63 protein-coding genes, 1 pseudogene and 1 riboswitch (1 of these 65 cut by a window edge) are annotated in these 57,337 nt (G+C 38.3%); of the genes and pseudogenes, 50 read left to right on the top strand and 14 right to left on the bottom strand.

The window, feature by feature from the left end; all coding sequences use genetic code 11:
• From dnaG to CWS20_RS11275, 6 genes are all read left to right on the top strand, one after another.
• Window positions 1–238, top strand: the 3' end of a protein-coding gene (dnaG, locus tag CWS20_RS11300; RefSeq protein ID WP_066201292.1) for a DNA primase. The gene continues 1,577 nt to the left of window position 1, outside the view; 238 of the gene's 1,815 nt are visible here — the last part of the coding sequence; its start codon lies off the left edge, out of view; its stop codon occupies window positions 236–238.
• A gap of 132 nt (window positions 239–370) precedes the next feature.
• Window positions 371–1,495: an RNA polymerase sigma factor RpoD gene (gene rpoD, locus CWS20_RS11295; protein WP_101226306.1), complete on the top strand. Its 1,125-nt coding sequence runs from the start codon at window positions 371–373 to the stop codon at window positions 1,493–1,495.
• Window positions 1,496–2,008: 513 nt separating this feature from the next.
• Window positions 2,009–3,148 carry an acyl-CoA dehydrogenase family protein gene (locus CWS20_RS11290; RefSeq protein ID WP_066201287.1) on the top strand — a complete coding sequence of 380 codons (1,140 nt, stop codon included), beginning with the start codon at window positions 2,009–2,011 and terminating at the stop codon, window positions 3,146–3,148.
• A 224-nt stretch (window positions 3,149–3,372) separates the two neighbouring features.
• Window positions 3,373–3,729 (top strand): cytochrome c550, encoded by a 357-nt coding sequence (gene cccA, locus CWS20_RS11285; RefSeq protein ID WP_066201285.1) that lies wholly within the window; start codon window positions 3,373–3,375, stop codon window positions 3,727–3,729.
• Between the two features lie 106 nt (window positions 3,730–3,835).
• Window positions 3,836–4,540, top strand: a complete 705-nt coding sequence (locus tag CWS20_RS11280) for a tRNA (adenine(22)-N(1))-methyltransferase (protein WP_066201283.1) — start codon at window positions 3,836–3,838, stop codon at window positions 4,538–4,540.
• Window positions 4,537–5,652 (top strand): Nif3-like dinuclear metal center hexameric protein, encoded by a 1,116-nt coding sequence (locus CWS20_RS11275; RefSeq protein ID WP_066201280.1) that lies wholly within the window; start codon window positions 4,537–4,539, stop codon window positions 5,650–5,652. The genes CWS20_RS11280 and CWS20_RS11275 overlap by 4 nt, the downstream gene beginning before the upstream one ends.
• Before the next feature lie 114 nt (window positions 5,653–5,766).
• Here CWS20_RS11275 and CWS20_RS11270 read toward each other — a convergent pair whose 3' ends face one another.
• On the bottom strand, window positions 5,767–6,717 hold the full coding sequence (locus tag CWS20_RS11270; RefSeq protein ID WP_066201279.1) for a 4-hydroxy-3-methylbut-2-enyl diphosphate reductase: 951 nt from the start codon (window positions 6,715–6,717) through the stop codon (window positions 5,767–5,769).
• 498 nt (window positions 6,718–7,215) lie between these two features.
• Window positions 7,216–7,860 (bottom strand): VrrA/YqfQ family protein, encoded by a 645-nt coding sequence (gene vrrA / locus CWS20_RS11265; protein ID WP_066201276.1) that lies wholly within the window; start codon window positions 7,858–7,860, stop codon window positions 7,216–7,218.
• Window positions 7,861–8,138: 278 nt separating this feature from the next.
• Here vrrA and CWS20_RS11260 point away from each other — a divergent pair, with 278 nt between their 5' ends.
• Window positions 8,139–9,449 (top strand): DEAD/DEAH box helicase, encoded by a 1,311-nt coding sequence (locus CWS20_RS11260; RefSeq protein WP_066201272.1) that lies wholly within the window; start codon window positions 8,139–8,141, stop codon window positions 9,447–9,449.
• A 22-nt stretch (window positions 9,450–9,471) separates the two neighbouring features.
• The gene (locus CWS20_RS11255; protein ID WP_066201269.1) at window positions 9,472–10,365 is read left to right on the top strand and encodes a deoxyribonuclease IV; all 894 of its coding nucleotides are present in this window, start codon (window positions 9,472–9,474) and stop codon (window positions 10,363–10,365) included.
• A gap of 69 nt (window positions 10,366–10,434) precedes the next feature.
• Here the strand turns inward: CWS20_RS11255 and CWS20_RS11250 are convergent, their stop codons facing one another.
• Window positions 10,435–10,689, bottom strand: a complete 255-nt coding sequence (locus tag CWS20_RS11250; protein WP_066201266.1) for a DUF2624 domain-containing protein — start codon at window positions 10,687–10,689, stop codon at window positions 10,435–10,437.
• A gap of 168 nt (window positions 10,690–10,857) precedes the next feature.
• Between CWS20_RS11250 and CWS20_RS11245 the strand changes: the two genes are divergently transcribed.
• Genes CWS20_RS11245 through zur form a run of 3 tightly spaced genes read left to right on the top strand, consistent with a single transcriptional unit; the run spans window position 10,858 to window position 12,926 of the window.
• The gene (locus CWS20_RS11245; protein ID WP_066201263.1) at window positions 10,858–11,649 is read left to right on the top strand and encodes a metal ABC transporter ATP-binding protein; all 792 of its coding nucleotides are present in this window, start codon (window positions 10,858–10,860) and stop codon (window positions 11,647–11,649) included.
• Complete coding sequence (locus tag CWS20_RS11240; RefSeq protein ID WP_066201259.1) at window positions 11,646–12,500, top strand: metal ABC transporter permease; 855 nt, start codon at window positions 11,646–11,648, stop codon at window positions 12,498–12,500. Before CWS20_RS11245 ends, CWS20_RS11240 begins: the two co-directional genes overlap by 4 nt.
• A 15-nt stretch (window positions 12,501–12,515) precedes the next feature.
• Complete coding sequence (zur, locus tag CWS20_RS11235; RefSeq protein ID WP_066201256.1) at window positions 12,516–12,926, top strand: zinc uptake transcriptional repressor Zur; 411 nt, start codon at window positions 12,516–12,518, stop codon at window positions 12,924–12,926.
• A 112-nt stretch (window positions 12,927–13,038) separates the two neighbouring features.
• Here the strand turns inward: zur and CWS20_RS11230 are convergent, their stop codons facing one another.
• A complete protein-coding gene (locus CWS20_RS11230; protein WP_066201254.1) occupies window positions 13,039–13,614 on the bottom strand; it encodes a 5' nucleotidase, NT5C type in 576 nt (191 codons plus the stop codon).
• A 289-nt stretch (window positions 13,615–13,903) separates the two neighbouring features.
• Between CWS20_RS11230 and CWS20_RS11225 the strand changes: the two genes are divergently transcribed.
• Window positions 13,904–14,281 (top strand): DUF308 domain-containing protein, encoded by a 378-nt coding sequence (locus tag CWS20_RS11225; RefSeq protein WP_241198864.1) that lies wholly within the window; start codon window positions 13,904–13,906, stop codon window positions 14,279–14,281.
• Between the two features lie 53 nt (window positions 14,282–14,334).
• On the opposite strand, the gene ispG is transcribed toward CWS20_RS11225, so the two are convergent.
• From ispG to CWS20_RS11210, 3 genes are all read right to left on the bottom strand, one after another.
• A complete protein-coding gene (ispG, locus tag CWS20_RS11220; protein ID WP_180321543.1) occupies window positions 14,335–15,444 on the bottom strand; it encodes a flavodoxin-dependent (E)-4-hydroxy-3-methylbut-2-enyl-diphosphate synthase in 1,110 nt (369 codons plus the stop codon).
• Window positions 15,445–15,568: 124 nt separating this feature from the next.
• Entirely contained in the window at window positions 15,569–15,910 is a 342-nt protein-coding gene (locus CWS20_RS11215) for a hypothetical protein (RefSeq protein ID WP_066201245.1), read from the bottom strand.
• Between the two features lie 235 nt (window positions 15,911–16,145).
• On the bottom strand, window positions 16,146–16,925 hold the full coding sequence (locus CWS20_RS11210; protein WP_066201240.1) for a DUF1189 domain-containing protein: 780 nt from the start codon (window positions 16,923–16,925) through the stop codon (window positions 16,146–16,148).
• Window positions 16,926–17,162: 237 nt separating this feature from the next.
• On the opposite strand from CWS20_RS11210, the gene CWS20_RS11205 reads away from it, so the two are divergent.
• From CWS20_RS11205 to phoU, 10 genes are all read left to right on the top strand, one after another.
• Window positions 17,163–18,791, top strand: a complete 1,629-nt coding sequence (locus CWS20_RS11205) for a Na/Pi cotransporter family protein (RefSeq protein ID WP_066201237.1) — start codon at window positions 17,163–17,165, stop codon at window positions 18,789–18,791.
• A 58-nt stretch (window positions 18,792–18,849) separates the two neighbouring features.
• Window positions 18,850–19,332: a DUF456 domain-containing protein gene (locus CWS20_RS11200; protein ID WP_066201234.1), complete on the top strand. Its 483-nt coding sequence runs from the start codon at window positions 18,850–18,852 to the stop codon at window positions 19,330–19,332.
• 188 nt (window positions 19,333–19,520) lie between these two features.
• A complete protein-coding gene (locus tag CWS20_RS11195) occupies window positions 19,521–20,129 on the top strand; it encodes a superoxide dismutase (RefSeq protein ID WP_066201231.1) in 609 nt (202 codons plus the stop codon).
• A gap of 133 nt (window positions 20,130–20,262) precedes the next feature.
• Entirely contained in the window at window positions 20,263–21,474 is a 1,212-nt protein-coding gene (locus CWS20_RS11190) for an MFS transporter (protein ID WP_066201229.1), read from the top strand.
• Between the two features lie 153 nt (window positions 21,475–21,627).
• Entirely contained in the window at window positions 21,628–23,742 is a 2,115-nt protein-coding gene (locus CWS20_RS11185) for a peptidoglycan D,D-transpeptidase FtsI family protein (RefSeq protein WP_066201904.1), read from the top strand.
• A gap of 372 nt (window positions 23,743–24,114) precedes the next feature.
• Entirely contained in the window at window positions 24,115–25,110 is a 996-nt protein-coding gene (locus CWS20_RS11180; RefSeq protein WP_066201226.1) for a PstS family phosphate ABC transporter substrate-binding protein, read from the top strand.
• An 82-nt stretch (window positions 25,111–25,192) separates the two neighbouring features.
• Window positions 25,193–26,143, top strand: coding sequence for a phosphate ABC transporter permease subunit PstC (pstC, locus tag CWS20_RS11175; RefSeq protein ID WP_066201223.1), 951 nt, complete (start codon window positions 25,193–25,195; stop codon window positions 26,141–26,143).
• A gap of 1 nt (window position 26,144) precedes the next feature.
• A complete protein-coding gene (pstA, locus tag CWS20_RS11170; protein ID WP_066201220.1) occupies window positions 26,145–27,023 on the top strand; it encodes a phosphate ABC transporter permease PstA in 879 nt (292 codons plus the stop codon).
• 21 nt (window positions 27,024–27,044) lie between these two features.
• The gene (pstB, locus tag CWS20_RS11165; RefSeq protein ID WP_083957481.1) at window positions 27,045–27,869 is read left to right on the top strand and encodes a phosphate ABC transporter ATP-binding protein PstB; all 825 of its coding nucleotides are present in this window, start codon (window positions 27,045–27,047) and stop codon (window positions 27,867–27,869) included.
• A 35-nt stretch (window positions 27,870–27,904) separates the two neighbouring features.
• Complete coding sequence (phoU, locus tag CWS20_RS11160; protein WP_066201217.1) at window positions 27,905–28,564, top strand: phosphate signaling complex protein PhoU; 660 nt, start codon at window positions 27,905–27,907, stop codon at window positions 28,562–28,564.
• Between the two features lie 147 nt (window positions 28,565–28,711).
• On the opposite strand, the gene CWS20_RS11155 is transcribed toward phoU, so the two are convergent.
• Window positions 28,712–29,176: an endolytic transglycosylase MltG gene (locus CWS20_RS11155; RefSeq protein ID WP_142385378.1), complete on the bottom strand. Its 465-nt coding sequence runs from the start codon at window positions 29,174–29,176 to the stop codon at window positions 28,712–28,714.
• Entirely contained in the window at window positions 29,173–29,559 is a 387-nt protein-coding gene (locus tag CWS20_RS11150; RefSeq protein WP_412729449.1) for a hypothetical protein, read from the bottom strand. Before CWS20_RS11150 ends, CWS20_RS11155 begins: the two co-directional genes overlap by 4 nt.
• Before the next feature lie 354 nt (window positions 29,560–29,913).
• Between CWS20_RS11150 and CWS20_RS11145 the strand changes: the two genes are divergently transcribed.
• The 14 genes from CWS20_RS11145 to CWS20_RS11085 all read left to right on the top strand — a co-directional run bounded on the left by CWS20_RS11145 (window position 29,914) and on the right by CWS20_RS11085 (window position 42,102).
• Window positions 29,914–30,375, top strand: a complete 462-nt coding sequence (locus CWS20_RS11145; protein WP_066201210.1) for a DUF4912 domain-containing protein — start codon at window positions 29,914–29,916, stop codon at window positions 30,373–30,375.
• Window positions 30,372–31,574, top strand: coding sequence for a glycosyltransferase family 4 protein (locus tag CWS20_RS11140; protein WP_066201207.1), 1,203 nt, complete (start codon window positions 30,372–30,374; stop codon window positions 31,572–31,574). Before CWS20_RS11145 ends, CWS20_RS11140 begins: the two co-directional genes overlap by 4 nt.
• Window positions 31,575–31,576: 2 nt before the next feature.
• The gene (locus CWS20_RS11135; RefSeq protein WP_066201204.1) at window positions 31,577–32,212 is read left to right on the top strand and encodes a hypothetical protein; all 636 of its coding nucleotides are present in this window, start codon (window positions 31,577–31,579) and stop codon (window positions 32,210–32,212) included.
• 60 nt (window positions 32,213–32,272) lie between these two features.
• The gene (rpmG, locus tag CWS20_RS11130) at window positions 32,273–32,422 is read left to right on the top strand and encodes a 50S ribosomal protein L33 (RefSeq protein ID WP_057771568.1); all 150 of its coding nucleotides are present in this window, start codon (window positions 32,273–32,275) and stop codon (window positions 32,420–32,422) included.
• Window positions 32,423–32,634: 212 nt separating this feature from the next.
• Complete coding sequence (locus tag CWS20_RS11125; RefSeq protein WP_066201201.1) at window positions 32,635–33,201, top strand: 5-formyltetrahydrofolate cyclo-ligase; 567 nt, start codon at window positions 32,635–32,637, stop codon at window positions 33,199–33,201.
• Window positions 33,198–33,986 carry a DUF92 domain-containing protein gene (locus tag CWS20_RS11120; protein WP_066201197.1) on the top strand — a complete coding sequence of 263 codons (789 nt, stop codon included), beginning with the start codon at window positions 33,198–33,200 and terminating at the stop codon, window positions 33,984–33,986. The genes CWS20_RS11125 and CWS20_RS11120 overlap by 4 nt, the downstream gene beginning before the upstream one ends.
• A 71-nt stretch (window positions 33,987–34,057) precedes the next feature.
• Window positions 34,058–34,234, top strand: coding sequence for a protein YqgO (gene yqgO, locus CWS20_RS27985; protein WP_157090559.1), 177 nt, complete (start codon window positions 34,058–34,060; stop codon window positions 34,232–34,234).
• 114 nt (window positions 34,235–34,348) lie between these two features.
• Window positions 34,349–35,884: a rhomboid family protein gene (locus tag CWS20_RS11115; protein ID WP_066201194.1), complete on the top strand. Its 1,536-nt coding sequence runs from the start codon at window positions 34,349–34,351 to the stop codon at window positions 35,882–35,884.
• 199 nt (window positions 35,885–36,083) lie between these two features.
• The gene (locus tag CWS20_RS11110; RefSeq protein WP_066201191.1) at window positions 36,084–37,544 is read left to right on the top strand and encodes a spore germination protein; all 1,461 of its coding nucleotides are present in this window, start codon (window positions 36,084–36,086) and stop codon (window positions 37,542–37,544) included.
• A gap of 164 nt (window positions 37,545–37,708) precedes the next feature.
• On the top strand, window positions 37,709–37,912 hold the full coding sequence (locus CWS20_RS11105; RefSeq protein WP_066201186.1) for a YqgQ family protein: 204 nt from the start codon (window positions 37,709–37,711) through the stop codon (window positions 37,910–37,912).
• Window positions 37,913–37,977: 65 nt separating this feature from the next.
• The gene (locus CWS20_RS11100; RefSeq protein ID WP_066201183.1) at window positions 37,978–38,943 is read left to right on the top strand and encodes an ROK family glucokinase; all 966 of its coding nucleotides are present in this window, start codon (window positions 37,978–37,980) and stop codon (window positions 38,941–38,943) included.
• Between the two features lie 139 nt (window positions 38,944–39,082).
• Window positions 39,083–40,267, top strand: coding sequence for a M14 family metallopeptidase (locus CWS20_RS11095; protein WP_066201180.1), 1,185 nt, complete (start codon window positions 39,083–39,085; stop codon window positions 40,265–40,267).
• A gap of 314 nt (window positions 40,268–40,581) precedes the next feature.
• Window positions 40,582–41,712: a YqgU-like beta propeller domain-containing protein gene (locus CWS20_RS11090; protein ID WP_066201177.1), complete on the top strand. Its 1,131-nt coding sequence runs from the start codon at window positions 40,582–40,584 to the stop codon at window positions 41,710–41,712.
• Between the two features lie 75 nt (window positions 41,713–41,787).
• Window positions 41,788–42,102: an MTH1187 family thiamine-binding protein gene (locus CWS20_RS11085; protein WP_066201174.1), complete on the top strand. Its 315-nt coding sequence runs from the start codon at window positions 41,788–41,790 to the stop codon at window positions 42,100–42,102.
• Window positions 42,103–42,329: 227 nt separating this feature from the next.
• Here CWS20_RS11085 and CWS20_RS11080 read toward each other — a convergent pair whose 3' ends face one another.
• Entirely contained in the window at window positions 42,330–42,503 is a 174-nt protein-coding gene (locus tag CWS20_RS11080; protein ID WP_066201169.1) for a DUF2759 domain-containing protein, read from the bottom strand.
• A gap of 277 nt (window positions 42,504–42,780) precedes the next feature.
• Here CWS20_RS11080 and CWS20_RS11075 point away from each other — a divergent pair, with 277 nt between their 5' ends.
• From CWS20_RS11075 to CWS20_RS29160, 3 genes are read left to right on the top strand one after another with little or no spacing between them, the layout of a single operon-like run.
• A complete protein-coding gene (locus tag CWS20_RS11075) occupies window positions 42,781–43,416 on the top strand; it encodes an MBL fold metallo-hydrolase (protein ID WP_101226305.1) in 636 nt (211 codons plus the stop codon).
• Between the two features lie 18 nt (window positions 43,417–43,434).
• On the top strand, window positions 43,435–44,301 hold the full coding sequence (locus CWS20_RS11070; RefSeq protein WP_338064074.1) for an SAM-dependent methyltransferase: 867 nt from the start codon (window positions 43,435–43,437) through the stop codon (window positions 44,299–44,301).
• A gap of 6 nt (window positions 44,302–44,307) precedes the next feature.
• Entirely contained in the window at window positions 44,308–44,493 is a 186-nt protein-coding gene (locus tag CWS20_RS29160; protein WP_338064073.1) for a hypothetical protein, read from the top strand.
• 83 nt (window positions 44,494–44,576) lie between these two features.
• Here the strand turns inward: CWS20_RS29160 and CWS20_RS11065 are convergent, their stop codons facing one another.
• Window positions 44,577–44,822, bottom strand: a complete 246-nt coding sequence (locus CWS20_RS11065; RefSeq protein WP_066201161.1) for a DUF2626 domain-containing protein — start codon at window positions 44,820–44,822, stop codon at window positions 44,577–44,579.
• An 82-nt stretch (window positions 44,823–44,904) separates the two neighbouring features.
• Window positions 44,905–45,596 (bottom strand): annotated as a pseudogene (locus CWS20_RS11060) (helix-turn-helix transcriptional regulator).
• Between the two features lie 188 nt (window positions 45,597–45,784).
• Between CWS20_RS11060 and comGA the strand changes: the two are divergent.
• The 8 genes from comGA (at window position 45,785) to CWS20_RS11020 (ending at window position 49,989) form a co-directional block, all read left to right on the top strand.
• Window positions 45,785–46,852 carry a competence type IV pilus ATPase ComGA gene (gene comGA / locus CWS20_RS11055; RefSeq protein ID WP_066201159.1) on the top strand — a complete coding sequence of 356 codons (1,068 nt, stop codon included), beginning with the start codon at window positions 45,785–45,787 and terminating at the stop codon, window positions 46,850–46,852.
• Window positions 46,797–47,870, top strand: a complete 1,074-nt coding sequence (gene comGB / locus CWS20_RS11050) for a competence type IV pilus assembly protein ComGB (RefSeq protein WP_326134822.1) — start codon at window positions 46,797–46,799, stop codon at window positions 47,868–47,870. The genes comGA and comGB overlap by 56 nt, the downstream gene beginning before the upstream one ends.
• 4 nt (window positions 47,871–47,874) lie before the next feature.
• Entirely contained in the window at window positions 47,875–48,186 is a 312-nt protein-coding gene (comGC, locus tag CWS20_RS11045) for a competence type IV pilus major pilin ComGC (protein WP_066201890.1), read from the top strand.
• Window positions 48,173–48,613: a competence type IV pilus minor pilin ComGD gene (gene comGD / locus CWS20_RS11040; RefSeq protein ID WP_066201154.1), complete on the top strand. Its 441-nt coding sequence runs from the start codon at window positions 48,173–48,175 to the stop codon at window positions 48,611–48,613. Before comGC ends, comGD begins: the two co-directional genes overlap by 14 nt.
• Complete coding sequence (locus tag CWS20_RS11035; protein WP_066201152.1) at window positions 48,597–48,929, top strand: hypothetical protein; 333 nt, start codon at window positions 48,597–48,599, stop codon at window positions 48,927–48,929. The genes comGD and CWS20_RS11035 overlap by 17 nt, the downstream gene beginning before the upstream one ends.
• A complete protein-coding gene (gene comGF / locus CWS20_RS11030; RefSeq protein WP_066201151.1) occupies window positions 48,922–49,356 on the top strand; it encodes a competence type IV pilus minor pilin ComGF in 435 nt (144 codons plus the stop codon). The genes CWS20_RS11035 and comGF overlap by 8 nt, the downstream gene beginning before the upstream one ends.
• Window positions 49,346–49,726: a competence type IV pilus minor pilin ComGG gene (gene comGG, locus CWS20_RS11025; RefSeq protein ID WP_066201148.1), complete on the top strand. Its 381-nt coding sequence runs from the start codon at window positions 49,346–49,348 to the stop codon at window positions 49,724–49,726. Before comGF ends, comGG begins: the two co-directional genes overlap by 11 nt.
• A gap of 77 nt (window positions 49,727–49,803) precedes the next feature.
• Complete coding sequence (locus CWS20_RS11020; RefSeq protein ID WP_066201145.1) at window positions 49,804–49,989, top strand: YqzE family protein; 186 nt, start codon at window positions 49,804–49,806, stop codon at window positions 49,987–49,989.
• 60 nt (window positions 49,990–50,049) lie between these two features.
• Here CWS20_RS11020 and CWS20_RS11015 read toward each other — a convergent pair whose 3' ends face one another.
• Both CWS20_RS11015 and CWS20_RS11010 read right to left on the bottom strand, forming a co-directional pair.
• Entirely contained in the window at window positions 50,050–50,847 is a 798-nt protein-coding gene (locus CWS20_RS11015) for a YqhG family protein (RefSeq protein WP_066201142.1), read from the bottom strand.
• The gene (locus tag CWS20_RS11010) at window positions 50,825–52,513 is read right to left on the bottom strand and encodes a DEAD/DEAH box helicase (RefSeq protein ID WP_066201139.1); all 1,689 of its coding nucleotides are present in this window, start codon (window positions 52,511–52,513) and stop codon (window positions 50,825–50,827) included. The genes CWS20_RS11015 and CWS20_RS11010 overlap by 23 nt, the downstream gene beginning before the upstream one ends.
• A gap of 309 nt (window positions 52,514–52,822) precedes the next feature.
• Window positions 52,823–52,916, top strand: a riboswitch (glycine riboswitch).
• Window positions 52,917–53,098: 182 nt separating this feature from the next.
• Between CWS20_RS11010 and gcvT the strand changes: the two genes are divergently transcribed.
• Genes gcvT through gcvPB form a run of 3 tightly spaced genes read left to right on the top strand, consistent with a single transcriptional unit; the run spans window position 53,099 to window position 57,019 of the window.
• On the top strand, window positions 53,099–54,202 hold the full coding sequence (gcvT, locus tag CWS20_RS11005; RefSeq protein ID WP_066201134.1) for a glycine cleavage system aminomethyltransferase GcvT: 1,104 nt from the start codon (window positions 53,099–53,101) through the stop codon (window positions 54,200–54,202).
• A 17-nt stretch (window positions 54,203–54,219) separates the two neighbouring features.
• A complete protein-coding gene (gene gcvPA, locus CWS20_RS11000) occupies window positions 54,220–55,566 on the top strand; it encodes an aminomethyl-transferring glycine dehydrogenase subunit GcvPA (RefSeq protein ID WP_066201131.1) in 1,347 nt (448 codons plus the stop codon).
• A complete protein-coding gene (gene gcvPB / locus CWS20_RS10995) occupies window positions 55,559–57,019 on the top strand; it encodes an aminomethyl-transferring glycine dehydrogenase subunit GcvPB (RefSeq protein ID WP_066201130.1) in 1,461 nt (486 codons plus the stop codon). The genes gcvPA and gcvPB overlap by 8 nt, the downstream gene beginning before the upstream one ends.
• Window positions 57,020–57,337: the final 318 nt, after the last annotated feature.

The raw sequence follows: 57,337 nt of genomic DNA, 5'->3' as shown, positions 1-57,337 counted from the left end.
TTTTCTAGGTGACGACCAGCTTCGCAAAGTAGTTGCACATATAGAAATGATGCCTGTAAATGAAGAGATTACCGAAAAGGAATTATCTGATTATATAAAACAGGTGTTGAATCATCAAAAGATGATAAAGATAAAAGAAAAAATACAAGATGAAAAAGAAGCAGAAAGACAGAAGGATTACGCTAAAGCGGCATTAATCGCGATGGAAATTATCCAATTAAGGAAATCGCTAAAGTGATTTATACTTTTAAAGCGACATCGCGTTAATTTTATATAGACTGCATGAACCATGTCTTTTTTATTTGAATGTAATATTTGACATATTATGCTGTCCCATGCGTTATGTGATTTTTTGGAAGGAGGGGGACAAATGGCTGAAAAATCGGCCCGTTCGAAAGAGGTTGATTCAGAATTGACCCCGGAACAAGTGAAAGAGCAGATTATCGAAACAGGAAAGAAAACAGGTGTTCTAGCCTATGATGATATAGCAGAGAGAATGTCCCATTTTGAATTGGATTCTCATCAAATGGATGAGTTTTATGAACTGCTTGGTGACCAAGGTGTAGAGCTTATTGGCGACAATGATGACAGCGATCCCAATGCTCAAGAGTTAGCTAAAAACGAAGAAGAGTTTGACCTTAACGATTTGAGTGTTCCACCTGGAGTGAAAATCAATGACCCGGTACGCATGTACCTGAAAGAAATCGGTCGTGTGGATTTGCTTACTGCTGAAGAAGAAATCTCGCTTGCCAACCGTATTGAGCAAGGAGATGAGGAAGCAAAGCGCCGTCTGGCTGAGGCGAACCTTCGCTTAGTTGTAAGTATTGCTAAAAGGTACGTAGGACGCGGAATGCTATTCTTGGATTTAATTCAAGAAGGAAACATGGGCTTGATAAAAGCGGTGGAAAAATTTGATTACCGCAAAGGGTTCAAATTCAGTACTTATGCAACTTGGTGGATTCGCCAGGCAATTACAAGAGCGATTGCTGACCAAGCAAGAACCATTCGTATCCCGGTTCATATGGTAGAGACAATCAACAAGTTAATTCGTGTTCAACGTCAGCTCCTTCAAGATTTAGGCCGCGAACCAACTCCTGAAGAAATTGCTGAGGATATGGATTTAACACCAGATAAAGTTCGTGAAATCCTAAAAATTGCTCAAGAGCCTGTTTCATTAGAAACACCAATTGGTGAGGAAGACGATTCCCATCTTGGAGATTTTATTGAAGATCAAGATGCTACTTCACCATCAGAGCATGCAGCTTACGAGCTTTTAAAAGAACAGCTTGAAGATGTATTAGATACGCTTACGGACAGAGAAGAAAATGTGCTTCGCCTACGTTTCGGTTTGGATGATGGAAGAACAAGAACTTTAGAAGAAGTAGGTAAAGTTTTTGGCGTTACTAGAGAACGTATCCGCCAAATTGAAGCAAAAGCGTTGCGCAAGCTTAGACATCCAAGCAGAAGCAAGCGATTAAAAGACTTTTTAGAATAGAATGATTCAGTTTAAAAATAGTTTACTCCTTGTGGAGTAAGCTATTTTTTTATAGCTGAAATGTTAAATCTGCCTATAAATTTATGCTAGAAAAGGGTTATTTTAGTAAGCGTTTGCACGTAAGATCAGCTAGAAAAATGAATTTTTAACGGCTTGATTAAATTGGTTATATTTGTAATCCTACCATAAAATTTCATTTTTTCAAACACGCATTAAGCCGTTATTTAAAACTTATTTTACTGAATTGTTAATTATATTGCAAACTCAACTTGATGGAAGATTAAAATCATTTTTATTTTTTTGATATTTTTAACTTTTTTACTAAAATAATTCTACTGATTTGAACATAGTTTATTCCTATCTATTCAAGGGGCAATTTAGTAACCTTACAAATTAAATTTATTTTCATATAATAAATCAACATTTAAAATTTTTTAAATGTTGAGAAAATTATTCCGTTAACTATATAATAATAATGTAAGCGTATACAATAATGTTTCTAGGGGGATGTTTATGAACTTCGATTTAACATCTGAGCAAAATATGATCTTAAAGACTATCCGAGAATTTGCGATAGAGGAAGTGGAACCAGGCGCATTAGAAAGGGATCGAACAAAACAATTTCCATTAGAAGTTTTTCGAAAAATGGCTGATTTAGGATTAATGGGGCTGCCTTTTCCTGAAGAGTATGGAGGAGCAGGTGCAGATACAATTAGCTTTGCGATTGTTACTGAAGAGCTGAGCAAGGCGTGTGCTTCTACAGGGATAACCTATTCAGCGCATATTTCATTAGGCGGCGCCCCCCTCTATTTATTTGGCTCTGAAGACCAGAAGCAAAAGTATTTAGTTCCTATTTGTACTGGTGAAAGCTTTGGGGCATTTGGTCTAACTGAGCCAAACGCTGGATCAGATGCCGGTGGAACGAGAACATCAGCCATTAAGAAAGACGGAGAATATATTATAAACGGTAATAAGTGCTATATAACCAACGCGAGTTATGCGAAGCATTTGGCTTTAACAGCAATTACAGGAGAAAAAGATGGAAAGAAAGAAATAAGTGCCATCATCGTTCCGACAGATGCAGAAGGTTTCAAGGTAATAGACAATTATGAAAAGATGGGGTTGCATGCATCCAACACAACGGAACTGGTTTTGGAAGATGTGCGCGTGCCTGCTGAGCATCTGCTCGGTAAAGAAGGAGAGGGATTTAAGCAATTTTTAATAACCCTTGATGGGGGCAGGATAGGCATCGGAGCAATGGCAGTGGGAATCGCGCAGGCTGCATATGAACGTGCGCTCAAGTATGCGCAGGAGCGCCAGCAGTTTGGCAGGGCATTATCACATTTCCAAGCTATCCAATTCAAGCTCGCAGACATGGCAATGAAAATTGAACTTGCACGGAATATGGTTTATAAAGCAGCTTGGCTGAAAGATCAAGGACGCCCGTTTTCAAAAGAAGCTTCAATGTGCAAATTGTATGCTTCAGAGATTTGTATGGAAATCACTGATCAGGCGGTACAAATACATGGCGGCTACGGCTATATGAAGGATTACCATGTTGAGAGATACATGAGAGATGGAAAGCTGACTGAAATTGGAGAAGGGACCTCTGAAATCCAACGAATGGTCATTGCTCGACAAATAGGCTGCTAAAATCAAATGTATAATTTTATGAAAAAAGAAAACTCTATCGTTAGGATAGGTTTTCTTTTTAGTTTTACCTGTGGGAAAATAGGCAGTCTATTAAAATTATTTTGAACAGGAAGCGACAAAGTTGCTTTTAGGGCTTTTCCAATATCGATTTTTAAAGTAAAATAGAGATTGTTTGTATATACTTACTTATATTGAGAAGTTCTTACATAAGGGAGGTTTAAACATTGAATCGAAATCCATTAATTCCGTTTGCTATTATTGCTATCCTAGGGATTGGCGCTATGTTCCTTGTGTCATTTAAAGGCCTTGGCGATATGAATGATCTGGCAAGCGAAGGTGAAGAAGCGCCAGTTGAAGAAACTGCATCAGCGGATCCTGAAGAATTATATCAACAAAACTGTATTGCCTGCCATGGAGATCAATACCAAGGTGGTATGGGACCGGCTTTATCAGGAGTTGGCGAAAGATTATCTGAAGATGAAATCATTGAAATTTTAACTAACGGTAAAGGTGCGATGCCTGGCGGTTTGGTTGCAGGCAAGGAAGCGGATATGGCTGCATGGTTAGCTGAAATTAAATAACAAGTAAAAAGAAAAGTCCTTTGCATATGTAAAGGACTTTTTTTATACTATACAAAAGGATGCCTATTGGCATTCGATAGTTTATACATAGTAAAGTGGTGACAAGATGAATACTGATCGATTATCGCAACGGCTAGAGGCCGTTGCCAATTATATCCCTAAAGGCTATCGCTTAGCCGATATAGGCTCAGACCATGCCTATTTGCCTTGCTATGCTGTGAAGAATGGGATGGTCCCTTCTGCAATAGCTGGAGAGGTAGTAGAAGGTCCGTATCAGTCCGCGAAGGGGCAAGTTGCGGAAGAGGGCCTAACAGACGTCATTGCCGTGCGTAAAGGAGATGGTCTGGAAGTACTCTCCGTGGGGGAAGTAGATGTCGTTACAATAGCAGGCATGGGCGGTGCGCTAATTGCTTCTATCCTTGAGAATGGAAAAACAAAGCTTGAAAAGGTGCAGAGATTAATACTGCAGCCGAATATAAGCGCCATTTCTATTCGGACCTGGCTGCGTAATAATGGTTGGGAGCTTATTGCGGAAAACATGGTAGAAGAAGACGAAAAAATTTATGAAATATTAGTAGCTGAAAGAGGAGAAGTGGATAAGCCATATGGAAATTTGCAAGAGGGTTTATTGCTCGGTCCTTTTTTAATGAAGGAACAGCCAGCACCATTTAAGAAAAAATGGCAAAGAGAAATGACGAACTGGAAAAGAATACTCACACAAATTGAAAAAGCGGAAAAAAATGCTGAGAATGTTAAAAAAATAGAAGAGCTTCAGCAGAAGATACGATTAGTGGAGGGAGTAGTGAAATGAAATCTGTGAACGGTCATGAGATTATTGAGTTATTTGAACAATTTTCTCCAAAGAGTTATGCAATGGAAGGTGACCCGATTGGATTACAGATTGGCAGTTTAAACCAAAGGGTAGAAAAAGTGATGGTCGTGCTAGATGTTTTAGAAGAGGTAGTGGACGAAGCGATTGAGCATGGGGTGCAGCTAATCATTGCACACCATCCGCCAATTTTCAGGCCATTAAAGAAAATTGATACAAGCTCTCCTGCAGGGAGAATGATTTCCAAGCTAATTAAGCATGATATTGCCGTCTATGCTGCTCATACAAATCTTGATGTGGCAAAAGGCGGAGTGAACGATCTATTGGCCGAAGCACTAGAGCTTACAAATACAGAAGTGCTCGTACCGACCTATGATGCAATTCTAAAAAAAGTTGCCGTATTTGTTCCTGAAGAGGATGCGGACCATTTAAAGAAAGTCATTGGTGATGCTGGTGCAGGGGCGCTGGGGAATTATAGCCATTGCACTTTTTCATCGAGTGGGTTAGGCGAATTTTTACCAAATGAAGAGGCAACCCCTCATATCGGAAAGCCTGGTAAAATAGAGTCTGTCAACGAAGTAAAGATTGAAGCCATCTTTCCCGCGCATCTTGAGAAAAAAATCATATCGGCAATGATTAAAGCGCATCCATATGAAGAGGTCGCATATGATGTTTACCAGCTAGATAATAAAGGTGAGACGCTTGGTTTAGGCAGAATTGGTGAAGTGAGAGAAATGACCTTGGGCGAGTTTGCTGAGCATGTTAAATATGCATTAGATGTATCAGCTGTACGAGTAGTCGGAGACTTGCAGTCGAAGGTGAAGAAGGTGGCCGTATTAGGCGGAGATGGCAATAAATATTTCACAGCCGCAAAAATGAAGGGCGCAGATGTGTATGTAACAGGTGATATGTATTATCATGTTGCTCATGACGCAATGATGATCGGCTTGAATATTATCGACCCCGGCCATAATGTCGAGAAGGTAATGAAGGATGGAGTAGCTAAGAAGATGAAGCAGCTTTGTGAGGAGAAAGGCTATGATGTTCAGTTCATCTCTTCCACCATTCATACAGATCCCTTTCAATTTATTTAAAAAATGTGTTCAAGGCAGTGTAAACGTTTATCAAAATGTATACACTGTCTTTTTTTGCTGCAAATGAAAAGGCATTTGTCAATCGCTGATTGACAAACGCCTTTAGATAAATTGTTATACGGTCTTTGGTTTTTTAATCTTAGGCAAAATTTTAGATAAAGGTACTTTCTTCTCCGCTGTCCATGTTGATGAATCTTCAGGATCAAATTGTTCAATGAATGTGATCACTTCTTTTGTAATCGGAGTCGGTGTTGAAGCACCTGAAGTGACACCGACAGTTTTAGCATCTTTAATCCATTCAATTTTTAACTCTGAAAGGTCGCCAATTCTGTATGCCTTCGTACCGGCAATTTCTTCAGAAACTTGGGCCAGCCTATTTGAGTTATTGCTTTTAGGATCGCCAACGACAATGAGAACATCTGTCTCTCCTGCTTGTTCGGCCACGGCTTCTTGTCTTACTTGGGTTGCAAGACAAATTTCTTTATGAAATTCGGCTTGCGGGTATTTTTCTTTAATTTGTTCCATTACATCACCGACATCCCACTGGCTCATTGTCGTCTGGTTAGTCACAAGAATTTTTTCGTCGGACAATTGAAGTTGATTCACATCCGCAATTGTTTCGACGAGGTGAACAACGTCAGGCGCAACGCCTACGGCACCTTCTGGTTCAGGATGCCCCTTTTTGCCGATATAAATAATTTGGAAGCCTTCATCTTTTTTCTTGCGAATTAAATCATGTGTACTGCTAACGTCCGGACAAGTTGCATCAAGCGTGACAAGTCCTTTTTCTTTTGCTCGTTCCCTCACTTGAGGTGACACACCATGAGCAGTAAAGATAACTGTTCCAGAATCCACCTGATCTAAAATATCATCGCGATTTTTCCCATCTAATGTAATGATTCCCTCTTCTTCAAACGCATCAGTTACATGTTTATTATGAACGATCATTCCCAAAATGTAGATCGGTCTGGGCAGTGTTTGATCGAGAGCTGCATTTCTAGCAATAACCATCGCGTCAACCACACCATAACAATAGCCACGCGGTGAAATTTTAATGACTTTCATCGAATATCCTCCCTAAATTCCAGCATTTATCTGTAAATTATTCATTTGTATTTTTAGGTTACAAGATGAACTTTCGCCATCTCTTCTAATCTATTATATAAGACATAACACAATAATACAAAAGGAGAGGGTTATAGGAAAAGCGGATTCGGTGACAAGGGGAGATTAAGCTTAAGGTGCCTGACTAAGACTTTGAGCTCCTAGCCGTCATAGCTGGACAAAAGCTAGGAGCCGGCGGCAAGGTTCAAAATTCACCGCACGCTATGGCCTACGTCTATAATGAATCAATTTTGTGTTTTTTACTTTTTTGTTTAGCTTGAGCGACGTTGAATTTTGGTCACAAATATTAATTTGAACTCACTTTTACGAGAGCCTCACTGAATTTTGACCACAATCCCTGTTTTACTTCCATTATTTCAGACTTTCGTGCTTTCCATTTCCATTTTTAATTTGTCCGCTTTTAGAAAAAATAAAAAGATGCAAAATTGCATCCAAAAATTAAATATAAAGCTTAGGCATAGATTGCCCTGACGTTTCTCTTTTTACTTCTTGAGGTGGTTCTGTAGTATTTTCATTTTTAATAGCAGTGGAAATTGATTCGGGTTTTCGTTTCGTTTTAGTGTTTTTCTTAGCTTTCGTTTCTGTTTCAACTGCTTTTTCTTCATTTGTATCTGCATCAGGTAAATTCTTTAACCCGCGATACAGCTTCCACATCGATGGAATATTTTTCACCATCGGACCATACTGCTGCACCATCGGTCCAATTTGTCCAGCTGTGTTTAAAAACTTCTGAGTATTAGAAAGGAATCCATTTATGGCTCCTGGGTTTGTTAACGTTTGCAGTATACCTGATCCACCGGCTCCGGTACTGCCCACGGCTCTGCTTCCTGCTGCGCTAGCCGCGCTGGCCGCACCTCTTGCTTGAGAACCACCGCCTAGTATACGTGAGAGCAATCCGCCGCCGCGTTCATTCCCGCCTCTGGCAGCTGCGCCTAATCCACCGCTCTGAGGGCCTCTCATTGGCTGACGCTGCATCATTCCCATTGGATTAGGCGACCGTCCTTGCATCGGATGCATCATCTGGTTCGGAGGCATTCCGCCTTGAAAAGGATTTCTAGGCCTTGGTCCTGGTCCTGGAAACATATAGCATTTCTCCTCCTTTCAATAATAGATAAAGACTTAGGTGAAATATCTATATGCTATAAAGTATGCAGCAATCTTAAATTGGTTTAGGTGTTGTGCTTATATAAAATGTGATTTCAGGGAATTTATGCATAATCGGCGGAGAAATGGAACTATAGCTGGTTATTTAAGCTAAACTTTATTATAATAATATGATGGATAAAAAAGCTGGATTCAAAACAAAACAGGATTCTATTTTCTATTCTTTCACATTCGAAGAAATGTAAGGAGTTAATCATATGAATGAAACTAAATTTGATAAGTTTAATTTTAAACCTTTTATTATAAATGCTGTAAAGCAGATGGGCTTTTATGAGCCTACAGAAATTCAGGAAAGATTAATGCCTGCTGTTTTAAAAGGCGAAAGTGCGATTGGACAATCACAAACGGGTACCGGGAAAACACATTCTTATGTTTTGCCAATGCTGCAGAAAGTGAATGTCAGTAAGCAGGAGGTTCAAGCGATTATTACTGCACCGACGCGTGAGCTCGCAACTCAAATTCACCAAGAAGTATTAAAGGTAACTGAGCATTGTGCCGAGGGTGAAGAAATTACTGCGCGTCTGTATATTGGCGGAACGGACAAGCAAAGAACAATTGAAAAGCTGAAAACCCAGCCTCAGATTGTTGTTGGTACACCAGGAAGAATTAATGATTTAATTAAGGAACAGGCATTATTTGTGCATACTGCGCCAATGCTGATTGTGGATGAAGCAGATTTAATGCTTGATATGGGCTTTTTAGAAGATGTCGATCAAATTGCTTCAAGGATGCCTGAGAAATTGCAAATGCTTGTATTCTCAGCAACTATTCCAGAAAAGCTAAAGCCGTTCTTGAAAAAATATATGGAAAACCCAAAATACATTCAAATCGAGCCAAAACAAGTGACTGCAGCAAAGATTGAACATCGCTTGCTTCCTTCAAGACATAGAAATAAAGTGAATCTCGTTCATGATGCATTGATTCAATTTAATCCGTATTTGGCGATTGTATTTACGAATACGAAGAAAAAAGCTGACGAAGTGGCTGATGGATTGATGAGTAAAGGGCTGAAAGTTGGCCGAATCCACGGTGACTTAAATCCGCGTGAACGTAAGAAAATGATGAAGCAAATAATGGATTTGGAATATCAATACATTATTGCAACAGATTTGGCAGCAAGAGGCATTGATATTCAAGGTATCAGTCATGTGATTAATTACGAGCTTCCAACAGACTTGGATTTCTATATTCACCGCGTGGGGAGAACGGCAAGAGCAGGACATTCTGGGATTGCTTTAACGATTTACACTCCGTCTGATGAGGATGCTTTAAATAGATTGGATAAAATGGGAGTGGAATTCTCTCATGTCGATCTCAATAAAGGCGAATGGGTCGAGCTAGATGATCGCAATAAACGAAAAAATAGACAAAGACAAACAGATGATACGGACAAAAAGGCGCAATCACTCGTAAAAAAACCTAAAAAAGTAAAGCCAGGCTATAAGAGAAAAATGAAATGGGAAATGGATAAAATTAAAAAGAGAGAGAGAAGAATTAAACGAAAATAATTAACGGGGAGAGTGGGGAATTATGCTTAAACTCGGTTCTCATGTGTCAATGAGCGGAAAAAAGATGCTTCTTGCTGCAAGTGAAGAGGCTGCATCATATGGTGCAAATACCTTTATGATTTATACTGGTGCGCCTCAAAATACGCGCAGGAAAAAAATCGAGGACTTGAATATTGAAGCCGGATTAAAACATATGCAGGAAAATGGTATGGCAGATATTGTAGTCCATGCACCTTATATTATTAATATTGGCAACACAACAAATCCTTCTACTTTTGAGCTTGGTGTCAACTTCCTGAGATCAGAAATAGACCGAACGGAAGCAATTGGTGCAAAGCAAATTGTGCTTCATCCAGGTGCACATGTAGGCGCAGGGACAGAAGCCGGCATTGCTAAGATCATTGAAGGCCTAAATGAAGTGTTGAACGGGGAAGAAAATGTTCAAATTGCTTTAGAAACCATGGCAGGCAAGGGGTCAGAGTGCGGCAGAACGTTTGAAGAGCTAGCGATGATTATTGATGGAGTCACACATAATGAGCATTTATCTATTTGCTTTGATACTTGCCATACTCATGACGCTGGCTATAATATTGTTGAAGACTTTGATGGCGTTTTAGATAGCTTTGATAAAATTATCGGTTTAGATCGTCTGAAAGTGCTTCATATTAACGACAGTAAAAATGAACGCGGGATGAAGAAGGACCGTCACGAAAATATAGGACATGGCCATATCGGCTTTAAAGCACTAAATTATATTGTTCACCATCCGCAGCTTCAGGACATTCCTAAGATCTTAGAAACACCTTATGTCGGAGAAGATAAGAAAAATAAAAAAGCGCCATATAAACATGAAATCGCGATGTTGAAATCTAAAGAGTTCAATGAAAATCTTTTGGAAGACATACAGGCAGATTAAAGTATAAAAGCGTAGAACAGTTGTATGGCTGTTTCTACGCTTTTTTTCCTCGATGACCAGTAAGTAAGGTTACTTCGTAAACATTAAGAAAAGCTTATTAACTGATTTAGCGGTATCGACGCCTGCTACTTTTGCAATTTCTTTAATTAATTTTGTTCGCTCAGTTTCATTAAAAATATTCACTTGTTTTCCGCGAAGATATTGGGCGATTTTTTCTGCGTCGGCTTTTTTTACTGAAATATTGAATTGCTTCCCATACTTTAATAATTCATCTGCAGTAATATTATTTACTTTATGATTAATGATGTTTTCAAAAATATTCATCTCATCACTCCTCCAACTTACTCTATGTAGCAAAAAGAAGAAATGTGCCTATTTTTCGAGAGGAATATTTAATACAAGCCGATATTCCTTACTTTACAATCATGAACAGTTGCTGTATACTACCTTTTGTGGTAAATCGTAATGATTCTTAATTTGAAGGTGAGCGTTATGAATGAAAAGGTCCATCCAATAATAGACATGCAGGATGTATCCTATAAATATGAAAAAGAAAATGTTTTAGAACGTATTAATATAACGATAAACGAAGGTGTATTTCTTGCAATCGTCGGTCCAAACGGCTCGGGAAAATCAACGATGCTGAAATTGATATTAGGATTGTTAAAGGCGCAATCTGGGAAAATCAAATTGTTTGGCAAAGATATTCACAAATTTAAGGAATGGCAAAGAATAGGCTTCGTCTCACAAAAGGCAAACTCTTTTAATACCGGTTTTCCTGCTACAGTATATGAAGTGGTGGCAAGCGGGTTAACAAAAAAGCTCGGGCTATTTAAATTTATGAATACCGAAGACAAACATAAGGTATTAGACGCAATTGACTCTGTTGGATTGATACAATTTAAAAATAGAAATATTGGCGAACTTTCAGGTGGCCAGCAGCAGCGAGTCTTTATTGCGAGAGCTTTAGTAAGCGATCCGAAGCTATTGATTTTAGATGAACCGACAGTTGGGGTAGATGCACAGCATGTGCAATCATTCTACGATATGCTGGAGGAGTTAAATAAAAACAGAGGCATTACTTTATTATTAGTCACCCATGATATAGGCACGATTTCAGATAAGGTTACACATGTTGCCTGCATGAATAAGTCACTCCATTTCCATGGGGAAACCGCCGAATTCGAAAGGCTGGATAAAGATAAAATGTCGGCATTTTATGGCCATGATGTTCATATTTTATCGCATGATCATGACCATCACCATGGAGGGGTAAAATCGTGATTTCTGCAATTTTTCAATATGAGTTTTTACAAAATGCGTTTCTAACAGGAATTATCATCGGCATTGTCGCACCGTTGCTCGGTGTATATATAGTGGTAAGGAGGCTGTCTTTGATAGCAGATGCGCTGAGCCATGTGACACTAGCAGGGATTGCGGCCAGCCTTTTGCTTGAAAAGAAAGTGCTTGGCATATCTGGACTTAATCCAATTTATATGGGAATGGCCTTTTCAGTCACAGGTTCATTATTTATCGAAAAGCTGCGCAGTGTTTATAAGCATTATCAGGAATTAGCGATTCCGATTATTCTTTCTGGCGGTACTGGCCTAAGTGTGATTTTCATCTCTTTAGCTGATGGGTTTAATACTGATTTATTTGGTTATTTGTTCGGAAGTGTGAGTGCTGTAAGCCGTGCTGATTTATGGCTGATTTTAATTATTAGCATTGTCATTATTGCGACAATCATTATATTATATAAGGAATTATTCTTACTATCATTCGATGAAGAGCATGCAAAAGCATCAGGAATTCCAGCAAAAACAGTTCATTTTATTTTTATCGTAATGGTTGCGCTTGTTATTGCATCCTCTATGAGAATTGTCGGGATCTTGCTTGTTTCGGCTTTAATGACTTTGCCTGTTGCCGCAAGTATGCGGATAGCGAAAGGATTTAAGCAAACGATTTTCTTTTCCATTCTCTTCGGAGAAATTTCAGTTTTAGGCGGCTTGTTCCTTGCTTATTATTTGGATCTTGCACCTGGTGGAACTATTGTCATTATTGCTGTGTTAATATTAATAGTAACGATACTAATTAAAAAGCTAACAACATCGAGACCAGCTAAAGTTCAAAAGTAAAAGGGTGGATAAAGTATGAATGTGAGTGAAGCATTGAATTTATTAAAAAATCAAGGCTACAAGCATACAGGAAAACGGGAAGAAATGCTTGAGCTATTTGCTGATAGCAATAAGTATTTAACAGCTAGAGATGTACTTGAAAAAATGAAAATCAATTATCCTGGTTTAAGCTTTGATACGATTTATCGGAATCTCTCATTGTTTGTGGATCTAAATATATTTGAAATGACAGAATTATCCGGGGAAAAGCATTTCCGTTTTACTTGTTCACATGAACATCATCATCATCATTTTATTTGTTTGGATTGCGGAAAAACAAAGGAAATAGAAACCTGCCCAATGAACAGCTTAGTGGAAAATTTAAGTGGTTATGACGTATCTGGTCACAAATTTGAAATTTACGGAAAATGCCCAGAGTGTTGCTAATTTGTGACCTCTCCTATGCGGCAGCAACGAAGATAAATATACAAGAAAAAGGTGAGCCCTTCTATTGAAGCGTCTCACCTTTTCTTGTATAGAGAAAGCAATCCCATGTAGATTATTTCGCGCCAACCTTTAACCATTGCTCTACCCATTCATATGCCTCTTCCCAGCTATGTACACGAATAACGCCGTTTGGAATTGGGTCGCGGTTATATGGAGTATCAAATAAAATCACTGGAATTTGGCATTCCTCATGAATCATCACAGCATTATCATGCTTATCTTCAAAGAAAATATCAACTTTATACTCTTTTGCTGCCTGAATTTTATGATGTGTACCGATTAATTCAATATGATGAAATTCGAGTGTATGCTCCAGAAACCATTTTTCCGTTACTTCCAATAATTCCGCATTTCTTGCACTAATAAAATATAACTCATGCTCGTTTTTCCATTTGTTGAGCACTTGCTTTGCACCATCTGCAATCGTTGAAGTGCGGTAAATTTCCGGTTCACTTTCTTTGAACCATTGATCAAATTCATCAGGAGCTATGTCTACTAATGGATATAGGTCATATTGTTTTACATCATCTAATGTTAGCTCTAAGCCAAAAGCTTTATTTAAAAAAGGAATCATTGAAGCAGGACTTGTGACTGTCCCATCAATGTCTATCCCAAATCTTTTTTTCATTATAAATGGCTCTCCTTTTAAAAAACTAAAAAACGACCATCTGATCGCTCTTACTTTAATAATATTAGCGTAAAAATGAATACATATAAACCCTTTAGCCTCGTTAATATGAAAATTTATGATACTAGAAAGAGGATTGTAAAGCATTTTCGAAGAGCGCCAAAATATTCTAAATATGTTTTTAGCTAATAGTTAAACATTTACATCATTAAAAGAAAAAAAGTCGTAAACAATAAGTAATGCTCCACTACAAAGCTTCGATGTAGATACCTGAAAGCGAGGGATCATGATGGCAGATCAAGAGCGAAAGTATGATGAAGATTATGATCTTCTTCATAATCAGCAGATTGACGATAACCAAAATGAAGTCTCAAGCGAGTATTCAGAAGAAACAGCAGCTGAGATAGCAGCACCTGTCTCCTACAATGATGTTAGGAACAGAGAGGTTGATCGTGACCGGAATCGACAAGAAGGCAGAGGAGTAGGTATTACGGCTCTCGTTTTATCTATAATATCTCTGTTTATCATGCCGATTATTCTTGGAATTGCGGGAATTATCTTCGGAATTGTAGCTAATCGCAAAGGAGCAAAAGGGTTTGGCAATTGGGCGATTGGTATAGGCGCCGTTTCCTTAATTGTCGGTGTGTTTATTTTGCCGTTCTTTTAGAACAGGGTCAAACAAAAAGAAGCCTGGCAAATTGCCAGGCTTCTTTAAAAAAATTATTTAACTGCTTCAGCTGCTTTCTTTTCTTCTTCTTGTTTTGCGAAGTACTCTTCAGCTATTTTATCAATTTCGATTTTTAATTCCTCAACCATCGTTTCTTCAGGTACTTTTCTAACGATTTTTCCTTTGCGGAATAATAAACCTTCACCACGTGCACCTGCAATGCCAATATCTGCCTCACGAGCTTCACCAGGTCCGTTTACAGCGCAGCCAAGCACAGCTACCTTTATCGGTGCTTTAATAGTTGAAATATACTCTTCTACTTCATTTGCGATGCTAATAAGATCGATTTCAATTCTGCCGCATGTTGGACAAGAGATCAAAGTTGCCGCATTTGACGACAATCCGAATACTTTCAGCAATTCACGTGCGACCTTTACTTCTTCAACCGGGTCAGCACTTAATGAAATTCTTAAAGTATTTCCGATTCCTTTACTAAGAATCGCACCTAAACCGGCTGCACTTTTTACAGTCCCTGCAAATAATGTACCAGACTCAGTAATACCTAAGTGAAGAGGATAATCAAATGCTTTTGAAGCTTTTTCGTATGCTTCAATCGCTAAATTTACATCAGAAGCTTTCATTGAAACGATAATATCATGAAAGTCCAGATCCTCAAGAATTTTAATATGATGGAGGGCACTTTCAACCATTCCATCAGCTGTAGGGTATCCGTATTTTTCAAGAATTCTTTTTTCTAAAGAACCTGCATTGACACCAATGCGGATTGGAATTCCTTTTTCTTTTGCAGCTTTTACAACTGCTTCCACTTTTTCACGTCTGCCAATATTTCCTGGATTGATTCTTATTTTATCTGCTCCGCCTTCAATTGCTTTCAAGGCAAGCTTATAGTCAAAATGAATATCAACAACAAGTGGAATATTAATTTGTTTTTTTATATCAGCAATAGCATTTGCTGCTCTTTCATCTGGGCAAGCGACACGTACGATTTGACAGCCGGCTTCTTCCAATCGCTTGATTTCTGCAACTGTAGCTTCCACATCGTGTGTTTTCGTTGTGGTCATACTTTGAATAAACAGCTCATTGCTTCCACCAATAGTTAATGGTCCAACCTTTACCGGACGGGTTTTCGTGCGATGTATGATTTCACTCAATGGAGATTCGCTCCTTTATTTGTGTATAAATTCTATATTTGAACTTTTAATAAGTTCGCTTTCACTATTGTATCAATGAATGGATTGAGTTGACAAGAATGTTGATGTGAATCTTTTAGTTTTCATGCTCATAGGTCGGGAATTTATAAACTTGGCCATACTTTATATCTTCAGGCTTAAGTCCTGCATTAAGAGTTGAAAAATCTGTAACTATCACATTAATTGGCACATTTTCCAATCCATTGTTTTCCTTCTCAACGATAGAAAGGACGGTATCTCCTGGTTTGACTTCTTTTTCAATAAATGGAGCATCGGGCTCAGTTTCAGTTGTTGAGGCTGTGACAGCCGGCTGTTCATCGGATTTTTCCTGTGCTTCGGGTAGTGTGCCTTTAGATATATCAATAAAAATGGCATACGCGACGACGATAACTAGAATAAAGACAGCGAATCTTCTCATTATAGGACTACCCCCCGGAATAAATATTTCAGTTAAAAAATATCTATGTTTGTCCATTGATAGATAGAACTAAAACGGAAGAATTAAATTTTATCCTTGTTATTCATGTGGCTACATCCCACTTCCATACGAATGAATATAAGTATATTCCTGCGGGAGAAAGCAAAGCTGATTAAATAGCCAACTATACGAAAAAAAGCCGCCAGCGATTGCCGGCGGCAGTGATGATGATTTGTTAGCTTATTTGTTCGTCTTTTTTATGGGGAATTTCTTTAATTGAAAGCATGAGCATAATGATGCCAATTAGCCAGCTGATTAATGCGCCATTCGGAACGGTCGTTTGAAGTGCGCCCATAATAGTAAAAAATACTGTTGAAAGCGTCACACTATAAGCAGCCATTCTCCAAATAAAACGATACTCCAGCCCACGCTGCAGGATTCTGACAATTAATAGACCTAAAAGTGCAAGTATTGATATTTCTATGAATCGAATGCTTACGGTAAATAAATAAATAAGTATTGCCATGATTGAAATAATAACAAGAAGCCAAGAATTTGCTTCGGACAAAAGATTCATGGTGGTCTCTTTATCTAAACTAACATCTCCGAGCATTGAATATGCGTAGCCCTGCTGTTGTCCCCCTGAAACAAAAATAAATTCATCTTCTAAAAAAGCAATTGTGTTTTCAGAATTCAAGATTTCCTCTTTTTTTACGATCCCGTTTGAATCAAATATAATGGTTACCTCTTTATTGTTGATTGTGATTGGAACTTCTTCGTCAGATTGAAGCTTGCCATTTTCAATCACAAAGTTCGGAAAATCCTTTTCAATAGATGTTTCCAACGAGTTTACACCGTTTAAAATGGAAGCACTTAAAAAATATATCGATGGGATGACTGAGAGCAAAGTGAGGAAAAAAACGTAACCGATTGTTTTTCCGATTCCTTGCGTTCGAAAGGAAGCAATATCTTTCGGTGAATAAATACTTTTTATTAATTGTTTAAATATATTCATTTGACACACCCTTTAAAGTTATCAGCATCTATTGTAACTGGATTATAAATGCTGCACAAGCGTGCGGAGTTGATTGAACATTTAGAACTCGAATGTAATGCAATTGTAACATTACGGTCGAATGCAAAGGGTTTGTAAATTTAAAGGTGGATTTGTTTACATTCTAAACAAAAACCATTAATAATTGTATGGGGTTAAAAATAATGTCGATAATTATTCTTTTAGGGGTTGAATAGTTTGGAACTTGATGTACAAAAAATTATTTTTGAGTTTATAGGTGGTCTCGGTATTTTCCTATACGGTATTAAAACGATGGGAGATGGATTGCAAAAATCAGCAGGCGATCGTTTAAGGGAAATCTTAGATCGTTTTACCACCAATCCATTTATGGGTGTATTGGCGGGGATGATTGTTACGATGCTGATTCAAAGCAGTTCAGCTACTACCGTCATCACAGTTGGTCTTGTAAGTGCAGGCTTTATGACACTGAGACAAGCTATTGGCGTAATCATGGGAGCGAATATAGGGACAACATTTACTGCCTTTATCATCGGGCTGAATGTAGGCGAGTATTCACTGCCAATGATTGCAGTCGGTGTCATATTATTAATTTTTGTTAAAAATGCAAAAGCTAATAATATTGGAAGCATAATTTTTGGATTAGGTGCATTGTTCTTTGGACTTGGCCTTATGTCAGGTGCAATGAAGCCATTAAGCGGCTTGCAATCTTTTAGTGATTTAACTTTAAGCATGAGTGAAAACCCAGTTCTTGGCGTGTTGGTTGGTACTGTACTGACAGTTATCGTACAAAGTTCGTCTGCTACTATTGGTATTCTTCAAGGGCTTTATGCAGGTGACCTTGTAGATTTACAAGCAGCATTGCCTATACTTTTTGGAGATAATATAGGAACAACTATTACAGCTGTCCTGGCTTCCATTGGCGCCACAGTAGCAGCAAAAAGAGCAGCGGCAGTTCATGTGCTATTTAATTTAATTGGAGCTACGATATTCCTAATCCTATTAAAACCGTTTACCTTATTTGTTGAATATATTGAAAGCAGCTTAAGTCTCAATCCTGAAATGACTATTGCTTTTGGTCACGGTATTTTCAATATATCGAATACGATTATTCAATTCCCATTTATCGCGGTCTTGGCCTATATTGTAACGAAATTAGTTCCAGGTGAAGATACTGTGAAGGATTATAAAGCAAAGAATTTAGATCCAGTCTTCATTGAGCAATCACCTTCTATTGCTCTAGGACAGGCAAAAGAAGAAGTGCTTCGCATGGGTCAGTTTGCGATTAATGGCTTGGAGGATACTAATAAATTTTTGAAAACGGGTGAACAGAAATATTCAGATAGCGCTTATCAGTTAGAAGATGCTATTAATCATTTTGATCGAAACATTACGGATTATCTTGTCAGCCTTTCAAGAAGCTCATTATCAAACCATGAATCAGAAGAGCATACGATTTTAATGGATACAATTAGAGATATTGAAAGAATCGGCGATCATTTTGAAAATATTATCGAATTGATGGACTATAAAAAGGCGAATAAAGTGAGTATTACTGATACTGCTATGGATGATTTGGATGAGATGTTCAAATTGACTATTTCTACAGTAACGGAAGCTATAGAGGCTTTAGATCATGGTGACAAAGAGGCAGCTACTCATGTTGTGCAAAAAGAAGAACTAATTGATAAAATGGAAAGAAAGCTGCGTAAACAACATATTATTCGATTGAGCGAAGGAATTTGCTCAGGTCAGGCAGGTATTGTATACGTAGATATTTTAAGTAACCTAGAACGCATTGGCGATCATGCTGTAAATATTGCAGAAGCTGTTTTAGGGGAAGAATAAAGGGGAAAAGCAAGGGGAGTTATCCCTTGCTTTTTCCGCTATTTAAGGAGGCGTTTAAATGGAGTTTTTGGCATGGACAATTATTATTATTTTATTTATCGTAGCATTTGCAGGGCTCGTTTATCCGATTATACCAAGTGTATTATTTATTGCTGCAGGTTTCATTGTTTATGGGCTATTCTTCTCGTTTGAGCCGTTTAATTGGCTGTTTTGGACGATTCAAATTCTGTTTGTTATCCTATTGTTTGGCGCCGATTATATTTCCAATATGATTGGTGTAAAGAAGTATGGCGGAACAAAGGCGGGAATATGGGGAAGCACGATCGGCATCTTGGTGGGGCCATTTGTTATTCCGGTTGCAGGTATTATTCTTGGTCCCTTTCTTGGTGCGGTTATAGCAGAGCTAATCGTTCACCGCAGAAATATTAAAGAAGCGATAAAAGTTGGATTCGGCTCGCTTATTGGGTTTATTAGCAGCATTTTTACGAAAGGGATTATTCAAGCAGTCATGATTATTTATTTCCTCTTTGTCGTTTTATGATTTTTATGGTTTTCTTCTTAAAAATCAGGGTATAAAATGAAGTGTAGAGGGTATTTTAAATTTGTTAACAATGCATATCATTTGATGCTTTAGGGCTAGTTTGATAATGTTAACGCTAAGAGCTGTTGTATTGTGAATTTTCAATCAAAAGGCTTGAAAAATTATTGTACATAGGGAGGAATTTTATTATGGCATTTGAACTACCACAATTACCTTACGCTTATGACGCATTAGAACCTCATATTGACAAAGAAACAATGAATATTCACCATACGAAGCATCACAACACCTATGTAACGAACTTAAATAACGCGTTGGAAGGAAATGCTGAATTAACTTCTAAATCTGTTGCAGAAGTTATTGCTAACTTAGATGCGGTTCCTGAATCGGCTCGCACAGCTGTGCGCAATAATGGTGGCGGACATGCAAACCACTCATTATTCTGGCAGATCATTTCTCCAAACGGCGGCGGTGCACCAACTGGTGAGCTTGCTGATGCAATTGCTAGCAAATTTGGCAGCTTTGATAACTTTAAAGAAGAGTTTGCTAAAGCAGCAACTACTCGATTCGGATCAGGCTGGGCATGGTTATCTGTTAACAACGGCGAATTAGAATTATCAAGCACACCTAACCAAGACTCGCCAATAATGGAAGGTAAAACGCCAATCCTTGGCTTAGACGTGTGGGAACATGCTTACTATTTAAATTATCAAAACCGCCGTCCTGATTATATTAACGCATTTTGGAATGTTGTAAATTGGGATGAAGTGGCTAAACGTTATAGTGCTGCAAAATAAATAAATGCAAAAGCCCATGGAGATTTTCCATGGCTTTTTTATTTTAATAGTGCAGGAATAAAGATGAATTTAACCTGCATAACTGTTTGTGTTTTGTAAAAACTACCCATTAGAACCAAAGGGGAGTTTTTTTATGAGTAAAATACAAAAAATCATTGGTGATGTTGACTTAACGAGAGATTTAACACTATTGCTTGTTATTGGAGGGTTATATTCCTTAAGTATTGCTTTATCCAATACTTTTGTGAATATTTTTTTGTGGAAACAATCTGGAAAATATTTGGACCTGGGATTATATAATTTAGCGACTGTCGTGTTTCAGCCGATTACATTTATCATCGCAGGCAGATGGGCAAAGAAAATTGATCGCGTCATTGTTTTAAGACTGGGCGTGATTTTTTTATCTATTTTCTATGTCATGGTTCTTCTCGCAGGCAGTAATGCATCGAAATATCTTCTTGTGCTTGGCGCTTTGTTAGGAGTAGGATCGGGTTTTTATTGGCTTGCATTTAATGTGCTTACCTTCGAAATTACTGATCCTGAAAATCGCGATTTCTTTAATGGATTTCTTGGTCTGCTCTCTTCGATTGGGGGTATGATTGGACCGATTTCAGCAGGGTTTATCATATCTAGGATGGAAGCCTTTACTGGTTATTCAGTAATTTTTGGCCTTTCGCTTGGTCTGTTTGGCATTGCTGTATTTTTGAGCTTTTTTATTAAAAGAAGACCTGCCAACGGGAAGTATTGGTTTCAGAGAATTGTGGCAGAGCGAAAGAATAATATTAATTGGAAAAGAATCACTAATGCCCATTTTTTTCAAGGGCTGCGAGAAGGTACCTTTGCATTTGTCGTTTCGGTATTTGTGTTTATCTCAACTGGAAGTGAGCTTGCTTTAGGAACCTTTGGATTAGTTAACTCAGGCATCGCCTTAGTATGTTATTATCTTGTTTCGAGATTGTTAAAAAAGAATCATCGCAAAGCGGCCATTCTTATCGGAGGAAGTTTACTTTACGCCTCCATATTTTTAATTATTTTTGAAGTGACTTATCCAAAGCTTCTTCTTTATGCTGCAGTTATCGCTGTTGCTTATCCACTGATGCTCGTTCCTTATGTTTCGATGTCATATGACGTGATTGGTACAGCATGGAAGGCGGCTGAAATGAGGATTGAGTATATTGTGGTTCGTGAGCTATTTTTAAATGTGGGCAGGATTGTTTCGATTTTAGCGTTTATTGCAGCGGTTGTATTTTTCGATGACAAATACAGTATCCCGGTTTTGCTCTTAATTTTAGGCATCGGTCATAGTATCATCTACTTTTATATAAGAAAAATTAATATTTCGTGAAGATGTTAAATTTTTCTCCATGACGACAAATGGTTCTTTATAGAATTATTTGTCGTTTTCTTTTAAAATAGAAAGTAAGATCAAAATAGGGAAGTGTGGTTATTACTATTGAATAAAAAGAAAAAGAAGAATCATGTTTCTTTTCGGCTGAACATGCTCTTCTTAATTGTGTTTTTGCTATTTTCTGTGCTTATATTTCGGTTAGGGTTTGTGCAAATTGTTTATGGAGATGATTATAAGCGTGAAATAGAACGAACCGAGGATATAACGGTGAACAATCCGGTGCCGCGAGGAAAGATTTATGATAGTACAGGAAAGATTGTTGTGGACAATATGCCGCAAAATGCCATTACATATACAAATAATGGTGCAAGTCAAGAGGAGATGCTTGATACTGCAGAAAAGCTAGCGAAGTTAATTGATAAAGATTCGAGCAAGGTTAGAGAAAGGGATATGAAGGATTATTGGATTATCATTAATCCTGAGCGTGCAGAAGAAAAGGTGCCACAATCAGAACAGGATGCTTTAAAAGAAGAAATGGAAGGATCTGAATTCGATAAGGAAGTGTATCAGCTCACATTAGATCGGATTACTGAAGAAGAGCTTGATGAGTTAACAGATCAAGATAAAGAAATTATTGCGATTTACCGTGATTTTTCGAGCGGATACGCCTTAACTCCGCAAATCGTTAAAAATAAAGATGTGACGGATAAGGAATTTGCGATTGTAAGTGAGAATTTGCAGCATCTTCCTGGTGTAGATACGACTACGGATTGGGAGAGATATTACACCTTCGATAAAACTTTAAAATCTGTGCTTGGCTCAGTTTCCAGTTCGGAGGAGGGCGTGCCTGCAGAGCAGCTTGATTATTATTTAGCACGTGACTACAGCCGCAATGACCGTGTAGGAAAAAGCTACATTGAGCTTCAATATGAAGAAGTATTGCATGGACAAAAGGCTAAGGTGAAAAATGTGACAGATAAGGGCGGGACAGTGCTTGAAACGATTCCAATCTCTGAAGGACAGAGAGGAAAAGACCTTGTTTTAAGTATTGATATGGATTTGCAGCTAGAAGTTGAAAAAATTCTTGAGGAAGAATTACGTTCAGCCAAAGGTTCTCCAGGCACAGGCTTGCTTGACCGTGCTTATGTTGTATTATCTGATCCTTACAGCGGTGAGATTTTAACGATGGCTGGAAGAAAAATCGTTAAAGATGAAGAGACTGGTCAAAGCAGGATGACAGATGATGCTCTAGGTAATATTACAACAACTTATAATGCTGGATCAGTTATAAAGGGTGCAACAATACTAACTGGATATAAAGAAGGCGTCATTAGCCCAGGAACCGTATTTAATGACCGCCCGTTAAAAATAGCTGGCACACCTGAGAAAAAATCATGGAAGAGTTTTGGCCCAATCAGTGATGTACATGCATTGAGGGTGTCTTCCAACGTATACATGTTCGAAACAGTCATCAGAATCGGTGGAGGAAGATATGAATATAATAAAGCACTTCCACTGGATCCTGAAGGGTTTAACATAATTAGAGATTCTTTCGCACAATTTGGCTTAGGTGTTCGAACAGGGATTGATTTGCCAAATGAACAAACAGGCTTTAAAGGAACAAGCAAACTGCCAGGTTTCATGCTTGACCTTTCCATCGGCCAGTATGATACGTATTCCAATATGCAGCTTGCCCAATATATTTCCACGATTGCCAATGGCGGAAATCGGATGGAGCCTCATATCGTGAAGGAAATTAGAGAACCGCTTACGGAAAATGAGGAGCTGGGGCCAATTGTGCAAGAAATTTCTCCAAAGGTACTAAATAAGGTTGATGCAAAGGATGAATGGATTGACCGTGTACAAGAGGGATTCCGCCAAGTAACACAGGAAACAGGCGGTACAGGTGTAGTGTATTTTGGCAAAAAGGATTACAAACCAGCTGGTAAAACAGGTACTGCTGAAGCATTCTATGACGGTCCTGAGCGCAGCAAATATGATGAGCCTCCGGAAGTGATGAACTTAAGCTTTGTAGGCTATGCGCCGCATAATAATCCGGAAGTAGCCATCTCTGTATTGGTGCCATGGGCATTCCAAGGCAGTGTCGATCATAAAGCCAATATGAAAATTGCTGAGCGTGTATTGGATGCTTATTTTGAAATTAAGGAAGAACGTAAATCAAATCAAAATACAGACGACATCACAAAGCAGGAAGCAATCGATGTGACGAATGAGGATGGAGAAAATGAAGAAGACGGAGAGTAAAACCATTTAGTTAAGCCAACTTAAATAATCATCCAGCTCTATTTTTTCTTTCCATCAAAGCATTTGCATTTGCAAATCAATCATTAAATCAATCAAAACAATTAAAAATAACTTTAAAAAAAACCAAACAAAAAAAGCGAAGCAGCATCTAACTAGTAAAGATGTTGCTTCGCTTTTTTGTTACGATTGTCGAATTTTGTAGAAATTTGTGGGTGACAGGTACCATTGTGCCATCTTTACTATCTTTACATACTTTTACACATCTTCACATGCGTTTACAGAATATTTACAACTGGTTAAAACCGGATTAATGTTGTGGTCTTATGATGGGGGTGTAGGACAAAACAACTGATTCTTTAGGGGGAGTAGAGTATGAAGAAACGATTTAAGTATGTGGCAACGTCATTGATGGTAGGATCGGTGCTAGCATTCACAGCGGCATGCGGCGCTTCGGATGAGGGAACAGGAAATGGAAATGGTTCTCAATCGAATGGATCAGCAACGGAATCAGCTAATGAAGAAAATAAACAGCTTCAAGGTGAGATTAATATCGATGGATCTTCAACAGTATATCCAATTATGGAAGCAGTTGTTGAGGAGTTCGGTATGGAGCAGCCGGGAGTCAAAGTTTCAGTAGCCTCCTCGGGCACAGGCGGCGGGTTTAAACAATTCATTGCTGGCACAACAGATATCAGCAATGCTTCTCGTGAAATTAAAGATGAAGAAAAAGCTCAATTAGAGGAAGCGGGCATTGATTACACTGAATTAAAATTAGCCAATGACGGCCTTTCAATTGTAGTAAATAAAGAAAATGATTGGGTAGATCATTTAACAGTTGAAGAATTAAAAGAAATTTGGGTAGACTCTGGAGAAACAAAAAAATGGTCGGATATCCGTCCTGAATGGCCAGATGAAGAAATTAAATTCTACTCTCCAGGTACGGACTCCGGTACGTATGACTACTTCAACGAAGTAATCCTAGAGGATTCACCAATCGTTGAACAAGCAACGCTTTCAGAGGATGATAACATTCTTGTTCAAGGTGTTGCAGGTGATAAAAACGCTATTGGATTCTTTGGATTTGCTTACTATGTTGAAAACAAAGATAAACTGAAAGTTGTGCCAGTGGATGGAGGAAGTGGAGCAGTAGAGCCGACGCATGATACAGTTGAAAGCGGTGAATACGCTCCGTTATCAAGACCACTGTACATTTACGTTAAAAACGAATCATTGAAAAATGAAGAAACATATGAATTTGTTAAATTCGTAATGGAAAATGCCGGCGTCCTTTCAGAAGATGTAGGCTATGTAAAACTTAAAGATGAAGATTATGAAGAAGGCTTAAAAACGATTGAAGGCTTAAAGTAATATAGCGGAAACCGATTATAAGCACTGCCTTATCTATTTAGGGGCAGGGTTTATAATCAAGGGGATGAAGGGGGGATTCACCATGGCATTACCAGAAAGTAGAAATTCTTTTTCAGTGCAGCAAATGATACAGCAAAAAAAACAGAAAAAAAATAAACTTATTCAAACAGAAAAAATTGTGCCTTTTATCTTGCTGTTAACGGCGATTGTATCGGTATTAACAACGGTAGGAATTGTCGTTACATTATTAGCAGAAACCTTTACATTCTTTAACCATGTTTCGATAAAAGAATTCTTTACCGCGCAAAAGTGGTATCCATTCTCAGAAACTCAAGGATCTTTTGGAATTCTGCCGCTTATATCTGGTACATTGAAAGTCGCGTTCATTGCAGCGATAGTAGCTGTTCCTATAGGAATTGCTTCCGCTGTTTTCTTGAGTGAGTATGCGACTGACAGGACGAGAAGGATTATTAAGCCTATATTAGAAGTTCTCGCAGGGATACCAACCATTGTTTATGGATTCTTTGCCTTAACATTTGTAACGCCTATACTAAGGGATTTAATTCCCTCCTTGGAAATATTCAATGCATTAAGTCCTGGGATTGTTATCGGAATCATGATCACACCGATGATTGCTTCTCTCTCAGAGGATGCGATGACATCCGTTCCAAAATCGATGAGAGAAGGGGCCTATGCATTGGGTGCAACAAAGCTTGAGGTTGCGATAAAAATCGTCATTCCTGCTGCGGTTTCAGGTATTATTGCTTCCATCGTCTTAGCAGTTTCCCGTGCGATTGGAGAAACGATGATCGTTGCGGTTGCTGGCGGTTCTACACCAAATTTAAGCTGGGATGTGACAGGGTCTATTCAAACAATGACTGCTTATATTGTCCAGGTGAGCCAGGGAGATGCCGGATATGGAACGACCATTTATTACAGCATCTATGCAGTCGGATTTACATTGTTCATCTTCACATTAATGATGAATCTTCTTGCCCAATTCATCTCTAAACGCTTTAGGGAGGAATACTAAAATGAAGCTGATCAACGAATCAACAATACTGCGAAGAATGAAACCAAGGCTAATAAAAAATTTGGTGTTTAAATGTTTGTTTATGGCAGCTACTATCTTTGCACTTCTCGTCTTAGGAATATTATTATATCGTGTCATCACTCAAGGAATCGGATATCTTGATTGGCAGTTTATGCAAGGATTGCCTTCAAGAAATCCTGAACAAGCTGGAGTTAAAACAGCGTTAATAGGTACAGTATGGCTAATGGCAGTCGTGGCCCCAGTTACACTCTTTTTTGGAGTAGGGACGGCCATTTATTTAGAGGAATATGCAAAAAAAGGGAAGTTCACTACGTTTATCCAAGTGAATATTTCCAATCTTGCCGGTGTACCATCCATTGTTTTCGGATTATTAGGGTTAACGGTATTTGTCAGAGCACTCTCACTCGGAACAAGTGTAATAGCAGCAGGTTTAACAATGAGCTTGCTTGTGCTGCCAATTATCATCGTTTCCTCTCAGGAAGCGATAAGAGCAGTGCCAAAGGAATTGCGGGAAGCTTCTTATGGTATGGGTGCAACGAAATGGCAAACCATTTTAAGGGTTGTCATGCCTGCAGCCATACCTGGGATATTAACAGGAGGAATTTTAGCCCTGTCACGGGCAATTGGTGAAACAGCACCGCTTGTTGTTTTAGGGCTTCCGCTTTTCCTTGCCTTTTTACCGCAATCTGTGTTTGATATGTTCACTGTTCTGCCTATGCAAATCTATAACTGGACTGGCAGACCGCAAGAGGAGTTTCATGCAGTGGCGGCTGCAGGGATAATCGTTTTATTAACATTATTAATTATTATGAACTCGGTTGCAGTATATATCAGGAATAAATTTCAAAAACGCTATTAACCTAAAAGAGGAGATGGGCGCATGAATACTACGATGGTAAAGCTGAATAATCAGCAAAATCAAACAGCAGCAAATGCTGAAAGTCAAAGGAAAGAAGCTGTTTATCATACGAAAGATTTAAACTTATGGTATGGTACAAATCATGCATTGAAAAATATTAATTTGGAGATAAATGAAAAGGAAGTCACAGCAATCATTGGTCCATCAGGTTGCGGCAAATCCACTTATATAAAAACATTAAATCGAATGATAGAACTTGTTCCGGATGTGAAAACTTCGGGTGAAATCAAATATCGAGGCAGAAATATTCTTCAAAAAGGGTATGGAGTAGAAGAACTGCGAACAAAAGTCGGCATGGTTTTTCAAAAGCCTAACCCATTTCCTAAATCTATTTTTGAAAATGTCGCTTACGGACCAAAAATTCATGGAATTAAAGACAAGAAAATCTTAAACCAAATCGTTGAGAAAAGTCTGAAAGGAGCAGCAATTTGGGATGAGGTTAAAGACCGATTGAATGAAAATGCTTTTGGCCTATCGGGTGGTCAGCAGCAACGCCTATGTATTGCAAGATGCCTGGCAATTGAACCGGATGTCATTTTAATGGATGAACCTACGTCTGCTCTTGATCCGATATCGACATTAAAAGTAGAAGAGCTTGTTCAGGAGTTAAAAAAAGAATATAGTATTATTATTGTTACTCATAATATGCAACAGGCAGCAAGGATATCTGATAAAACGGCCTTCTTCCTTAATGGTGAGGTCATTGAGTATAGCGAAACTGACCAAATCTTCTCAAATCCAGCTGATCAGCGGACAGAGGATTATATTACAGGCAGATTTGGCTAATCGCTTTTTTGCTCAAGAAAGGAGAATTTATCATTATGGCAGTTAGAGAGAAATTTGATGAAGAACTAATGGATTTACGAGGAAAATTATTAGACTTGGGTCATTTTGCTGAAGATGCATTATCTAGGTCAATTGATGCTTTGGAAAATCATAATATCGAGCTGGCATTAGAAATCATGGAAGATGACACAAAGGCAGATATCTTATATGAAGAAATAAATGACTTTGCCATTTTGCTCATTGCGAAGCAACAGCCGGTTGCCATTGATTTGCGCAGAATCATTGTAGCAATTAAAATTGCAACTGATATTGAGCGTATTGCCGATTTTGCCGTAAATATTGCAAAAGCGACAATAAGAATCGGGTCAGAAGAACATGTGAAGCCAATTGAACATATTAAGCAAATGCATGCAATCACCTTAAAAATGTTAAAGCAGTCTTTAGAGGCTTTCAATGAAGAGGATCTAAAAAAAGCTAAAAAAGTGGCGGATATGGATGATGAAGTTGATGATTTATATGGACAAACGATTATTGACTTAATGAAAATTAGCAGGGAAAAACCACAGCATCTTACACAAATTACGCAGCTTTCATTTACTTGCCGTTATTTAGAAAGAGCAGCAGATCATGTAACGAATATTTCCGAGCATATTTTTTATTTAGTAAAAGGAAAACAGTTTGATTTAAATAATTAAATGACATTGAAGGCTTTCCTGCAGAATTTACAATCAGGAAAGCCTTTTTATTTCTAGAAATAAAAAAATAAGGCGCTATTAAATAAAAAAACGGATGAGAGGTTTCTAAACTTCTCAACCGCATTGCATTTAGACAGATGGCCTCGTCTATTTACTAATGAGTTCAGCAATTTCTTTAAAAGACATTTCATTATTTACTTCGAATGTGCCAACCTGCAGCTTTTTACTATATCCATACTCATCTAGATAGGAAGCAAACTTATCCGCATCTTCGATAATATTTTTTTCCAAAAGCTGTTTCGCAAGGTCTGATGGCAGCATGCCGGTTTCAATTGTTAATGCATGCTTTGCCATTTTTGGTTCATTATTATCCGTATGACCTTCCTCTTTCGCCTTTTCCTCTTTTGCTGCTGCCTCTGTTTCAATTCTATCGTTATACTCTGCTTCAGACAGGATAACATATCCCTCTTTTTCAATGAGACTTCTCGCATTCACTAGGTCATTTGCTGTTTCTTTGCTGTCATCATTTGATTGCAAATATACGATTCCAATGATCATGGCAGAAAAAAATACACCAAACGCAAACGCTCTTGTGTTTCTTTTATTCATCATGCCTCTCCCCTAAACTTCTTTTCAGTAAGTATCGTTTTTACTTCTTCAATCGTTAAAGAGGATTGCACAGCAATTTGGTCCAAGGAGAGACCTTGTTTTGCGAGCAGTGAAACCTGACTTTTTATAATCTCGTGCACTTCTCCTTTAATAGCGGGGGATGGATGTGTAATTGGAGAGGGAAGTGGCGTATCATTTGTTAACAGTTCTTCCTCTAATATTTTGAGCTTCTTCTTAATCGTGTAGATTTCTTGAATATGTAAAATCGACATCTGATCTATTTCTTCTTGTATTGATTTGTAAGGATCTTTAAGAAATAAGGATAATAGAAATAAAATGATTGATAGGGATAGTAACCCTATTAATGCATATAACAATATGACCACCTCAAATTTAATGTTGATTCAAGCTATTCTATCATAAAAAAACGACAATTTTCGGACGATACGATAAATGATTTAAGTTTTTGTCGTTAATCAGAGAAGAAAGGCTGTCGAATAAATGCCTTCTTATTAAGTTCGGAAGATAAAATAATTTTTTTAGTCTATTTTTCCATGAGATATGAACTGTTCGCAATAACCGACAAAATCCGTTTATTGTCGGTATCTTCATTCAATGCTAACATTAAAATGAGAATAATCAGTTATTTCGTAAGCGGGGTGTCACTATGGATAGGGGAAAAAATAAGATGCTATTATGCCATCGATATGGTGACAGTTTCTTTTGGACAGGTGAGATGGATGTCTGAATCAATAAAAGCAGTACATCATGAATATATTCGGGCGATATTTCAAAAAGAAGAATCATTATTGAAAGTATATTGGCAGCTAGCTCCACAGAAGCGAACGCTCTTTTCGCTTTACTTTAACGAATCATATAATGATGCAATAAAAATTTTGAGATTGAGTAAATTGGTCCGTAGAAGCCAATGGCTATCAATAGAAAAATACAATGATATTCCAATTCGGGAAGGTTGTAATCATTGGACAATTTCTGGGGTAAATCATTCTCCTTATATGGTCGAATTAGGGGTAAAGCAGGCAAATAATAAATTTTTCGCTATGCTTCGTACAAAATTAGTACAAGCATCTGAGGAACGACTTCCGATTGTAGAACAACTTCAAACAGATTCTACCACACCAGCTTGGACAGAATTTGTCAGCAGCTATAGCTACTATCAATCTGGCGGGAGACATATATGACGGAGGAAAATATTTTATTGCTGTCATGGGAGTATCCACCTCGCTTAACAGGAGGCCTTGCAAGACATGTCCAGGGGCTTGCCAAAGGGTTAATGAATAGAGGGCATGAAGTACATGTTATCACAGCTGGTAACGACAGAGAAGGTAAGGAAGAAGAGGCAGAGGGAATATATATTCATCGCGTTCAGCCGTTAAATCATATGGACAGCAGCTTTCTTCACTGGATAGGCGGCTTGAATATCGCCATGGAGGAACGTGCCAGAGCTTTATGTAGAGAAACATCATTTGATATTATCCATGCACATGATTGGCTTGTGGGGGCATGTGCACTAACATTGCATCATTATATGGATATTCCGCTCATTACAACCATTCATGGAACGGAATATGGCAGGAATAATGGAATATTTACCGAGCTGCAAAAGTTTATCCATAGACAGGAGAAGCTATTAATTCATCAATCAGATGAGGTGATCGTGTGCAGCAAATATATGAAAAAAGAGCTCGCTAATCTTTTCGAAAGAAATAATAGTGATGTTACCGTCATTGCCAATGGGGTTTGTGAACGAGATGAGTTTATTCCTGCCGGTATACTGGACGAGTTTCCGATAATCGGTAACAAAAAGCTCATTTTTTCAATGGGAAGAATGGTTCCGGAAAAAGGATTTAACACATTGATTGATGCAGCCAGGCAGTTGAAAGAGATGGGCGAACAATATTGTTTTGTTATTGCCGGTAAAGGTCCAATGCTCGAAGAATATAAACAAATGGTGAAAAAAAACTCTCTGGAAGATTGGGTTTGCTTTCCTGGTTTTATTTCCGATGAACAGAGAATAGCTTTGCTTAAAATGTGTGATATCGCGGTGTTTCCAAGCCTGTATGAACCTTTTGGAATCGTTGCCCTTGAAGGAATGCTTGCGGGAAAACCGGTAATCGTCTCTAATACAGGCGGCTTAAAGGATATTATTGATCATAGAGTAACTGGATTATTGATGCAGCCTGGTGAGGCAATCAGCTTAATCGAACAAATTCAATATATTGATCAGCATCCATTGGAAGCTAACGAATTGGGCAGAAATGCAAAAAAGATAGTAGAAAAGCTATATAGTTGGAAAAACATAGCCGCAGAAACAGAAATTGTTTATGATAAAGCGTTGATTAAGTCGGATAAACAAAATAATAAGAAATTAGGTGTATAAATATGAAAATAATTGAAACAGCGCCATCTTATTCAGAACAGTTTTCTGACCCGTTTCTAAAGGAGAAATTAACTCTTTCTATAGGTTTATGTATGGACGGAAAAATGCATTGGCTTCAGTCTGGGAATGAAATGCTACTGGCAGGCCAAGGAATATCTATTCGAATGAAAAAAAAGGAAATTCATTCGAAAATAAGGTTTACTAAGTTTTATGTATCAAACCATTTCCAACAAAAGAGGAACATAAAGTTATTTATCGCACACCGTCATACTTATCCAACAAGAAATCATATTTCATTTATCTCTCCATTAGAAAATATCATCTACCATATTGCTGAAAATCAAATGTTTCTTGTGAATGGCCATATGAATGGAAAGTTTATGAAGGAATGTACAGTTCATCCATATTGGAATGTATCGACTGACAACATATGGACAGAAAATAAACAAAGTGTTCTCCAATATATGCCAATGGTGAAAGGGAATGCAGTGAGTATTTATGCGCATGAGGTCGAATTTACCGGTAAAGAGACTTTGGAAGGAGAAACATGGTTTATCAGTGATAGTAGTAAAAAGCAGCTCATTGAAGTTAATGAGTCTCTTTTAAAAAACATACTAGCAATTCAAACTGAAAAGTGATATTATATAAAAGTCGTATGAAACGAACTAGTGCTTAATAGTTTGGAGGGAAATCACAACATGCGTGTAAATATTACGTTAGCTTGCACAGAATGCGGAGATCGTAACTATATTTCTAAAAAAAATAAACGAAACAATCCAGATCGTCTTGAGCTTAAGAAATACTGCCCAAGAGAAAAGCGTTCTACAACACACCGTGAGACAAAATAAGCAGTAGGCAGATTCCTGCTGCTTTTTTTGTTGTCTTTTTATATAAAATAGGTAAAATATGAAGATCATTTTGTTCGTTTATTTAAGCAGATGATGCCCCGGCACTTTTCCTCACTTAATTAATTTCATGTTCACAAGCCTGTTAATCAGAAATTGAGCATTCCATCCGTTTACGTTATCAATCATTAATAATGAATGAGGAGAAATGATAAATGAGAGATGATAAATCAGCGATTCGCAAAAAAATGATAAAACAATTGTCAGAGATGTCAAAAGCGGAATATGAATATCAATCACAAAAAATCGCTACTCACTTGTTTCAAGGAGATGAATGGAAAGAAGCAAATACAATTGCTATAACAATATCAAAATTTCCTGAAGTTGATACATATCCAATCATTAAACAGGCTTGGAAAGAGAATAAGCAAGTAGCTATACCTAAATGTTTGCCAAAAACAAGGACGATGGATTTCCGCATATTTACAGACTTTTCTCAGCTGGAATCCGTTTATTCGGGTCTGCTGGAACCTGTTGTAGCAAAAACTAAGTCTGTACTTGCAAAAGATATTGACTTTATGATTGTTCCTGGTGTGGCTTATACTCAGAAAGGTTTTCGTTTAGGATTTGGCGGAGGCTATTATGACCGCTATTTACAAGTCTATGAAGGTGGAACTGCTTCAATGGCATTTGATATACAAGTGTTGAATAGCCTTCCAATAGAGCCTCATGATTTGCCAGTCAAGGCATTATATACGAATAGCGAAGTGATACATACATGATGTCGCAAATTTTTCTCCTTTTGTTTGTTGCCATTATTTCAATTGCGGGCAACTATTTTCGAGCACTTACACTATCTGGAAGCGTCGCCGCTTTTTTTGTCGGTGTGTCAATCAGCCTCGGCTTTGGACTGAAGGGGTTATTGCTGCTTGGGTTTTTCTTTGCAAGTTCAAGTTTGTGGTCAAAGTATAAAAAAAAGCAGAAGGAAAAAATTGAAGACCGTCATGAAAAGGGGTCAACAAGAGATTGGCATCAAGTAATAGCAAATGGGGGAATTGGAGCGATATTTAGCCTTTTATATATGATAAATCCGCATCCTATATTTCTAATTGGCTTCATGATTTCACTGGCAAGCGCAAATTCCGATACTTGGGCATCCGAGATTGGCTCTTTAAGTAAACGATCTCCAATATTCATCAGAACATTCAAGGCGGTTGACGCCGGAACTTCAGGAGCTGTCAGTCTATTAGGAACGATTGCTGCATTAGCTGGATCATTCACCGTGGCGTGTCTATCCATGTATTTATTTGCGCTTTCACCTGCGCTTTCATTCTTCATTTTTATTTTTGGTTTCCTAGGAAATATGTTCGATACATTGATTGGCGCCTATTTACAAGTTATTTTCAAGTGTAAGCAATGCGGTGCAATAGTAGAATCAAAAAGACATTGTGGGAAACCAACTGAGCATGTAAGAGGGTTTGCGTTTCTCAATAATGATATCGTTAATTTTCTTTCAGCTTTACTTGCAGTGCTATGCGGTATTTTTATCATTTCAATATTTTATTAATAAACTTGTCTGCATAAAAGGATAATTTTAAATCTTTTTATTCATAATAATTGTGGACAGGAGGAATAAGAATGGGAAAAATTATAACGACTTTAATGGTTCTTATTAGCGGATATTTTATTTACCAATATCGTTACAGATTAGTAAGCTTCTTTGCCAACCGTAACTATTTAATTGCTGCAGTGATGAAATGCCCTTTTTTAAGAGACAGAGTGATGAGAATGGTTTTCCCGAGCCCCAAATATTAAAATGATGCTGCTTGATAAAAGGTCCATACAGGGCCTTTTTTATTTTTTTCATACCTTAGTTTGTCTATAATGATAATAAGGAATTATTGGGCAAAGAGGAAAGTGGGGGAAGCATTGAATATTCAAGAAGCGTATTTATTCTGGAATATAGCAAATGAGCTAATTGAGAAAGAGGAATATCGTATCATACAGCTTTCTAAAAGCCAGGATGAACTTTGGCTTGAAAAAATGGAAAATAAAGAAGCGAAAATGATTCGGCTCCTTTGTAAAGACATTGATTGGAGTAATTGGATGCAGCGTGATATAGAAAATATTGCTGCAAATGGCGAGCGAATTAGGAGACAGCTTGGCAGCCGTGACATGAATATTATTAATATTTATGTTTCTGCTTTTCCGCCAGTAGATGATTATCAGGATAAAGTGAATGAACCTTTCCATCAAGATAAGCAAAAAACAAAAGTCCAGTCAATCCTATTCAATCGAACAGAAGCAGACAAAAGCTTAAGCACGTTGAATGGAATTTTTAATGGCAGGCTTCATCTTGATTTTCCGCAGAGTGAAAACGCAAATGAAAACGATGTTGCTGTCATAAAAAACAATGCGTTAGGTACAGCTTCTACTAAATTGAAAGAAGAAAAAGCGTTATTTGATCATGGAAAGCCTTTGTTTACTTATTTATTTATGATTGTTCAAGTGATTGCTTTTATTTGGCTTGAATGGAAAGGAGGAAGCACAAATACCGCAGTTTTAATAGAATCTGGAGCAAAGTTTAATCCGCTTATTCTCGAAGGAGAGTGGTGGCGGTTTTTCACACCTATTTTCCTTCATATTGGTCTTCTTCATTTGTTAATGAATACACTTGCATTATTTTATTTAGGAACGGCAGTAGAGAAGATATATGGAAAAATGAGGTTTCTGTTCATTTACATCCTTGCAGGTTTTAGCGGAACTTTGCTAAGCTTCATTTTTAGTCCAAATGTATCAGCAGGAGCAAGCGGAGCGATCTTTGGCTGCTTCGGGGCATTATTATTTTTTGGCCTTATTTATCCAAAGCTGTTCTTCAGAACAATCGGCTTTAATATCTTAATTGTTTTAGGCATCAACCTAGTATTTGGCTTTACCGTTCCAGGAATTGATAATGCAGGGCATATTGGCGGATTAATTGGGGGCTTCTTAGCTACTGGTATATTATACTTTCCAAAAAAGAGACGGCCGTTTATCCAGCTTTTATTTTTTGTCGGCGCAGCTGCCTATATACTCGCTGGCATAGGCTATGGTTTTAATGAACCGGCAAAGAATGAGCAATCTGCTGTTATAATGGCACAAAAGTATATCCAATCGGAGGAATTTGAAAAGACGATAGAGGTTTTAGCTGACTATGCCGATAATAGTCAAGGCTTGCCTGAAACTTATTTCTTATTATCTTTTGCAGAAATTCAGCTTGAAAGGATGGAGGAAGCAAAAGAACATTTACATATAGCCATCGATAAGAATAACCGCTTTCATGAAGCCTATTATAATTTGGCACTCGTTTACTTCGATGAAACGAACCTTTCAAAGGCCAAAAAATATGCTGCAAAGGCTGCAGAATTAGAGCCGGATGTTGATGATTATCAAAATCTGCTTGAACAAATAGAGCAGTTAGAATGATATTTGTTTTTTTCGACAAGTAATGACTATTTCCTAGGAAATTCTTCTCTGTAAAATGAGAATAATTTCTTTTCAAAGAATCATGCACAAAGTGTATGATTCTTTTTTTGTATGTCTATGATGCTAAGTAGGGAGAAGATGGTTATTATTTCCTGTGGGGTGGAATCATTCAAACAGGGGCATTGTTGAGGTGAGCTTAATGGAACAGAAGGATAAGCATAAAGTTTCAAAGCAACTTGAGAATAATACTGCATATTTGAAGGAAGCGCTTGCCGTCGGAAAAAATTTCGATGTATTACAAATCGATGTTGTATATGCAGAAAGAAAAATGGCTCTCTATCTTGTTGACGGGTTTGCTAAAGATGATATTATGAATCGCCTAATGGAGTTTTTGGCAGGACTGGAGCCAGAACAAGTGGATGATGATATATTATCAAAGTTAGTTAAAACCTATATTCCGTATATTGAAATTGGCACATCTAATGATTTGGATCAGATTGTTGATGCTGTATTATCAGGCCAAACTGCTCTTGTGATTGATGGAATATGTGAGGCCATCCTTATTGATACAAGGTCATATCCTGCTAGAGGTCCTGAGGAGCCTGATATAGAAAGAGTAGTCAGAGGAGCAAGAGATGGTTATGTTGAGACGTTAGTGTTTAATACGGCATTAACGAGAAGAAGGATACGCGATAGAACGCTGCGGATGGAATATTTGCAAATTGGAAGAAGATCTAAGACTGACATTGTTATCACATATATAGAAGATATTGCTGATCCAAAGCTTGTAGAACAAGTGAAAGACAGCATATCAAAAATTGATACGGATGGTCTGCCAATGGCGGAAAAAACAATTGAAGAATTTGTTTCAGGAAGGCACTGGAATCCTTTTCCAATGGTTAGATATACGGAGAGACCGGATACTGCTGCGTCCCATTTATATGAAGGGCATGTTTGTATAATTGTAGATGGGTCACCTAGTGTCATTATCACTCCGACAACATTTTGGCACCATATGCAGCATGCGGAAGAATATCGAAATAAGCCGATCATTGGAGCTTATTTGCGTTTTGTGAGATTTTCCGCTGTATGGGCATCGATCTTTCTTTTACCACTCTGGTATTTGCTTTCAACCAATCCGGATATTTTGCCAGATGCTTTGTCTTTTATTGGTCTTAAAGAGCCAGGGGAATTGCCGCTTATTTTACAAATTCTGATTATCGAAGTTGGAATAGATATGCTGAGGATGGCCTCCATTCATACGCCATCATCACTCGCAACGGCACTTGGTTTAGTCGCTGCCTTAATGATTGGGGACGTTGCAGTTCAGGTTGGGTTATTTACAAGCGAGGTAGTTTTATACTTTGCGATCGTTGCCATTGGCACTTTTGCTACACCTAGCTATGAAATGAGCTTAGCTAACCGCTTAATTAGAATTGCGTTATTAATCTTAACAAGTATTTTCCATACATATGGCTTAATCATCGGCATCACGTTGTTTATTGTTTGGCTGGCAAGCATGAGATCATTTGGTGTACCGTATTTGTGGCCATTCATCCCATTTAATATGAGAGCTTTTAGAGATGTAATATTGAGGTCGCCAATTCCATTGAAAAACCGGCGACCGCGCATGCTGCATCCGAAAGATCCAGATCGATAATTATTGAAGCTAATAGCCTGATGGCTATTGGCTTTTTTGAGTTAAGAGAAAAAGCGTGCCAATTAGAAAAAACGATTTACATCGCTCACCATATATTATCTTGAGCATCATTTTTATTTCATTTATACTTTACAGTAATTAATCAAGTGAAATAGAGGGAAAAGATGAAAACAGTATATGATGTACAACAATTATTAAAAAAATATGGCGCCATTATATATATGGGTGAACGATTATTGGATTTAGAGATGATGGAAAAGGAAATTGTTGAGCTTTATAAAGCGCAGCTCCTCGATTCAATAACATATAGAGATGTAGTTCTCCTGCTTAGAAGTGAAATGCAGAAGGAAAGAGAAAAAAAGAAATGATAAAGTGCATACGGTGATCACATCTATAGCTGCATCAAAGCAGCTTCTATACGGAGGTGGATACTATGGAAAATAAATGGATTGTTGGTGTCGATATCGGCGGAACAACATCGAAAATGGCTTTTATAACACCTAAAGGTGATATTGTATCCAAATGGCAAATCCCTACCGATCATCGTAATCACGGGGGAAATATTCCTGAGCAATTGAAATATGAAATTGAAAAGAAATGCTCGGAGCTTGGTGCTGAAAATACTTGTCTAATGGGAATTGGTGTAGGTGCACCTGGATCAGTAAATGCAGTTACAGGGATTGTCCGTGAAGCGACAAATTTAAGCTGGAAATCTGCTTATCCGCTAAAAAAAAATTTAGAAGCAACGACTGGACTGCCTGTTGCTATTGATAACGATGCCAATTGTGCCGCATTAGGAGAAATGTGGAAAGGGTCGGGGCAAGGGGCAAGAAATCTCGTCTTAGTTACGTTAGGTACAGGTATCGGCAGCGGCATTGTAATAAATGGTCATATTGTCCATGGAGCAGGTGGAGCGGCTGGAGAAATCGGACATTTGGCGTCAAATACAAAAGATGGATATCTATGTAAATGTGGCAAGCATGGCTGTTTAGAAACCATTGCTTCTGCTACCGGGATTGTTAGAGCGGCATTAGCTATTGCTAATGATCATTCTGATGGTGGACTTTCATTTTTTTATAAGCAAAATGGTACGATTACCGCTAAAAATGTATTTGATTTTGCTGAACGGGGGGATCACCAGGCAAAATCAGTCGTTGATTACGCTCTCGAGCACTTAGGTATTGCATTAGCTAATGTTGCAAATACGTTGAATCCTGAAAAGATTGTCATCGGCGGCGGAGTATCGAAAGCGGGACAGTATCTTTTAACGAGATTAAACCATTATTATCAGCAGCATCTTTTTCCAACAGTCAAGGAAACAACGGAAATAAAACTTGCTTCACTAGGAAATGATGCGGGGGTTTTAGGTGCTGCCTGGATCGCTGACCAGCTAACCTAGCTTGAAAAAAATGAGAACCTGCTTTACACCAGGCAATTTTTTGCATGCACTAGTCCAAGTGCGGCTAGAAAGACGGGGCTGAAAGTCATCTTTTACTAACCATCATCATATGAATGAAGTGATGGAGAGGAGGATGAAAGTGAGAGTCCATGTTCGATCAGGCGATTCATTATGGTATTACAGTCAGCTTTTCATGCTACCTGTTAATTTGCTGGTAGATTCCAACCGAAAGATTAATCCAACAGCATTACAAATTGGTCAGGAAGTGCAGATTCCAGGTTTTAATGTTAGTGAGTATACAATTAAACAAGGCGATACCCTTTGGAAGCTTGCAACCGCGAGAAACCTGTCCGTTGATGTACTTTTGCTGCTTAATCAGCATGTAAATCCCAATGCATTATCAATTGGAACAATGCTTTCACTGCCAACTCGAATAATTACACCATTAATGGATAGAAAACGTAGCTATGGATATCAAACCTTATTGAATGATCTTGATAAAATTCAAAATGCATATCCTTTTATACGTGTGGATGTTATTGGCGAATCGGTTCTTGGCCAGCCGATATATGAATTGAAAATTGGAAATGGGCAAAAGAAGGTCCATATAAATGCATCTTTCCATGCAAATGAGTGGATTACCACGCCTATTTTAATGGCGTTATTGAACAGCTATCTGCTTTCGTTAACAAACGCCAAACCATTACGTGGACTAGCGACAATGCCATTTTATAATGAAACTGAGCTCTCTATTGTGCCGATGGTTAATCCAGATGGTGTAGACCTAGTGTTAAGCGGCCCGCCTACAGAGGTACGTGAGCAAGTATTGGAAATGAATCAAGGCAGCGATGAATTCTCAGGCTGGAAGGCAAATATTAGAGGGGTGGATTTAAATAAACAGTACCCTGCAAATTGGGAAATAGAACAAGGTAGAAATCCTGATATACCTTCTCCACGGGACTTTCCCGGAAAACAGCCTTTGACAGAGCCAGAGGCGATTGCTTTGGCTGAATTAGTAAGAGAGAGTAATTTTGACCGTGTATTGGCATTTCATACTCAAGGTGAAGAGTTTTATTGGGGATATGAGGGATTAGAGCCTCCTGAATCAGCTGTAATAGCAGAAGAATTTGCAAGGGTGAGCGGGTATCGCTCCGTTCAAAATATCGACAGTTATGCAGGGTTTAAGGACTGGTTTATTCAAGACTATAGAAAACCGGGCTTCACGATGGAGTTAGGAAAGGGTGTTAACCCATTGCCACTATCACAATATGAAGATATTTATGAAGAAATGCTTGGTGTTTTTCTAGCTTCGTTATATATGTAGTGGAAGATTTTCATGATAAACCTTACAATATGAGTGTTTAAAAATTATTTTAATATTTATACCGTTTGCCGCTTGTATTTCATAGTTAATCAGTTTAGAATTTACTATTGATTACAATGTTTTTGGGAATTCAATAGGAAAATATAATTATTGCATGTAAAAAGCCGGGAACGGCTTTTTCGCATGCAATATCGAAACTTTACCAGAAGAAAGACGAAATCTTTTAAAAAACGATGATTGTTTTATTATGCCGACACATGCGAAAGATATGAGCATATTAAACAGATTTTACATTGGGGGTGTGGGGGAAGTTTATGAGGGTAATTTTGGTAGCAAATAAGCAAGAATATTTAATGTTCATTCTATTGTTTTTTTCCACACTGCTGCTAGTCGGCTGTCAAATGGACGAAGCAGATCAAACAAAGTCTCCAAAAGATAAGGTGACAACTTCTCCGAAAGAGGATTCGACACTACAGAAGGTAGTTCCTCTCCAGCTTGCCAATGATGAAATCGCGGTCTTCTATGGATGGATTGATAATCAAACAATCCTATTTACTTCGGATAAAGATTCATCGTCCAAATTATTTACATTTCAATTGAACACAGGTGAAAAAAGCTTGCTCTTTGAAAGTGATTACCCGATAAATGAGGTATACATAAGTCCAGATACTGAACATATCGTTGTTCAATCTGCCTCTACCCCGTCTCAGTGGCTTTTAGATGTCATTAGCCGTGATGGACAAGTACAATGGAGTGAATTGGTAGATGGTACAGAGCTATTTGTTTCGTGGAATCATTATGAAACGGCGGAAATAATCATATCAACATTCGCAGAAGATTGGTCCTTTACATCGTATTTATTATCGATTGAGCAACAAAAAGTTGAAGAGATAACCATTCCTGAGCCTTTTGTTCATTGGGTGAGCAAAGATAAATTTGTCTATTTAAATTGGGATGAGGATGCTCCTGCTTTAGTTGCTTCGCTTATTGAACAATCAAAGGATGGAAAAACGGTTGAGAGGTTTTCAGACGTTTATTATGTTGATACTTTTTCTGAAATGATGATGACAGTAAGTGTTTCGGAAAATCATGATGAAGAGGCCGTTTATACGTTTATGAATAATAAGTATCAGGAAATATTCTCCACTTCGATTCCGCATTTATCGAGCTTCTCTGGCTGGATGATTCCACAATATGAGATGCTTGCTAACCAACGCTTTCTACTATTTAAACCGCAATATAGTACTGCAGCAGATTCTTATCATGGCAAATATGACTTAATCCTTATTGATTTGTTAAAAGGTGATCAAGAGACTGTATTGGAGTCAGTCGAAAATGAACCGCTCTCTTGTTCGCCCGATGCAGAAAAATGTTTGTACGGACATTATTTAGATAAACTATTCCTTGTAAATAAAAAAGAAGTAGTAAATTTAACAGAGAAATAAAGCATGTTGGTTTAACATTTTATGCAAATAGGTCATAATGGACAACGTAGTATATTTGTTAAAGGAGATGACATCATGGCGATAGTAGACGTTACAATTATACCGATAGGGACGAATTCACCAAGTGTATCCAGTTATGTTGTGAACATTCAAAAGGTGTTAAAAAAATATGAGACAGAAGGCAGGATTCGCTATCAGCTTACGCCTATGAATACGATTATTGAAGGAGAACTGCCAGTATTGTTTGAAGTGATTCAAGCGATGCATGAGGTGCCTTTTGAAGCTGGGCTTGCGCGTGTAGCAACGAATATCCGCATTGATGACCGCAGAGATGTGCATCGGAAAATGGAAGATAAAGTAAAAAGAGTAGAATCTCAGCTGGATGAATAACAAAATTAAGCTGTTTCGCTATTTCAAATAGTGATGGATGGTTGATTGCTGCTCTAGATGCTTGCTTATTAGCGGGGAGGTGGTGAGCTTTAAGGTTTCACCTGTCCCCTCCGCAGGAGTCTCGCACTTATGCTCCAATCAGCCTTCAAGTTTTTTGTTTAAATAAAAGCATAGAGCCAAATAAAAAGACCGCCTAAAAGGCAGTCTTTTTATTTTCGCAGACACAATTAGTGAACTGCTGGGTAGCCGCTATTAATTAATGTCATAACTGCGAACCAGCCAAAAACAGCAGCTGTTCCGAATGCGAACATGATGCCAACGAGGTTTTTGTTTTTTAATGCACTAATTAGACCGAAAATTGCTAAAATAGCTGTTAAACCAGTAATAATAACTAGTCCCATTATAATAGCCCCCTTTATTTTTGATCAGTAGGCAATGCCTTGTTACAAAGGTTTGGAATCGTATGTAATACTTATTTTTACATTCGCATCTTATTTTATACTTTTTTTATAAGTTTGTCGAGGTCTAAAAGAGCGAGATTGCGGTAGCAGTAGAAAAGTTATTGGATAAAAAAGAATCTTCTTTAAAAAAGAATCATATACATTTGCTTCTTTCATTTAACTCTCTCAAACATATGGTGTAGAATGAAAGGAACGAAAATTTATGGGGGTGCTTTTCATGAAATATGCCCAAATTCCACTAGGGCCTTTACAAACAAATTGCTACCTATTAGCTGAAGAAGGCGGAAGCTGTTTAATTATTGATCCAGGCGGCGAAGATGGGAAGTTAAACCAATATATTAACGAATACAAATTGAAGCCAATTGCAGTTATTTTGACACATGCTCATTTTGATCATATCGGGGCAGTAGATGCCGTTCGCAATAAATATGATATTCCAGTTTATATTCATGAAAAAGAAGCATCATGGCTTCTGGACCCGGCATTAAATGGCTCCCAAAGGTTTCAATATGGCGAACCTATTAGATTAAAGCCTGCAGATGGAATTATAGCGGGAGAATCAGCTATGCAGCTTGGGGCTTTTTCATTTCAAGTGCTTGAAACACCTGGTCATTCTCCTGGTAGCATATCCATATTTTTAAAAGATGCCGGTATTGTAGTAGCTGGAGATGCGTTGTTTAGCGGAAGTATAGGACGTACTGATTTACCTGGCGGAAATCATGAGCAATTGATAAAGAGCATTCATGATAAACTAATGGTTTTGCCGGAAGAAACCATTGTCCTGCCTGGACATGGACCGGCAACTACGGTAGGCAATGAAATGGATTCGAACCCGTTTTTAAATGGCTTTTAGGCTGCTAAAGGTGTCCAAATGAGCTACGTGCATGATTATATTCTTAATAAAAATGACAGAAAGATAAGCTATGCAGAGTTTATGGAGTTATGCCTTTATCACCCGCAATACGGATATTATATGAGTAATAAAGAAAAGATCGGGCCTTCAGGCGATTTTATTACTTCAAGCAATATAGCGGATGTTTATGGAAAAACCATTGCAGGATGGTACTATAAAGAAGCGAACAAGCACGGTCTCCCAGCGCAGATTTGCGAAATCGGCGCCGGCAATGGACGATTTGCGAAAGCTTTTATTGACGAATGGTCTACCATTACAAATGAACCGCTGCATTATTTCTTGATTGATGGAAGCTTAAATCATCTAGAAAAGCAAAAAGAGCTTCTCCCTATAACAGCGAATATAAAGCAACTTTCTGATGTTAATCAATTGCCGCCTTTTTCGGGACTGATCTTCTCAAATGAACTTTTTGATGCGTTGCCTGTACATGTGATTGAAAAACAAGAAAGCGGCATTTTTGAAGTAATGATTACGGTTTGCGAAGATAAGCTGATTGAAGAGAAAATTCCACTTAAAAATCAGCGCATTGCCGATTTTGTGCTTCAAAGTAAATTATCCTTAGCTAATGGCCAAAGAATAGAAATCCCTTTAGCAATGGAAGAAGTCATTAGTAAGATCGCTAAATCGTTAATCAGAGGATTAGTATTGACAGTGGACTACGGATATACCAACCTGGAGTGGGCGCAGCCGCAAAGGCATTCAGGAAGCTTAAGAGGATATCATGGTCATCAAATGGTTTATAATATTTTGCAAACACCTGGGAAAATAGATATAACCACTCATATTCATTTTGATTCATTCATCCGCATTGGCGAAGAGCATTAGCTTTTAATGATGAATAAGTGGAGGCAAGATGAATTTTTGCTTCATGCTGGCATTTTTGACCAGCTGCAAAATCATAAAGATCAAAATCCATTTTCCGAAGCGGGGAAGAGAAACCGCGCGATAAGATCACTGATAATGTCTTCTGGCATAAGCCAGGCTTTTCATGTCATTCTTCAGGAAAAAAATATATAAGTCTGTTTTTTGAGAAAATAAAGAAGCGATGACCCTCATCGCTTCTTTATTTCTTAATAAAGTACATAATTGCATTTGCTAGGTTAGTGTCCACCCATTCCTGGTGTCATCATGAATGTTGTCCAGTAAGTGAAACCAATAAAGAACACTGTTAAGTATGCTCCAAAAACATAAATATACATACGTTCGGAAAGCTTTAAATAGCTTAAAAGCACAAAAAATCCAGTTTGGCCTAAAAAGATTAGAGCCGGTGTGTACATATCACCTACATAGAACATAATTGCAAAAATAGCAGTCCAGAATCCCATTACTCTGTACATACGATCCATATGTATCCCTCCTTTAACGCATACATGTCCATTACTCCAATATTATAAGGTAAGACTTGGTTAAAAGTAAACAGCATGTTGTTTATTTTGCGACAGCTTCATATGAACAGGAAGCGCATCCATTTAACATATTGCCCAATTCTTTCAATTCTATGTCATTAAATACTGACTCAAACATCCCCCGTAAAAATTCGTAATGCATTTTGCAAACGGAATCCTGATGGTCCTTTGCTGATTCTTTAAATGGACAATTGAACATTTCAAATAGGATTCTTTCTCCATTTAATTTAAACTCCGGCTGCAGGCCTGCTGCATGTGCAGCCTGAACGATTAAAGCAAGCCTTTTGTCAAAGGAGTCAACATATCCGAAAGTACGGTTTTTTGTTTTTCCTCAAGCATCAGCTTTTCTCCAAATTTTTTACCCGTTATATATAGCGCTTTTTGTCCTTCAGAACCTAATGTAACCATCGTTTCAAGAAGGATATCTGAAAGCATTTGATAATTCCTATAAGGGAAATGGAGCTGGATTGCATGGTCTGAAAGGCGGTAATGTCTGCTCGGCCTTCCGCCTTTACCTGTTTTAACTGTTTCAGATATGACCATCATTACATCTTCCAATTTCGATAAATGCAGCCTTGCAACATTCGGGTGAATTGTAAACTTATCTGCAATTTCTTGTACGGAAACCGGACCGTGCTTATCTGTTATATATTGATATATATAGTATCGTGTTGGATCAGATAATGTATTCGTTATTTTTAATGTTTCATCCATGACTGCTTTCACCTCTATTCCTTTTAACTCCATTATATAATATTTTCCTAATCAATTGGAAATTTTTCGATAAATTAAGAAAATATTCACTTAATTTAAGTTTGAAAAATTCTCTATTAAAATTAAAGGAGATTTGCAAAAAGTGTCGAAAAGATTATTTATCCTAAAAAAGGTGGTGAACATAAAAGTTGATATCGATTGAACGACTAGCATTTTCGATCTTAAGGGATGCGGTCAGAAATCACGTAACAGATATTCATATTGTCCCCCGCAAAAAAGATACCGTTATTCAATTCCGCTATGCAAATCATTTAGTTCCTAGACTGCATCTTCCTCTAGAAGAATGTGACAGACTCATTTCCCATTTTAAATTTACCGCTTCAATGGATATTGGCGAAAAAAGAAAACCTCAGAGTGGCTCCCATTCTTATGAGATAGCTGGGCAATCCATCGGGCTGCGATTCTCTACTTTACCTTCACGTTACAGCGAAAGCCTTGTCATCCGCATTCTCCCGCAGGCAGCGCATATCCCTTTCTATCAAATCTCTTTATTTCCTCATATGACACTGAAAATGCTGGCATTATTAAAGCATGCCCACGGGTTGATTATTTTCACAGGACCAACCGGAAGCGGCAAAACAACGATGCTCTACTCTCTGCTCAACGAAACTTCCCATATTTATAAAAGAAGCGTCATTACTTTAGAAGACCCAATAGAGAAAGAGATGGACACCGTTCTCCAAGTACAAGTGAACGAAAAAGCAGGGGTAACGTATTCTTCCGGGTTAAAGGCGATTTTGAGACATGATCCGGATATTATTATGGTTGGTGAAATAAGGGATGGAGAAACAGCAAAAATTGCTGTCCGGGCAGCGTTAACGGGGCATTTAGTGTTAACTACAATGCATACGCGTGATGCGAACGGGGCGATTTACAGATTAGCAGAATTCGGTGTCGATTGGCTGGAAATTGAGCAAACATTAGTGGCCGTAACTGCTCAAAGGCTGGTTGAATTAACGTGTCCTTTCTGCGGTCCGTATTGCTCAATATATTGTTACAGCTATGGGAGATGGAAAAGGGCTAGCGTGTTTGAATTTTTATCGGGCAAAAAGCTTAAGGCTGCTATGCAAACTGCACAAGGAAGAGGTATAGACGTAAAGGATCAAACATTAAAGGATGTTATTACAAAGGGGATTGCACTTGGATATATTAAAGAAAGTGAATATGAGCGGTGGATTCTTGATGACAAAGATTAAGTGGAGCTTAAAAGAGCAATGTCAATTTTTAAAAAGAATCGGGGAGCTGCTTTCACGCGGCTATCCATTAGCAGAGGCAATTGAATCTGTTACATTACATCTTTCAGCGGATAAAAAAAATCAGGTTGCAGCCGCGTTAAATGACTTAAAGGAGGGACATCCATTTCATCAAATTTTGCATACGATAGGTTTTAATCAGCATCTGATAGGTTATGTTTTTTTCGCCGAACAGCATGGCGGCCTAGAAAGGGCTTTCCATGAAGGTAGCGAGATGATGTTAAAAAGAGGAAGTGATTTGAAGAAATTAAAACAGCTTGCTGTCTATCCGAGTTTTTTAATGTGTATAACCGCTATATTATTCTTTTTTGTAGAAGCGGTTTTATTACCGCGATTTACGATCCTGTTTAACTCAATGAACTTGCAGGAGAATACCTTTACTAAAATGATTCGCTTTATTAGCGAATACTTGCCGCTTTGTATTTTCCTCATTATTTTAATTGCTGTCACATGTGGCTTCTATTATTTTTTCTTCTTCAAAAAGTTTCCCCGTATAAAGCAAGCCTCCATCTTATCGTCCCTTCCTGTTGCAGGGGCATATATTCGACTGTTCTATACTCATTTCTTTACGATTCAGCTTCACTATTTATTATCAGCAGGATTATCAATTTATGAGGCTTTTAGTTTATTTGAGAAGAATCAAAAGCAACCTCTTTATCAAGAAGTTGGGCTGGAGATGAAAAGAAGGTTAAGAAGCGGTGAAAAAATGGAGGAGCTGCTTGCAGAATATTCCTTTTTAGAGAAGGAGCTTTATCATGTGATTAATCATGGCCAGAATAATGGGCGGCTTGAACAAGAGCTGTATTATTTTAGTAAGCATTGTTTAAGGCAGCTTGAGAATAAAACAGATCAATTATTGAAAATTATCCAGCCCGTTATATACAGCGTCATCGGATTTCTCATTGTTACTATGTATTTAGCTGTATTATTACCAATGTTTCATCTATTGGAGGGAATATAAATTGATGAAAAAGAAAAAGGAAGATGGATTTACGCTGATAGAAATGATGATTGTTCTACTTGTCATATCAGTTCTGCTCATCATTACCATTCCTAATATTACTAAAAACAACTCGGAGATCAATAATAAAGGGTGCCAGGCATTTATAAAAATGGTTCAAGGTCAGGTTCAAGCATATGAAATAGCCAACAATAAACTGCCTGTGTCACTTCAGGAATTAGTGTCTGCCGGATATTTAAACGAGGGGGAGACACATTGTCCAAGTGGCGAGGCGATCATTATTGCAAATGGTGTTGTGAAGAGTGAAAAAGAATAATAACGAGCGCGGGTTTACTTTAATAGAGTCATTAATTGTATTGAGTATCTTTCTGCTCATCATGACCATTTCAGCATTAATGATTTCACCGCGCATTCAGAGGATGGATGATGAGGCATTTTTTGCGAAATTTAAAGCTGATATACTGTATGCACAAAATTATGCGTTGGCGAATCAAACGATTGTAAGTGTGTTCATTTTACCAGATCAGAATGAATATCGTTTTGTTGATGGACAGCAAACGATTCTGACACATACGTATAATGATCGCTATCAAGTAATTGAAAGGACAATGCCGTTATATTTCCAATTCTCTGCTAATGGAAATGTAAATAAGTTCGGTTATTTTTATGTGCAAACTGATGATGTCAAATATCAAGTAATGTTTCAGATTGGCAGGGGAAGATTTTATGTTACGGAAGAGTAATGGTATTTTTTTAGCTGAGCTCATCATCACCTTGGCAGGGTGGCTAGTGATAGCAGGCGTTATGATTCCGTTAGTGATAAGGGCTGTGACTAATTCTGTACAAACAAATGTAGATTATAGGGCAAACCAAATTTTATATGAACATTTAAGTCATGCCAGTCAAACAGGCCAACGTCCCGTTGAAATCACTTTAACAGAGAAGGGGAGGAGTTTTGAATTGATTGTTAAAGAAGCGCAAACTCCCCGGCTGCAAGTCTGCATCGCCTATGAGGATGTTTTTCAAAAAAGAGTGGAAGTTTGTGAACAATATGAATGAAAGAGGATTTACATTATTAGAAATGTTGTTCGGATTTTCTATTTTCCTCATTCTCATGTCATTTATTCCATTAAGCTTAAAGTTTGTTGCGAGCCATAGTATGTTTGAAGCAAGAGTTCAATCCTTGGAGTGGAAAGTATTTGTTAACCAATTAAAAAAAGAAGTAAGAATGTCTGAAAGAATGTTAAACCGCTCCAATCAGCTTGTTTTGATTAAGGATGGTGATACAGTCAGCTATGAACGATATCAGGAGAACATTAGAAGAAGGGTAAATATGCAAGGTCATGAAATCGTTTTGCAGCAGGTTGATACGGTTCAATATGAAGCAACACCCTCAGGAGTGAAGGTGGTATACAAAGATTTATACAACCAGGAACATCAGGCGCATTTGTTTATGGTTATGAAGGATAAAGCTTATGATCCGTAATGAGAAAGGGTTTGTTTATCCGCTGGCACTTATGTTGCTCGTCATCACCTCATTTCTGCTTATTATTCATACAGATCTTTATTTAAGCGAAAAGCGGACTTTGCACGAAGGAAAAGCACTGTTAAAGCAGGAGTATTATTTTATGAATTCTTTACAAACAGTAGAGCGGAAATTAAAAAATGAAGAATTTGCGCCTCATGGCCAGTTTCAGTATGCCGATGGACTGGTGGAGTATAGTGTGAAAGAGATCGCTCACAGCTTATACGAGATTCAGCTGATTATTAAAATGCCAAGCCATAAAGATACAATCGGCTACGGCTACTATGATAGCGATTTACAGCAAATAATAAAATGGGTGGAAAGGGTTTAGCCTGGCGCGCTGAATCGATTGAAAAGATGCAAATTTGGACATACTGTAGCTAATAGATAAAGGCAGGTGTGTTCTATATGAACTCAAATGAGTATGTAAAGTTTATCACTCAAACGTTCGTCAAATATATTGAACAGCCGAAGGACGAGCGGAAAAAGCATCGGCAAGTAAAAAAAGATGACAAGGCACCAGCGCTCTACAGATGGTTTGGTGTTCTTCCGTACATTTTTTATTATGGATTTAGGCGCAGAGAGAAGAAATAGCAAAAAAGAGCAAGCATTCATTAAGGATGCTTTGCTCTTTCTTGTTTTGATAATAAAAAATTATCCAATAGCCTGATCGGTTAAGTAATATAATCCTCCATTGACAATGGATATACAAACGTTCGGTTCATATTGATCTTTAAGGGCAGCTTTTTCATTGTCATAGCTCTCGCCCTTATCTTCCGTATCTTCGTAAAAATGCTCCAGTAGCTGCAAGTCTTTTTGCCACCGTTCTCTTGCCTCATCGGCCCAGTCATGATTCTCCATACTAATGGTTTCTTTCAAATAATTTGCTACTCTAGCAATCCCGCTTTGCGGCTTAATAAATGGCGAGAGTGTAAAAGTATAGTCCGGTATTTTGGGCGTTAAGTTTACTTTCAACAATCGATCATGGAAATGATCCACCATTTGCCCATTGATCAAATGCAAACCGATAGATTGAAAAATGTCCTTTTTACGATCACATTGATAGGATATACGAAGATTCATGCCGAGCCAGGGACGAAGAGACATTTGTCCTCCGGGTGCTGCTTTGTGGTCCTCGTATAATCGAATATAGCCGGCAAGGTTTTTTGTTGATTGAAAAATTTGATGGAGCCGCGGAGAACCGAAATGAATCACTTCTCCTTTTATATCCTCTGGTGCAATCGTCGGGTCTGTTATAAGTGTAAGCTGCATAGGGTTCGGTATACCGCCTGTTTTCTCTAAATAATGCCAATAAAACGGGCGGTTCATCAATTCTTTATCAAGCTCAATTGTTAATTGCACAGTCATATAACCTTGTTTGTTATCAATGATTTCACATTGATTCGATTGAAAATACCTCTCCAAGAAGTTATGAATTTCCTGTTGCTGCATGGCCACTCTCCTCCTTCATTGTTTCAGCAAATTCTATCATCGCCGTGAGGTTATCCATTTTTATGCGCATCTCACCTTCAGATGAGGATTTCCCAAAAATATCTAACAAATGGTCATCAATATTTCCAAACTGAAGCTTCGTTAAAATGTCGTCCAAGTCACCGACCACTTTTTCAAAGAGATGAATTTTTTCATATAACAACTTTAAGACATGCTCTTCGACAGTATCCTTCGTGGCAAAGTTATAAATATGCACATCGCTCTTTTGCCCGAGGCGATGAATCCGTCCTATTCTTTGTTCTAGCCGCATCGGATTCCAAGGTAAATCAAAATTAATAATATGGCTGCAGAATTGAAGATTAATCCCTTCACCACCGGCTTCGGTAGCAATCAACACCTGGGCGTGGTTCTGGAATAATTCCCTCATCCAATCTTTTTTGCCTCTTTTAAAGCCACCTCTAAATGGGACAGAGGTAATGCCGTGCTGTTTTAAAAACCATTGGAGGTACATTTGCGTAGCGCGATACTCTGTAAAAATGATGACTTTATCATTGATTTTATTTATATAATCCAGGGCTTTCTCAGCCTTTGAGTTTCGCTGTACAGCTTCTACCTTTCCAATTAAGGACTGGATTTTTTCTTCAAATTGCATGGACGGCTCTTCCTGTTTTTTTAACATATTTCGCAGCGTATAAAATACCGCCTCTCTGCTGCTGCATGCTTCCCTCTGCAGCGTCATCACTGAAAATTGGCTTGAGCTGATCCAATCCCCTTCACGATGCATATTTGACACGGCATCATACAGGTTCTTTTCATCCTCTGAAAATTCAATTGGAATGGTTTCTACATGTCTTTTCGTCCACTCAATTCCAGTATCTTGTCTTCTGTTTCGAATCATGACTTTATTTACAAGCTGCTTCAAATGCTCATCATCATCCAGCGAGCGTGAATCCTTCCGGTACTTTTCGTAGAAAGCGGTTTCTGTCCCTAAATGCCCTGGCTTTAATAAAGAGACAAGGTTGAAAATTTCACTAATTCGATTTTGGATTGGTGTAGCTGTTAACAATAAGCAAAACTTCTTTCGTAAAGACTGTACAAATTCATAGTTTTTCGTTTTGTTATTTTTTAATTTATGAGCTTCGTCAATAATAATCAAATCATAATCCTGCTGAAAAATAATTTCTCGGTGAGGCTCTCTTTTTGCAGTGTCAATGGAAGAGACGACAACATCACATTGCTCCCATACATAGCTTTTCCTTTGAGCAACAGCAGGGATGAAAAACTTGCTGTTCATCTCCATTGACCATTGAGTTACAAGAGAAGCTGGAACAAGTATTAAAGCTTTCTTTACAAGACCGCGAATCATATATTCTTTCAAAATTAACCCTGCTTCGATTGTTTTTCCGAGACCTACTTCATCTGCTAAAATTGCTTTGCCATTCATGTTCTCTACAACTTGACGGGCAACCTCGAGCTGATGAGGCAGCGGAGTCAGATTCGGTAAGTGGAGCGGGGCTTGCAAGCCCGCAAACTCCGGAATGACGGTATGTTTTTCTACTTCAATAGCCAGCTTGTAAAGCTCCCAGCTGCCCCACGGTCCGTCATTGTCGATTCTCTGTATAAACTCATTTTGCCAAGATGAGTCAAATTCGATATGTACTGTCATTCTAAACAAAGCTCCTTTCGCAAAAATAGTGTTGAAAGCGTTTAAAACACGAACATAAGCTTAATGGTGTATGCCTATGAATTGCTCATTTTACCATTGTAAAAACGTTAAATTAATTGCAATAAAATGATTGCCCAAATCATAATAGGATGGTAGGATGAAAGTAGCTTTGAAAGTTTAGAATTTTCGACAATCCTTTAGGAATGCGAAAGAATCGCTTCCTTGAAAAGTCGAATAAACTTTAATAATTTGAAGCTAATGTTTGTCCTTATTTAGTATGTGCAAAATTGGAAAAAATTATAAATGCGAATGATTGCAAGGGGAGAGACTACGTTTTGTAGCGCCGAAGGAGCAAGCAAATGCCATTTGTGAATCTCTCAGGCAAAAGAACTCTTGTTTGACGCATCTCTGGAGAGAGCTCGAGATTGAGTGGGCCACCCAAGGGGAAAGCTGTTATCGGCAGTAAACTCTCAGGTGAAAGGACAGGGATCTTCTCATAGTTATGAGGGGATTCTCTGTCCTTTTTTGTGCGAAAATTAGTTGCAGCTAAGAATGGACATGACAATGATAAAGGAGGATGAGTAAATGTCGCAGTTAAAGAGTACACCTTTACATGACGTATATAAGGAATATGGTGGAAAAACTATTGACTTCGGAGGCTGGGATCTGCCAGTTCAGTTTTCAAGCATAAAAGAGGAGCACGAAGCCGTCCGTACAAAAGCGGGACTGTTCGACGTCTCTCATATGGGAGAAATTGAAGTGAAAGGCCCGGAAAGTTTGCAATATCTTCAGAAAATGATGACGAATGATGTTTCCAAGCTAAAAGATCTCGGTGCACAATATACAGCAATGTGCTATGAAAATGGTGGAACTGTTGATGATTTGCTTATTTATAAAATAAAAGACGAAAATTATTTGCTAGTAGTAAATGCAGCAAATATTGAAAAAGACTATGAATGGCTTGAGCAGCATCTTGAAGGCGATGTTCAAATTAAAAACCTTTCAAATGAAATGTCACAGCTTGCACTTCAAGGCCCGCTTGCAGAAAAAGTGCTGCAAAAATTAACGGATGCTGATTTAAGCGAAATTGGTTTCTTTAAATTCCGCCAAGAATTAATGCTTAATGGCAAAAGCGCTCTTGTATCCAGAACGGGATATACAGGTGAGGATGGCTTTGAAATCTACTGCAATAACGAAGATGCAGTTGCACTTTGGAATGGAATTTTAGCAGCTGGCAAAGAAGACGGAGTCCTTCCGTGCGGATTAGGCGCAAGAGACACGCTTCGTTTTGAAGCAAACTTAGCACTATATGGACAAGAGCTTTCAGCACATATTTCTCCGCTAGAAGCTGGAATAGGCTTCGCAGTTAAATTAAATAAAGAAGCTGATTTTATTGGAAAAGCAGCATTAAAATCTCAAAAAGAAACCGGCTTGACTAGAAAATTAGTCGGGATTGAAATGATTGACCGTGGAATTCCAAGACATGGCTATCCTGTTTTTGCTGGTGAAGAGAAAATAGGAGAGGTGACTACTGGTACTCAATCTCCAACTTTGAAGAAAAATATTGGTCTTGCTTTAGTTAACGCTGAATTTTCTGCATTAGATACAGAAGTCGAAGTTGAAATTCGTGGCAAGAGAGTAAAAGCAAAAGTGGCGGCAACGCCTTTCTATAAAAAAGAAAAGAAGTGACCGGGAGGAGAAAACCGATGAAACATCGCTATTTACCGATGACCGAATCTGATAAGCAGGAAATGCTGGAAGCGGTCGGAGTACAATCCATTGATGAGCTTTTCAGTGATATTCCTGAAAGTGTCCGCTTTAAAGGTGAATATAATATTAAGCCGGCAAAAACGGAACCTGCTTTAATGAAAGAACTAACATTGCTTTCGCAAAAAAATGCTGATTTAAAAACGAATACATCATTTTTGGGCGCCGGTGTATATGATCATTATATGCCAATCATTGTTGATCATGTTTTATCGCGTTCTGAATTTTATACTGCTTACACGCCATATCAGCCAGAAATTTCTCAAGGTGAATTACAAGCCATTTTTGAATTCCAAACAATGATTTGTGAATTAACTGGCATGGATGTAGCGAACTCCTCTATGTATGATGGCGGTACAGCGCTTGCGGAAGCAGCGATGCTGTCTGCCGGCCATACAAAACGCAAAAAGGTGCTTATCTCAAGTAGCGTTCATCCAGAGTCTAAAGAGGTTGTGAAAGCATATGCGAAGGGTCAATATATCGAAGTTATCGAAATTCCTCATAGTGATGGCATCACAGATATGGACGCATTAAACGAGATGATAGGCGATGACATCGCTGCAGTTGTTGTGCAATACCCTAACTTTTTTGGACGGATTGAACCATTGGCTGAGCTGGAAAAAGTCATCCATGCGCATAAAGCCATGTTTGTCGTTTCAAGCAATCCGCTTTCACTAGGCGCGCTCACACCTCCTGGTAAACTCGGCGCGGATATCGTTGCAGGTGATGCGCAAGTATTCGGCATTCCAACTGCATTTGGCGGTCCACACTGCGGCTACTTTTCTGTAACAAGCAAGCTGATGAGAAAGGTGCCAGGCAGGCTTGTAGGACAAACAGTTGATGAAAATGGCAAACGTGGTTTTGTACTTACATTGCAAGCTCGTGAGCAGCATATTCGCCGTGATAAAGCGACTTCAAATATTTGCTCCAATCAGGCATTAAATGCGCTAGCTGCCTCTGTAGCCATGACAGCGCTCGGGAAAAAGGGCGTGAAAGAAATGGCTGTGGCAAATTTGCAAAAAGCGCATTATGCCAAGCAGCAGTTTAAGGCAAACGGATTTGAGATTGCTTTTGAAGGTGCATCATTCAATGAATTTGTAATTAAGCTAAACACATCTGTTAAAGAGGTAAATAAAGCGCTTCTAGAAAAAGGGATAATTGGCGGCTATGATTTAGGCCGTGATGATGAAGCTCTTTGCAACCATATGCTTGTCGCTGTAACAGAATTAAGAACAAAAGAAGAAATTGATACATTTGTTGCAGAAATGGGGGATTACCGTGCATAACGAAGATCAGGCTCTAGTATTTGAATTGAGTAAACCAGGCAGAATCGGCTACAGCCTTCCTGAAATGGATGTCCCTGAAGTAGATTTGTCCGAGCTAATTCCAGACGGCTATATCCGTGAAGAACCAGCCGAGCTTCCAGAAATTTCAGAGCTGGATATCATGCGTCACTATACGGCTCTATCTAAAAGAAATCATGGAGTAGATTCCGGCTTTTATCCGCTAGGTTCTTGCACAATGAAGTATAATCCGAAAATCAATGAAAATGTTGCTCGTTTTAATGGGTTTGCACATCTCCATCCACTGCAAGACGAAAGTTCCGTACAAGGTGCTCTAGAGCTAATGTACGACCTTCAGGAACATCTAGTGGAAATTACAGGCATGGACGAGGTAACTCTTCAGCCTGCAGCAGGTGCTCATGGCGAATGGACTGGATTAATGATGATTCGTGCCTATCATGAAGCAAACGGAGACCATAACCGGACGAAAGTAATCGTGCCTGACTCTGCACATGGAACAAATCCTGCTTCCGCAACAGTGGCTGGCTTTGAAACATTAACGGTAAAATCAAATGAATATGGTTTAGTAGATCTTGAGGATTTAAAGCGCGTTGTAGGCGATGATACGGCTGCATTAATGTTGACAAATCCAAATACGCTCGGCTTATTTGAAGAAAATATCCTAGAGATGGCTGAAATTGTCCATGGTGCTGGTGGAAAGCTTTATTATGATGGAGCGAACCTGAACGCCGTGTTATCAAAAGCACGCCCTGGTGATATGGGCTTTGATGTGGTTCACTTAAATCTTCATAAAACATTTACAGGCCCTCATGGCGGCGGCGGACCTGGGTCTGGACCAGTTGGGGTGAAATCAGACTTAATTCCATTTTTACCGAAGCCAATTTTAGTGAAGAATGAGGATGGATTCTCTTTTGATTATAATCGTCCGCAATCAATTGGCCGTGTAAAGCCTTACTATGGAAACTTCGGCATTAATGTTCGTGCATACACATATATCCGTTCAATGGGTCCAGATGGCTTAAAAGCTGTTACTGAAAATGCCGTATTAAATGCAAACTATATGATGAGAAAACTGGCTCCGGCATTTGACCTGCCTTACGACAAGCATTGTAAACATGAATTTGTACTAAGCGGCAGACGCCAAAAGAAACTAGGAGTCCGTACACTGGACATCGCCAAGCGCCTGCTTGATTTCGGCTATCATCCGCCAACCATCTACTTCCCGCTCAATGTAGAGGAATGTATGATGATTGAGCCGACTGAAACGGAGTCAAAAGAAACTTTAGATTCCTTCATTGAAGCCATGCTGCAAATCGCGAAAGAAGCAGAGGAAAATCCTGAAATCGTTCAAGAAGCGCCTCATACAACAGTCATCAGCCGCCTCGATGAAACTTTGGCAGCTAGAAAACCAGTATTACGCTATCTAAAACAATAAATTTTAAAAAGCTGATTCCAGCGCTCGTGACAAGAGGCTTGAATCAGCTTTTTTCTGTATATCTGAAAATAAGATTTGTTTTGAGCTAAGCAGGCGATAAAGCTTCCTTTCACAAGGCAAGTTGAGGCTATGCCAGGTGAAAGCACCAGACCAATCGCGGAAATTCTCCTGAGGCAAGCTTCAGGTGAAGAAACAAGATTTATTCCTCTGAAGCTGTAGAAGTCGTCAAGCTTCAGGTGAAGAAACGAGATTTATTCCTCTGAAGCTGTAGAAGTCGTCAAGCTTCAGGTGAAGAAACGAGATTTATTCCTCTGAAGC

This window comes from Cytobacillus horneckiae, assembly GCF_002835735.1.
Lineage (GTDB): Bacteria > Bacillota > Bacilli > Bacillales > Cytobacillaceae > Cytobacillus > Cytobacillus horneckiae.
The sequence above is the reverse complement of the archived record's forward strand: the minus strand, read 5'-3'. Positions and strand labels throughout refer to the sequence as shown.

Coding starts and splice junctions, on each gene's coding strand:
- rpoD (WP_101226306.1), top strand. CDS start 371: ATGGCTGAAAAATCGGCCCGTTCGAAAGAGGTTGATTCAGAATTGACC.
- CWS20_RS11290 (WP_066201287.1), top strand. CDS start 2,009: ATGAACTTCGATTTAACATCTGAGCAAAATATGATCTTAAAGACTATC.
- CWS20_RS11280 (WP_066201283.1), top strand. CDS start 3,836: ATGAATACTGATCGATTATCGCAACGGCTAGAGGCCGTTGCCAATTAT.
- CWS20_RS11275 (WP_066201280.1), top strand. CDS start 4,537: ATGAAATCTGTGAACGGTCATGAGATTATTGAGTTATTTGAACAATTT.
- CWS20_RS11270 (WP_066201279.1), bottom strand. CDS start 6,717: ATGAAAGTCATTAAAATTTCACCGCGTGGCTATTGTTATGGTGTGGTT.
- vrrA (WP_066201276.1), bottom strand. CDS start 7,860: ATGTTTCCAGGACCAGGACCAAGGCCTAGAAATCCTTTTCAAGGCGGA.
- CWS20_RS11260 (WP_066201272.1), top strand. CDS start 8,139: ATGAATGAAACTAAATTTGATAAGTTTAATTTTAAACCTTTTATTATA.
- CWS20_RS11255 (WP_066201269.1), top strand. CDS start 9,472: ATGCTTAAACTCGGTTCTCATGTGTCAATGAGCGGAAAAAAGATGCTT.
- CWS20_RS11250 (WP_066201266.1), bottom strand. CDS start 10,689: ATGAATATTTTTGAAAACATCATTAATCATAAAGTAAATAATATTACT.
- CWS20_RS11245 (WP_066201263.1), top strand. CDS start 10,858: ATGAATGAAAAGGTCCATCCAATAATAGACATGCAGGATGTATCCTAT.
- zur (WP_066201256.1), top strand. CDS start 12,516: ATGAATGTGAGTGAAGCATTGAATTTATTAAAAAATCAAGGCTACAAG.
- CWS20_RS11230 (WP_066201254.1), bottom strand. CDS start 13,614: ATGAAAAAAAGATTTGGGATAGACATTGATGGGACAGTCACAAGTCCT.
- CWS20_RS11225 (WP_241198864.1), top strand. CDS start 13,904: ATGGCAGATCAAGAGCGAAAGTATGATGAAGATTATGATCTTCTTCAT.
- CWS20_RS11215 (WP_066201245.1), bottom strand. CDS start 15,910: ATGAGAAGATTCGCTGTCTTTATTCTAGTTATCGTCGTCGCGTATGCC.
- CWS20_RS11210 (WP_066201240.1), bottom strand. CDS start 16,925: ATGAATATATTTAAACAATTAATAAAAAGTATTTATTCACCGAAAGAT.
- CWS20_RS11200 (WP_066201234.1), top strand. CDS start 18,850: ATGGAGTTTTTGGCATGGACAATTATTATTATTTTATTTATCGTAGCA.
- CWS20_RS11195 (WP_066201231.1), top strand. CDS start 19,521: ATGGCATTTGAACTACCACAATTACCTTACGCTTATGACGCATTAGAA.
- CWS20_RS11190 (WP_066201229.1), top strand. CDS start 20,263: ATGAGTAAAATACAAAAAATCATTGGTGATGTTGACTTAACGAGAGAT.
- CWS20_RS11185 (WP_066201904.1), top strand. CDS start 21,628: ATGCTCTTCTTAATTGTGTTTTTGCTATTTTCTGTGCTTATATTTCGG.
- CWS20_RS11180 (WP_066201226.1), top strand. CDS start 24,115: ATGAAGAAACGATTTAAGTATGTGGCAACGTCATTGATGGTAGGATCG.
- pstC (WP_066201223.1), top strand. CDS start 25,193: ATGGCATTACCAGAAAGTAGAAATTCTTTTTCAGTGCAGCAAATGATA.
- pstA (WP_066201220.1), top strand. CDS start 26,145: ATGAAGCTGATCAACGAATCAACAATACTGCGAAGAATGAAACCAAGG.
- pstB (WP_083957481.1), top strand. CDS start 27,045: ATGAATACTACGATGGTAAAGCTGAATAATCAGCAAAATCAAACAGCA.
- phoU (WP_066201217.1), top strand. CDS start 27,905: ATGGCAGTTAGAGAGAAATTTGATGAAGAACTAATGGATTTACGAGGA.
- CWS20_RS11155 (WP_142385378.1), bottom strand. CDS start 29,176: ATGATGAATAAAAGAAACACAAGAGCGTTTGCGTTTGGTGTATTTTTT.
- CWS20_RS11145 (WP_066201210.1), top strand. CDS start 29,914: ATGTCTGAATCAATAAAAGCAGTACATCATGAATATATTCGGGCGATA.
- CWS20_RS11140 (WP_066201207.1), top strand. CDS start 30,372: ATGACGGAGGAAAATATTTTATTGCTGTCATGGGAGTATCCACCTCGC.
- CWS20_RS11135 (WP_066201204.1), top strand. CDS start 31,577: ATGAAAATAATTGAAACAGCGCCATCTTATTCAGAACAGTTTTCTGAC.
- rpmG (WP_057771568.1), top strand. CDS start 32,273: ATGCGTGTAAATATTACGTTAGCTTGCACAGAATGCGGAGATCGTAAC.
- CWS20_RS11125 (WP_066201201.1), top strand. CDS start 32,635: ATGAGAGATGATAAATCAGCGATTCGCAAAAAAATGATAAAACAATTG.
- CWS20_RS11120 (WP_066201197.1), top strand. CDS start 33,198: ATGATGTCGCAAATTTTTCTCCTTTTGTTTGTTGCCATTATTTCAATT.
- yqgO (WP_157090559.1), top strand. CDS start 34,058: ATGGGAAAAATTATAACGACTTTAATGGTTCTTATTAGCGGATATTTT.
- CWS20_RS11110 (WP_066201191.1), top strand. CDS start 36,084: ATGGAACAGAAGGATAAGCATAAAGTTTCAAAGCAACTTGAGAATAAT.
- CWS20_RS11105 (WP_066201186.1), top strand. CDS start 37,709: ATGAAAACAGTATATGATGTACAACAATTATTAAAAAAATATGGCGCC.
- CWS20_RS11100 (WP_066201183.1), top strand. CDS start 37,978: ATGGAAAATAAATGGATTGTTGGTGTCGATATCGGCGGAACAACATCG.
- CWS20_RS11090 (WP_066201177.1), top strand. CDS start 40,582: ATGAGGGTAATTTTGGTAGCAAATAAGCAAGAATATTTAATGTTCATT.
- CWS20_RS11085 (WP_066201174.1), top strand. CDS start 41,788: ATGGCGATAGTAGACGTTACAATTATACCGATAGGGACGAATTCACCA.
- CWS20_RS11080 (WP_066201169.1), bottom strand. CDS start 42,503: ATGGGACTAGTTATTATTACTGGTTTAACAGCTATTTTAGCAATTTTC.
- CWS20_RS11075 (WP_101226305.1), top strand. CDS start 42,781: ATGAAATATGCCCAAATTCCACTAGGGCCTTTACAAACAAATTGCTAC.
- CWS20_RS11070 (WP_338064074.1), top strand. CDS start 43,435: ATGAGCTACGTGCATGATTATATTCTTAATAAAAATGACAGAAAGATA.
- CWS20_RS29160 (WP_338064073.1), top strand. CDS start 44,308: ATGATGAATAAGTGGAGGCAAGATGAATTTTTGCTTCATGCTGGCATT.
- CWS20_RS11065 (WP_066201161.1), bottom strand. CDS start 44,822: ATGGATCGTATGTACAGAGTAATGGGATTCTGGACTGCTATTTTTGCA.
- comGC (WP_066201890.1), top strand. CDS start 47,875: ATGAAAAAGAAAAAGGAAGATGGATTTACGCTGATAGAAATGATGATT.
- CWS20_RS11035 (WP_066201152.1), top strand. CDS start 48,597: ATGTTACGGAAGAGTAATGGTATTTTTTTAGCTGAGCTCATCATCACC.
- comGF (WP_066201151.1), top strand. CDS start 48,922: ATGAATGAAAGAGGATTTACATTATTAGAAATGTTGTTCGGATTTTCT.
- comGG (WP_066201148.1), top strand. CDS start 49,346: ATGATCCGTAATGAGAAAGGGTTTGTTTATCCGCTGGCACTTATGTTG.
- CWS20_RS11020 (WP_066201145.1), top strand. CDS start 49,804: ATGAACTCAAATGAGTATGTAAAGTTTATCACTCAAACGTTCGTCAAA.
- CWS20_RS11015 (WP_066201142.1), bottom strand. CDS start 50,847: ATGCAGCAACAGGAAATTCATAACTTCTTGGAGAGGTATTTTCAATCG.
- CWS20_RS11010 (WP_066201139.1), bottom strand. CDS start 52,513: ATGACAGTACATATCGAATTTGACTCATCTTGGCAAAATGAGTTTATA.
- gcvT (WP_066201134.1), top strand. CDS start 53,099: ATGTCGCAGTTAAAGAGTACACCTTTACATGACGTATATAAGGAATAT.
- gcvPA (WP_066201131.1), top strand. CDS start 54,220: ATGAAACATCGCTATTTACCGATGACCGAATCTGATAAGCAGGAAATG.